This window comes from Paenibacillus sp. B1-35 (assembly GCF_050474385.1).
Taxonomy (GTDB): Bacteria; Bacillota; Bacilli; order Paenibacillales; family Paenibacillaceae; genus Paenibacillus_B; species Paenibacillus_B alvei.
This window is the reverse complement of the sequence record NZ_JBCHVJ010000012.1, coordinates 1-57,671: the sequence shown is the minus strand read 5'-3', so window position 1 is coordinate 57,671 and position 57,671 is coordinate 1. Positions and strand designations below refer to the sequence as shown.

Below are 57,671 nucleotides of genomic sequence, written 5' to 3'. Positions count from 1 at the left end.
TTGTGGCAGAAGGCTGCCCAGTTGTATTGGCTCGTGCTGCTGTCTATCTTGTAAATGGCCTTGAAGCAGGGCGCGAGTTGTGTGGACAGAATTGGTTTGCAGAAGTAAGAAACGTAATGTTACAATTAGGAAAGGAGTGCGAAGCAAGACTGCCTTCCGCACTTCTAACCGCACAGCAGAAGTTGTTTAAGACCGAGCTTGCTGAACATACGGACATGCTGTTCCGTTTGTTCCATCTCTGGTTTCGAGATATGTTGAATTACCAATACAACCGGCAGGAGAGTCTCGTCTTTATCGATCAGCTTGATACAATCAGCAAGCTGGCTTGGACGAAATCAGCTGAAGGATGGATTCGGTGCATGGATGCGGCAACGGAGGCGCAAAAGCGGGTGCGCGCCAATGTCAGCCCGCAGCTTGCTTGCGAGCAGTTTCTGGTTGGAATCCAAGGAGGTACTTGATTGTATAATGTAGTCGGCGTCCGTTTTAAGAGAGCGGGCAAAATATACTATTTCGACCCGGTCGAATGGCCGGTCCAGAGGGACCAGCATGTGATCGTCGAAACGGCGCGCGGCATCGAGTACGGCAAAGTCGTGATTGGTCCGAAGACCGTCGGTGAGAACGATGTGGTGCTTCCCTTAAAGAAAGTCATTCGCATCGCCAATGAAGCAGACGCAACACTGGTAGAAGCGAATCGACAAGCAGCAAAAGATGCGTTCGCAACTTGTATGGACAAAATTAGAGCGCATCAGTTGAAAATGAAGCTTGTAGATGTTGAATATACGTTTGATCGGAACAAAATCATCTTTTACTTTACGGCAGAAGGACGCGTGGACTTCCGCGAGCTGGTCAAGGACTTGGCCAGCGTGTTCCGGACACGGATTGAGCTGCGGCAGATTGGTGTGCGTGACGAGGCTAAGATGCTTGGCGGCATCGGGCCTTGCGGGCGAGTGCTATGCTGCTCCTCCTGGTTAGGTGATTTTGAACCGGTATCCATTAAAATGGCAAAAGACCAGAACTTATCGCTGAATCCTACGAAAATATCCGGTTTGTGCGGTCGCTTGATGTGCTGCCTGAAATACGAGCATGACAATTATGAAAGCGTGAAAGAAGAGCTTCCTACAGTCGGCAAGTGGGTTGTTACTTCGATAGGAGAGGGCAAAGTCGTCGGTATAAATGCCGGAGAACGTAAAGTGCACGTCCAACTGGCTGAAATCGGCAAAGTAAAAGATTTTCCTTTCGACGACGTTGTCGTAAAATAAATAGCGGACATTTTCACGCTCTGGGGTGGGAACTTGGAGAAGAAAGACATTTTTGCGCAGATTCATGAATTGGAAACGCATATGGGAGACCTTCATCAAGAGCTTGGTGCGCTGAAACTCGTCGTCAAAGAGCTGCTGGAAGAGAATCAACGCTTGTGGATGGAGAATCAGCAGCTGCGCAAAGTACTGCACCACGAGCATCACGAGCACTTGGAAGTTGAACCAGAGGTGAAGGGAGACTCTACACCCGCAGTTCATCCTGATCCAAATGGAGATTCCAAAGAGAACGTGGTAGGCGAAGGGTACGATAATCTAGCGCGGCTGTATCATGAAGGGTTTCACATTTGCAACGTGTATTATGGACATTTGCGGACGGAAGGTGACTGTTTGTTCTGTCTGTCCTTCCTCAATAAATAACCGCGGCCGTAGGTCAGTGGAACCGGAAAGAGGGTTCCCGACCTGCGGCTTTTTCATCATAATAAGGATAGTTAGATGCTTCATCAGAAAGTTCTTTCACAAAGATATGGAATATGGCGTAGTTTACTTACACGAATGAATGAAGTAAAGGCAGGAACGATATGGAGAATAGAAATGATGCGATCGAGCTGCATCCGTCTGAGAGGCTCGACGACTTGCTCACTCATCAATTACAGATTATACAGAGCTCGGAGGTATTCAGCTTCTCCATGGATGCGGTTCTGCTTGCTCGATTTGCTTCTGTACCAATGCGTGGGCGCATAATGGATTTATGTACGGGCAATGGGGTGGTTCCTCTGCTCATGTCCACACGGACGAATGCACAGATCGATGGGTTAGAGATACAATCAAGACTCGCGGATATGGCGAGCCGCAGCATCATGCTGAATGGACTGGAAGAACGAATCCGCATTATCGAGGGGGATTTAAAATCATTCGAGCCGAATCCAGAGCGCCCGTTCTACGAAATGGTGACCGTGAACCCACCTTATATGCCATTAACAGCAGGCGACATTAAGGAAAACAAACATTATGCGTTAGCGCGCAGTGAAGTTGCCTGTACGCTTGAGGATGTCATTCGTACGAGTGCGAAGCTACTGCGAACGGGTGGGAAGCTAGCCATGGTTCATCGTCCTAGCCGATTAACAGATATTTTATCGTTGATGAGAGCTTATCGACTAGAGCCTAAGCGAATCCGCTTCGTTCATCCTCGTGAGGAGGATGAGGCCAATATGGTGCTTATTGAGTCTGCGCGTGACGGGAAGCCAGATGTACGGCTATTACCGCCGCTGATCGTATATAATGAAGAGAATGAATATCGTGAGGAATTAATGGATATCTATTATGGGAAAGCCTCGCAGCTGAAGGATGGATAATATGCAATTGACGGAACAATATAGCTACCAGCAACAGGCGGAAAATGCAGGCGCATTATATCTTGTCGGCACACCGATCGGAAATCTGGAGGATATGACATTTCGAGCGGTTCGTATCCTGCGGGAAGCAGATATTATTGCAGCCGAAGATACGCGCGAGACGAGGAAATTGCTGAGTCATTTTGAAATTACGGGGAAGACGCTGTATAGCTATCATGAGCATAATAAGCAAGCAAGCGGACCGGAGCTTGTCCGTATTATGGAAGAGGGGAAACGTATCGCCCTCGTGAGCGACGCTGGGTTGCCCGCTATTTCAGATCCAGGCGCAGATTTGGTGCAGTTGACTGTAGAGGCCGGCATACCGGTTATACCGATACCTGGCCCGAATGCGGCCCTTTCAGCCTTGATTGCTTCAGGACTTCCTACGGATCGCTTCACATTTGTTGGTTTTCTTCCACGTGAGAAGAAACATGCGGATGCTGTGCTTGCTTCGCTACGTGTGGAAGCAGGTACATTGTTATTTTATGAGTCTCCGCACCGTATTGCGAAGACACTTGATCGATTCGTCACGGCATTCGGAGACAGCCGGCGCATTACAATTGCACGCGAACTGACGAAGCGGTACGAACATTTCATACGTGGAACCGTCGGCGAATGTATTGCCTATATAGCGGAGCATCCGCCTCTTGGGGAATGCTGCATCGTGGTCGAGAGCGCTGACGAGAATCAATCGTCTGAAGGAGCGGGACAAGCATGGTGGCATGAACTGACTGAAGAAGAACATGTTGCACATTATGAGCGTGAACAAGGGGTATCCCGTAAAGATGCGATGAAGCTTGCAGCAAAAGATCGCGGTGTATCCAAACGAGACATTTATCAGGCTTTACTATAAGGGACGCTTGGATGCAATGAATCTTATGAAGATAATGGATCTTTAAAGATCTCATTAATAGTAGTGTAATCGGCAAAATCCCTTGCTAGAAAGGCAAAAAAAGACCTCCATGGTTGGGTTCAAAACCATGGAGGCATCAAGGAAGATATAAAAAGGTTAGAATTAACATATGTGATTAGAGCTATTATAACCTATTTTTTTTATTTTGTCACAGGTTGAGGTATTTCTGATATACATTCGTGGCAAACAATTTTTCCTTTAAAGTATGTAACGTTCTCTGCATTGCCGCAGAAGATGCATGCTGGTTCGTATTTCTTAAGCATGATGCGTTCTCCGTCAACGTAAATTTCTAGCGCATCCTTTTCACCGATACCAAGGGTGCGGCGAAGCTCGATCGGAATGACGACACGACCCAGTTCATCTACTTTACGGACGATACCAGTGGACTTCATCATAGTTCAACGCTCTCCTCTTTACTTTAGCATGAAATGTCATAATTCGACAAAATTCTTTATTGGCTGATTCTTATCGTACCAACCATTCCCAAATTAGTCAACCTACAAAATCCATACATAGCGTGCTAATTTATGGATTTTAGGTTTTTTTTAGCGTATATTTAGCTGTTTTTAACGGTGTGGCCTACACTTTTACACTCGTATGGTATTTTTTATGTAAAAATAAACAGAAACAAGAATAAACCAAATCTTTTCGACAAGAAGGCAGACTATGTCGAAAAGGTTCGAATCGAAAGGAGTGATTTTCAATGTTATTAGAGGAAAAAGTGTTCAAGGATCCGGTTCACAATTATGTACATGTCCAAGACCGAACGATATGGGATTTGATTAATACTAAGGAATTCCAGAGGCTTCGCCGCATTCGTCAATTGGGAACTTCCTATTTAACGTTCCATGGAGCAGAGCATAGTCGTTTTTCCCATTCCCTTGGCGTGTATGAAATTACGCGGCGCATCATCTCTCAATTTGAGCGGAATCAGTATGAGGACTGGCCAGAGGAAGAAAGGCTGGTCGCTTTGTGTGCAGCACTGCTTCATGATGTGGGTCATGGGCCATTTTCCCATTCCATAGAAGAGGCCTTTGATATGTTTCATGAGGATTGGACATACCGCATTATAGTAGAAGATACCGATATCCGTCGTGTATTGAAGCAGGTTGATCCGCATTTCCCTGAGAAGGTAGCGTCTGTGATTCGCAAAACGTATGAACGTCCGATCGTTGTTAACTTAGTATCCGGTTCGCTGGATGCGGATCGAATGGACTACTTGCTGCGAGATGCCTACTTTACAGGTGTAAATTATGGAACATTTGATATTGATCGTATTCTAAGAGTGCTACGCCCCCATAAGGATCGCATTGTGGTTAAGGAGAGCGGTATGCACGCAGTGGAGCATTATTTGCTAGCTCGATATGAAATGTACTGGCAGGTTTATTTCCATCCGGTAACACGCAGTTCAGAAATGGTGTTGCGCCATATTTTCAAGCGTGCAAAGGAACTATATTTGAGTGGGTATGAATTTCGATATTTTCTATCTCCGCTTGACTCTTTATTTGAAGGAACGATTACAACTGAGCAGTATGTACAGATGGATGAGGCATTTGTGCAGACCGCATTTATGCAGTGGTCGAGAGAGAAGGATGAACGGCTTGCTGACTTGTGCCAGCGATTTATGGAGCGTAAACTATATAAATATATTGAAGTCGAGCAGATGAATGAGGAATTGCAGGAACGATTGCGGATGGAGTGGTCACAAGTTGGGCTTGATCCCAATTATGATTTGATGTTCGATTCCCCTTTTGATAGACCTTATGATGTATATCGAAAAGGGGATGCACGATCGCAGCAGCATATTATGCTGTGGGGACGGGATCAGCAAATCGTGGAGCTGTCCAAAAAATCAGATATCGTTCGCACCATTAGTGGGATTCGCAACGGGAAGCAATATATTTATTTTCCGATGGACAGGCTATTGACCGTTTCACATCAGCTTACGGCAGACACACGGCGGATGTTCATTCGCCGCAATCACCTGACATAATTGGATGATAGAAAAGGAGCGCTTGGACGTGTTATTTGATACGCATACGCATTTAGACAGCAGCAATTTTGATGAGGATCGCGATCAGGTCATCGCCAGAGCCGTCGAACAAGGGGTAACCCGTATGGTGAACATTGGATTCAATCGGGAAACAATTCCGACGACGATGGCCTTGGCGGAAAAATATGACTTCATTTATGCAGCTGTAGGCTGGCATCCTGTAGATGCAATTACGATGAAACCAGAGGATATGGACTGGATTGCAAAGCTTACCGAACATGAGAAGGTTGTGGCGATTGGCGAAATTGGACTGGACTATCATTGGGATACATCTCCGAAGGATGTTCAGCATCGTGTATTTCGTGAACAAATTGGCTTGGCCCGTGAGTTGAAGATGCCGATCATTATTCATAATCGCGAGGCACATGAAGATGTAATCCGCATTTTGCGCGAAGAGAAGGCACATGAAGTTGGAGGTATTATGCATTCCTTCTCAGGCAGTTGGGAAACAGCGAAGATGTGTCTGGATATGGGCTTCTACATCTCATTTGGAGGACCTGTCACGTTTAAAAATGCGAGACAGCCGAAGGAAGTGCTCGTTCAGGTTCCAAACGACCGATTGCTCGTGGAGACAGACTCCCCTTATTTGACGCCGCATCCGTTCCGAGGCAAGCGCAATGAGTCCGCTTATGTACGTCTTGTGGCAGAAGTCGCAGCCGAGCTGAAAGGAATGGAATTTGAAGAATTTTGCAGAATGACGACCAAAAATGCTATGACATGTTTTGACATCAGGTGAAAACGTGATAAAAACAAGTGAAATAAAGATATCGGCCACAAAATAAGTGGATTTTGTTATGAAAAACGGATTTAGTTACATTTTTTTAACCATTTTTCGCGAAAAACGAAATTGCTACTGTCTTTACAAGAAGATTGCAAACACGATATGATTTCTCACAGATGTTATTACACAATTCAATATTGTTCCAACTAATTCAGTATCGCTTAATCTCCAGGTTGTGGAGAACGGGGGAACCAGAGTGGGATTGACATGAGTACATGTTCAATCACATGGATCAATTCCTTGGGGTGAATTAGGGACAACCGAGCCATGAGCCGGTTGGTTCCGATAGGGCGACTCTCAAGCCCGAACCCGACAGCTAACCTCGTCAGCGTACAGAGAGGGTTCCTCGCGTCCTACACTGTTGACGTTTGGGTTTCTATTATGGAAGCCGCGAAAGAGTCTCCTCTTACGAAGGGCTTCTTTTGTTTTACTCTCAAATATTCTTTTTTTGAATAATGAGAATAAAGACGTCATAGGGTGTAAGAAATAGGAGGTGGGAGCAGCCAATACTGGATCGTTGGCACGGAGAATTCGGAAATGTGGAGAACGAATACACGCTCGTTCCAGACAAAACCAATTCTCTCGTAAACATTCTTGAAATAGTCGCGTCAGATGAAATCATACGCAACACTCGACGGCGGGACTATGTAAGGAGGACCGAGAAATGGGACAGATCGTGAACAACGAAACCCATGAACCCCGATCATCCAGCATGTCACTCGCATTGCGATGGAAGCGTGAAAATGTACGTGTTATCACCGTTATTGCAGCTGTAGCAATCGTGATCACATTAATAGCAGTCTTAACTTGGTATAATGCAACAAAGAAGACAGTGGCTGTGCTCGTTGATGGACAAGAGCGTTCAGTCGAAACTCGCCTTGATACGCTTCGCAATGTTTTGGATGAGCATGCGATAGCACTTGGGGCATACGATGCTGTATCAAAGCCGCTCGATGAAGAGATTGCAGATGGGGATCGAGTTATTATTGAACGCGCTTTGCCTATCCAAATTACTGCGGATGGGAAGAAGGAAACGCAGTATACAACGGAGAAATCAGTGCATAATGCATTAGCTGCGCTGGAAATCCCGCTGAATCCAGATGATAAGGTATTCCCTGCTAAGCGTGCATCGATTGCAAAGGACATGAACATCCGAATTGTTCGGGTCAGCAAAAAGATGGAAGAACGCAAGGTTAAAGTTCCTTATCAAGTTGTGAAGCAGGCTGATGCCACCCTTCTTAAGGGTAAGACTAAAATGGTTCAAGGCGGAAAAGAAGGTTTAGTCGTTCAGAAGGTTCAAAATACCTATGAAGACGGTAAGCTTGTATATTCCCAACTGGTGGATAAATCCGTTCATACGAAACAAGTCAATCAAGTTATTGCCTATGGAACGAAGAAGAAGCCGGAGGTTGCTGTTCTCTCAGTGAACACGGACGATGATTCTGATGACAATGGTTCCAGCGGAGACAAAGATTTTAGATATAAAAAAGTGTTGAAGAATGTTCAACTGACAGCTTACACCGAAGCGGAAGGTTCCTCTGGTGCGAAGACGGCATCAGGTGCGATGGTATCGGAAGGCCGTACGATCGCTGTTGATCCGAAAGTTATACCACTTGGCTGGTGGGTATACATCGAAGGGATTGGATTCCGACGTGCCGAAGATACAGGCGGCGCAGTCAAAGGGAAAATTATCGATGTATACTTCGACAGTAAAAAGACTGTTAGCAAGTTCGGACGCAAGAAGGGGTATACCGTATATGTGGTTGGCCCAGTCAAGCCGGAAGTGAACTAGCACACAGGTATGCAGCCATGTGTAATTAGGATATAGTAATGAATAACGATTTATGTCATGCTAAGAAGAGGGGACACCCTCTTCTTTTGTTGTTTATTTGCGAATCGGGAGCAAGTAAGAAATAGTGGTTGTACGAAGTGGTCTTGTGGTGAGAGGAGTACGAGAATTGATACGTGAAGTGATAGTCGTAGAAGGTAAGGATGATACCGTTGCCATTCAGCGTGCTGTAGAAGCAGACACGATTGAAACAGGTGGATCGGCAATTAACGATACAACTATAAAACGCATCGCATTGGCGCAGGAGCGCCGAGGCGTAATTATTTTTACGGATCCGGATCATGCGGGAGAGAAAATTCGAAAGACGATTGCAGAGCGTGTACCTGGGTGCAAGCACGCTTTCCTTCCTAGACATGAGGCGATAGCCAAGGGGGATTTAGGGGTAGAGAACGCGAAACCAGAGGCGATACGCCGTGCATTGGAGCAGGTCCGTACGGAGATGCCCAGCATGATGTCGGAGTTGACATGGATGGATCTTGTAGTAGCAGGCTTAACAACGCATTCAGGCTCTGCTGAACGAAGACAGCGGCTAGGGGAAATTTTGGGCATTGGATATTGCAATGCAAAGCAGTTGCTCAAGCGCTGTGGTGTATTCCAAATTGGCAGGATTGAGTTTGAGGATGCCTTGCGGCAGCTAAATCAAGAAGAACAGCACCATCGAGTAGAAGGAGAATAGAGGGAATGACGCAATCGAGAGTGGAAATAGCGACACCGAACCGAACGAAGGACATTATACGCAAACATGGATTCTCTTTTAAGAAGAGCTTAGGACAGAATTTTTTAATCGATATGAACATATTGCGGCGTATTGTAGATGCGGCGGAGCTGGACGATATGACAGGCGCTTTGGAAATCGGTCCTGGAATTGGAGCGCTTACTGAACAGTTGGCCAAGCTTGCCCGTCATGTGACAGCTATTGAAATCGATCAGCGCTTGCTTCCGATATTAGGAGAGGTGCTGGAGCCGTATGAGCACGTCCGTATTGTACACGGTGATGTATTAAAAGTCGACTTGCATGAATTGTTCCGTGAGCAGTTTCAGGATGTTGAACGAGTGAGTGTTGTGGCTAACCTTCCGTATTATGTGACGACACCGATTATGATGAAGCTTCTGGAGGAGCGTCTGCCGCTCAAGAACATCGTCGTGATGATCCAGAAGGAAGTAGCGGAACGAATGGCTGCGAAGCCAGGAGGCAAGGATTACGGCAGTCTGAGTGTGGCTGTACAATATTTTGCGGAACCTGAGCTGGTATGTACAGTGCCTCATACGGTATTTATCCCACAGCCTAACGTAGAATCTGCAGTTATCCGTTTGAAGGTTAGAACGACTCCACCTGTACAAGTAAAGGATGAGGCTTTGTTATTCGATGTCGTACAGGCTTCTTTCGCTCAGCGCCGCAAGACGATATGGAATAATCTGAAGGCACGCTACTCCAGCAAATGCGGAGTGGACAAGCTGACAGGAGCGCTTGAAGCAGCCCATATTGAGCCGAACCGCAGAGGTGAGACATTGTCGATTGAGGAGTTCGCTGCTTTATCCGACGCAATCGGGCACGCAATTGCTCAGGCGGAAGAAGAGAATCAAGCGGAATAAGATTAAATTTGTGCACTAGGCATCACCAATCCATGTAATCGCCCATAGGATAGTCGGAGAGGTGATCGATCCTATGAACGAGCCAGTGAAGCAAGGGGATTTGGTCGTACGCAAGTCGTACGGTGGCGATATTACATTTCGTGTAGAACAGGTCTTCCAACAGACAGCGATTATAAAAGGGACAGATTATCGCTTGCTTGCGGACTCCCATGTTCGAGATTTGGTAAGTATTCCGAAGGCAACGATTGCACGACGCTCTGAACAGGCTCACATCAAGATGCTGCAGTCTGTAGAAGTACTGGAGCAGCAGCGCAGAGAGCAGTATGAGCGTAGACAGATGGAGCTTCCTTTTGCTGAGATGCCGAATGGAAGCTCAACATTTGATATGCCGGGAACGGTGCTTCATCTTGATGGGGATCCAGGGTATTTGCAGAAGAGCATGGCGATTTATAATCAGCTCCGTGTGCCAGCGGAAGGACATTATGTGAACGAGAGAAATATGGCGGATACACTGTATCGTCTGTTGCCGCGGGTGAAGCCTAATATTATCGTGATTACAGGGCATGATGGGGTATTGAAGAACGGCAGGCATCGCGACCTGATCAACCTGCAAAATTATAAAAACTCGCAAAACTTTGTGAATGCAGTACAGACCGCTCGGCAGTATGAGCGGCATCTTGACCTAATGACGATTATTGCAGGAGCATGCCAATCTCACTTCGAGGCACTGCTCCAAGCTGGAGCTAATTTTGCGAGCTCACCGGGCCGCATTATGATTCATGCGCTTGACCCAGCCTATGTAGCGGTAAAAGCAGCATATACCTCGATTCGTGATACTGTACAGATTGGGGATATTGCCCCTCATATGGTCAGCGGAATTGACGGGGTAGGCGGGATTGAGACAAAAGGGAGCTATCGATTTGGCATGCCGAAGCTGAAAGATTTATCGACACTGAACGTTACACCTACGGTCATATAAGCGGCCTATGTATAAAATACAGCAAAAAGTAGCAACTTAATAAATTTGGATAAAAAATATATTGACATGAAAACAGTCTTATTGTTATAATTATTTGTTAATTTGACAAAACCTCTTGAATTGGTTATAATGGACAAGGAAAGAGGTGGTAGCTGTAATGGCGAAAAACGCTTTGTTTGAAATTCGTCGTTGTCTTGAAGCACATGTCGGTCAGAAGATTCTGCTCCGCGCCAATGGCGGTCGTCGGAAAACGATTGAGCGTACGGGCGTGTTGGAAGAAACCTACCCTTCTGTATTTATTGTTAAGTTGGACCAGGATCAGAACGCGTTCAAGCGTGTATCCTACAGCTATGCAGATATATTAACAGAGTCGGTCCAAGTGACCGTATGCGCCGATAACGGCGAGATGAAGATTGAATATGTTCGCGGTTAAGCGACATGACGGCAGCCATTTATGGCTGCCTTTTGTTTTGGGTTTTTTCAATCTGTGAAGAACAAACCAGGTATAGCCAGTCCTTCCTACATAGTCATCCCCTCCACAAATCGGAACATGGATCGGCGTATAACCACGGCCGCTTCTACTTACATTAACGGTAAGCCGATGAATGCATCGTGCTTGCTACAACAATTTCTGATCATTATGGTAAGCACGGGAGGTGCAGTGATGAGCCGAAGAAAGCGCAACTTCATGTCTGAGGAACTGAAGGTGGAATTGGCTAAGGATCTTGGCTTTTATGATACGGTATCCAAATACGGATGGGGAGCCATTCGTGCAAAAGATGCCGGCGATATGGTCAAGCGGGCAATTCAACTTGCTGAAGAGGCTGCCTCAAAAAAATAATGAGCCAAAAAACCTCCTGTCCAGCGAGCATCGGATCTGTGTCCGCTCTGTTCGCTTTTTTTATTACGAAATCATTCCAATTGCCTATGTGCGTACACAAATGACTTGCACCATAGAGTCTGTTATAATAACGTAAGCGATCCGTAGGATAAAGAAGGGTGAACGCGAGTGAAAGTGTACGAGAAGGCGCCTGCCAAAATAAATTTGCTGTTGGACGTGCTGCGTAAGCGTGAGGATGGATATCATGACGTGGAAATGGTCATGACGATGGTAGACTTAGCGGACCGTCTCGAGATGGAGGAGCTTCCTCGAGATACGATTATCATCTCCAGCCAAGCAGGTTACATACCGTTAGATGAGAAGAACTTAGCGTTCCAAGCGGCAAAGTTGATTAAAGAACGTTATGAAGTAAAGCAAGGCGTATATATTCATTTAGATAAAAAAATACCGGTTGCTGCTGGACTTGCTGGTGGAAGCAGTGATGCTGCTGCAACTTTGCGTGGTCTGAATCGACTGTGGAAACTGGGTATTTCTGATAAGGAACTGCAGGTTCTCGGTACAGAGCTTGGATCCGATGTCCCTTTCTGTGTTACAGGAGGGACAGCCATCGCCCGTGGGCGTGGGGAGGAACTGGAGATGGTTCATCAGCCGCCTCAATGTTGGGTAGTGCTTGCTAAGCCGCCGATTAATGTATCGACCGCAGATGTGTATGGACGGCTGAAAGCGAATCAAATCGTCAAGCATCCATCATTAAATGATATGATGAGAGCTATTGAAGGTCAAAGCTTCCAAGGGGTATGCGAATCGCTTGGAAATGTACTCGAAGATGTTACACTGCCGCTCTATCCAGAGGTGCAGCAATTGAAGGAATCCATGCTGCGACTTGGAGCTGAGGGAGTACTTATGTCAGGTAGTGGGCCGACTGTGTTCGGCTTGGTGTCCAAGGAGTCTAAAATAGCAAGAATTTATAATGGACTTCGAGGATTTTGTAAGGAAGTGTATGCTGTACGTCTGTTAGGATAACAGGTTCATGATGTTCCCCTTGAATAAGAAGGCGATATGGTTACAATTTGCAGAACCTTTTTCTTGACAAGCGGCCTTTATCTTGCTAACTAGCGTACATTCATGTAATATCTACAATATAATATTCGGTTTTGAGCGAGGAGTTATCATGAAAAAATTGAAGCGAAGCGCCCGTCTGGTCGAGATGACCCAATATCTGATGTCTAAGCCGCATACGCTCATACCGCTCACGACATTTGCAGAACGTTACGGAGCAGCCAAGTCTTCCATCAGTGAGGATTTGGCTATTATTAAAGAGGTGTTCGAGAGCGAAGGAACGGGGGATTTGCTGACACTTGCCGGTGCTGCTGGCGGGGTCAAATTTATCCCAAAATGCGCGCCTACTGTTGCACTTCCTGTAATTGAGTCTTTATGCACATCAATGGAGCATCCGGATCGGGTGCTGCCTGGGGGATATTTCTATATTACTGATATTTTGGGCCAACCAGCCCTTATGAATGACGTAGGGCGAATGTTCGCATCTGCCTTTGCAGATTGTGATATTGACGTCGTAATGACGGTTGAAACAAAAGGTATTCCAATTGCCTATGCCACGGCAGCCCATTTAAACCTGCCTGTAGTGCTTGTACGACGCGATCATGTCGTTACTGAGGGATCAGCCGTCAGCATCAACTATGTATCGGGATCACAGAAGAGCATTCATACAATGACTCTTGCACGGCGTGCTTTGAAGGAGCGTTCGCGTGTATTGATCGTGGATGATTTCATGCGGGCTGGCGGTACGGTGCATGGCATGATGGACTTACTGAAGGAATTCGATGCTACGGTAGCGGGTGTTGGGGTATTGGTAGAATCGGAAGATGTATCAAATGAAGAACGGCTGCTGACAGACTACGTGTCCCTTGTGCGTGTTGGGACTGTAGATGCGCGAACTCGCCAAATTATGGTGAAGCCGGGGAACTACTTCGATAAGGAATAAGCGATAGGGAACAACATTGATTTGGGAGGGTGTTCATATGTCTCATGGATTAGAAGCAATTGCAACGAATCAAGCGCCTGCGGCCATTGGCCCATACTCGCAAGCAATGAAGCTGGGCAATCTCTTGTTCACTTCGGGCCAAATTCCATTAACCGCACAAGGAGTACTTGTAGAGGGTGGAATTGAGGAACAGACCCACCAAGTGTTCTCCAACTTGAAGGCGGTACTTGCTGAAGCGGGTAGTTCTTTGGACAAGGTCATAAAGGCCACTGTGTTTATTAAGGACATGAACCAATTTGCACAAATCAATGCAATCTATGAATCTTACTTCGGAAATCATAAGCCTGCACGATCTTGTGTAGAGGTAGCAAGGCTTCCGAAAGACGTACTTGTCGAAATTGAACTGATCGCAGCGATATAAATCGAAGCTTGTCGAATCAGCTAAAGATGGGAATAATTTTTTAAAAAAAATAATATTCTTGGCAAAATTAAGAAGGATTTTTCATGCGCGTGTGGAATTATACACCAAGTCTCGATGGAAAAAGGTGGTGAACACACGTGCAAATTACTGATGTAAGACTCCGCCGCGTCAACACAGAGGGGAGAATGAAGGCAATCGCGTCGATTACGATCGATAACGAGTTTGTCGTTCATGACATTCGTGTAATCGACGGCAACAATGGCATGTTTGTAGCGATGCCGAGCAAGCGGACTCCAGATGGCGAATTCCGCGACATTGCTCATCCAATTTCTTCGGCGACTCGTGAGAAGATTCAAGCTGCAGTATTGGCTGAATACGAGCGCGCTGCTACGGAAGAGGAAGTTATCGAAGAGGGCGCGTAGTTTTATGATTTTATAATTGGGGTTGCAAAGAAAGGGAGCCAATCATAGGGGCTCTCTTTTCTTTTTCTCCATAATGAGATATATTCTTCTATGGAGTAAAGGTAGAGCAGGAGGTCGGACGCTTTGAAAAGAATGGCCATTGTGCTTGCTGCCGGACAAGGCAAACGCATGAAGTCAAAATTGTACAAGGTGCTTCATCCCGTATGCGGGAAACCAATGGTAGGGCATGTTCTTGACGCAGTCGAAAGTGTAGATTGCGAACGCACTGTCGTTATTGTAGGACACGGAGCAGAAGCCGTACAGAAATTCCTGGGGGAGCGAGCTGAGTATGCCTTACAGGCTGAACAGCTTGGAACAGGACATGCGGTTAAGCAAGCGAAGGCGCTTCTTGATGGTGAGGAAGGAACGACACTTGTCATTTGCGGCGATACACCGCTTGTGACACCAGAAACGTTGGCACAGTTGATGGAACTGCACAACCGCGCTCAGGCGTCAGCGACGATTTTGACGGCTGAACTGAATGATCCAACAGGATATGGTAGAGTCATTCGCGCAGAAGACGGTTCGGTCTTGAAAATTGTCGAACAAAAGGATTGTACGCCCGAGGAACAGCTCGTTAAGGAAATCAATACGGGCACGTATTGCTTCGATAATCGGAAGCTGTTCGCGGCGCTGGAGCAAATCAGAAATGATAATGCCCAGCAGGAGTATTATTTAACTGACGTAATCGGCATCATGAAGACACAAGGGGATATCGTGCAAGCATATTGCACGCCCGATATCAGTGAAGCGATCGGGGTAAATGATCGTATGGTGCTGTCGGAGGCGGAACGCTTCATGCGGGAACGCATCAACAAGCGTCATATGCTGAATGGTGTAACGATTATTGACCCTGCCAATACGTATATTGAATCCGGTGTTATCATCGGTTCAGATACGGTTATTGAACCTGGGACAAGCTTACGTGGGACAACGACAATCGGCAGCGAGTGTGTTATTGGGCCAAACAGCGAGATTGTCGATTCTACAATCGGGAATGGCGTTCATATTAAGCAATCTGTGTTGTCCGAAGCTTTTGTTGGCGATGAGAGCACAGTAGGGCCGTTCGCTTATTTGCGTCCAGGCGCTCGTCTTGGTAAGCAGGTGAAAGTTGGCGACTTTGTTGAAATTAAAAATGCGTCGCTCGATGATCATACAAAGGTTTCGCATCTCAGTTATATTGGCGATGCTGAAGTGGGTAAGAATGTAAATATTGGATGCGGTGCGATTACGGTCAATTATGATGGGTTTAATAAGTCGGTTACCCAGATTGGAGACGATGCGTTCATTGGCAGCAATGTCAACTTGATTGCACCTGTCAAAGTAGGTAATGGCGCTTATGTAGTTGCCGGATCAACCATTACGCATCCTGTGCCAGATAACGACTTGGCTATCGCTCGAGAACGTCAAGTGAACAAGCCGGGGTACGCGGAGAAGATTCGCAACCGCGCAAAAGCAAAAAAAGAACGAGAAAAGTGATCGATAAGGTTGCACTTTTCATTCAATATCGTTTAGCATGGTATTGAGAGCCTTTTTAGTTGAGACCATGTAGGGATAGACTAAGCAGCACCATTAACGGACAGTATAAAACAACGATGAACAAGAACCGGCACGGAGGGTTTTTAATATCATGACGTATTGTGATTCCAAGTTGAAAATTTTCACTTGCAACTCCAATCCTAATTTAGCGAACAAGATTGCAGAATACATCGGGATTCCGATGGGAGATGCAGAAACGAAGAGCTTTAGTGATGGTGAGATTCAAGTTAAATTGTCTGAAAGTGTACGCGGTTGTGACGTTTATGTCGTTCAATCGACGTGTGATCCAGTCAATGACAACTTGATGGAGTTGCTGGTAATGGTGGACGCATTGAAGCGTGCATCGGCAAAGAGCATTAATGTAGTTATTCCTTACTATGGCTACGCTCGTCAAGACCGTAAGGCGCGTTCGCGCGATCCAATTACGGCGAAGCTTGTAGCGAACCTGATCGAAACAGCAGGGGCTCATCGTGTGATTACGATGGACTTGCATGCCACGCAAATTCAAGGCTTCTTTGATATTCCTGTGGATCATATGCTGGGTGTTCCGATTTTGGCTCAATATTTCCGCTCCAAACAGCTCGAAAACGTTGTTGTCGTTTCGCCTGACCACGGCGGTGTAGTTCGTGCACGCAAATTGGCTGACTTCCTGAATGCGCCGCTTGCCATTATCGATAAACGCCGTCCAGAGCCAAACGTTAGTGAAGTTATGAATATTATCGGGGATATTAAAGGCAAGACAGCGATCATCATCGATGACATTATCGATACAGCGGGTACAATCGTGCTTGGTGCGAACGCATTGGTTGAAGCAGGAGTAAAGGAAGTATATGCATGCTGCACGCATCCAGTATTGTCCGGACCTGCGATGGATCGATTGGAGAAATCGCCATTTAAAGAAGTTGTCGTAACGGATACGATTCCGATTACTCACGAAAACCCATCTAGCAAGTTACACGTGCTGTCGGTTGCACCGTTAATGGGTGAGGCGATTATTCGTGTTCACGAAGAATTGTCCATCAGTAAATTGTTTGAGATTGAATAAAGCATTGGTCATATGACCTTAGCTGCACATTACGGAAGGGTTACGTCTTCGGTCTTCGCCGAAGAAGTAACCCTTATCGGCATTTGAAGTGCGACTATTGCACTACATTTAATGTGAGTTCGCGCATCATTTGCAGCTTTGTTCGTCTGGATCAGGATGTAATAGGAAGGATGTATCGCTCTTGAAGTGGATTGTAGGATTAGGTAACCCAGGAACCGAATATGCCGCAACCCGCCACAATATCGGCTTTATGGCAATTGACTCACTTGCGGATCGCTTCGGCATTCAAGTACGTGAGAGCAAATGTAAGGCGTTAATCGGAGAGGGACGCGTTGGAACAGAGAAGATCGTCCTTATCAAGCCCATGACGTATATGAATCTGTCTGGAGAGGCTGTTCGCGCATATATGGATTACTATAAGGCGGATATTGAGGATTTTATCGTTCTATATGATGATATGGATACAGAGCTTGGGAAGATACGCTTGCGCTATCAAGGAAGTGCGGGCGGACACAACGGAATTAAGTCGCTCATTCAGCATCTAGGAACACAATCTTTCAATCGAATTCGGATGGGGATTTCCCGTCCAGAACCTGGTCGTTCTATTGTAGATTACGTGTTGTCCACGTTTCCAAAAGCGGGTGCGGATGACTTGAGGCAGACAATCGAGCGTACTTGCGACGCTGTCGAATTCTCGCTTAAGCATTCGTTCGAACAAACGATGGCGAAATACAACGGATAAAATGATTTGATCGAAAAATATCGGTTTTAAGTACAAGAAGGTTGCGGGAACCCGAAGTACAGCTTTCGTAGCGAGTTTTGCTTTGTAAAACTTGTAAGGAGAAACGGAGTGTAGTTGGGACTACATGAATAGCTGAAATGTTTCTGCAGGGAACATACTGTCGGAAGCATACGCTGTCCGAGGGTGAGTGTAAGATTCGCTGTCGAATTACATTCTGAGAAACTTCGTGATCAAAACCGATATGGGCTAATGTGCCTTTCTTTTGGACATACTGAACGGTATAATCCATTAGTGGGAGGCATATACATGTCTGTGAACTATGTGTGCAAACATTGTCATACGATGATTGGGCGTATCGACGGGAATGGGATAGATGAGGAACGTCTCGGTTTTCACCTACTTACCCCAGACGAGCGCCAACAATATATTGTTGTTCATTCCAATGGAGACGTAACAGTTCGGATGACGTGTGAATATTGCACAGAAGCGATTCAGATGCACCCCGAATTATCTTTGCTTTCCTCACCCTTGCAATGAGGGTAGAAGAGACAATGATAGGTTAGCGTCAGCCTTGGCTTGTCAGCCGAGGCTTATTTTGGATGATTTTAGAGCATATAACCTTACTAGCTATACCATGTAATATTTATTGTGGGTGAGAAAGAGGTGCCTATCTTTTGTTGAATGCACTCATGCAAGCTTTATCAGAAGAGCGTGATATCGAATCGATTGCTGCAGGCGTCCGCGCAGGAATGAAGGAGCAATTAGTATCCGGCTTGTCGGGTTCAGCTCGGCAGGTAATGATGGCCGCGCTTCAGCAGCAGCTGGATCGCCCAGTGCTCGTTGTCACACACAACATGTTCTCTGCACAAAAAGTAGCTGATGACCTGCAAGAATGCTTGTCTCCTGACCAAGTGCTATTATATCCAGCCAATGAGTTGGTTGCTGCAGAGGCAGCGATATCAAGTCCAGAAGTGATAGCACAGCGCATCGAGGTGCTCACCCGGTGCGCACGTGGATTCCGTGGGATCGTTGTAACGCCGTATGCAGGATTACGGCGTTATTTGCCTGCTTGCGAGATGATGGCTGAGGCAGGAATAACCTTATCGTTAGGTGACGAGCTTCCGTTGGATACATTTTTGGCAGAAATGGTTGCGTGTGGCTATGAGCGTACAGAACGAGTAGAAGCCAAGGGCGAGATGAGTGTTCGTGGGGGTATTGTCGATATATATCCGATTACAGCTCCATATCCATATCGAATTGAATGGTTCGATGATGAAATTGACTCGATTCGTTCGTTCGATACGCAGGATCAACGTTCCATTGAAAAGCTGAAGCAACTGACGATATTGCCATGCAAGGATTTAATTGCCGATGAGACACGCTTCGCCGCTGCGGCTGAGGCGACTTTTGCACGCCTAGAGGAGCAACTCGGCAAAATGACCGATCGCCAAGTAAAAGAAAAGCTTGAGCGAGAAATCGGCCATGATATCGAACGAATGAGAGGTTCTGTCTATTTCACGGAGCTCTATAAATATGTGGCGCTACTCTATCCGGAGAAGCATACCTTATATAATTATATGCCAAAGGATACGCTGCTTGTCGTAGATGAGCCTGCTAGAGTAATGGAAACAGCCAAACAGCTTGAACGGGACGAGTTAGAGTGGAGCACACATCTGCTTTCTAATGGTAAAACCCTGCCTTCTCTGCCACTGGGGGTATCTTCTGATGTAGCAATGGGCAAGCGTCCGTTCCAAACGGTTTTCATGGCATTGTTCCTGCGCCAGGTTCCACACACGCAGCCGCAAAACATCGTGAACGTCATGTGCCGCTCGATGCAAAATTTCCATGGGCAAATGAATGTATTGAAGGCAGAAATGGAACGGTGGAAAAAGACTGGTGCCAACGTCATTATGCTGGCTAATGGAGATGAGCGTATTGAACGCATGCGTCGCGTGCTGCAAGATTACGACATTCCAGAGCCTACGATCCTAAAGGGTAACCTGCAGACTGGATTCGAGCTTCCATCGATCCACTTAGTAGTCATTACCGAAGGTGAGATGTTCTCCGGCAAGCAGCGGAAGACGCGCCGTACGGAATTGAGTGCAAAAGTTGACAATGCAGAACGGATTCGCAGCTACACTGAATTGAAGGTGGGCGATTATGTCGTTCATCAGAATCACGGTATCGGCAAATATATTGGCATCGGAACGTTGGAGATTAACGGCATCCATAAGGACTACTTGCATATTTTATATGCAGGCGGGGATAAACTATCTGTTCCGGTTGATCAGTTGCATCTCATTCAGCGTTATGTAAGCTCTGAAGAAAAAGAGCCGAAAATTTATAAGCTCGGTGGAACCGAGTGGACGAAGGTTAAAAATAAAGTTCGTTCATCCGTGAAGGACATTGCGGATGACTTGATTAAGCTGTATGCAGCAAGACAAGCATCTAGCGGTTATGCTTTTGAAAAGGATACGCCAGAGCAGAGAGAGTTTGAAGATATGTTCCCTTATGATGAAACGCGGGATCAACTGCGTGCCATCGAGGAGATTAAGCAGGACATGGAGAAGCCAAGTCCGATGGATCGTCTGTTGTGTGGTGATGTTGGCTACGGCAAAACAGAGGTCGCTGTCCGTGCCGCCTTCAAAGCAGCTATTGAGGGCAAGCAGGTAGCGATACTTGTACCAACGACGATATTGGCGCAGCAGCACTATGAGACATTCCGCGAACGGTTTGCAGATTATCCATTTAATATCCAAGTGCTCAGCCGATTCCGCTCACGCAAAGAGCAGAATGAATCAATGAAGGGGCTGAAATCGGGCGTTGTTGACATCATTATCGGAACTCACCGCCTGCTCTCTCAGGATGTTGTTTTCAAAGATTTAGGCTTGCTGATTGTCGATGAAGAGCAGCGCTTCGGTGTAACGCATAAAGAGAAGCTGAAGAAGCTGAAAATGAATGTTGATGTACTGACGTTAACAGCAACACCTATTCCTCGAACCTTGCATATGTCCATGCTCGGTGTTCGAGATTTGTCGGTAATTGAAACGCCGCCGGAGAATCGCTTCCCAGTGCAGACTTACGTGTTGGAGTACAGTGACAATCTGGTGCGTGAGGCGATAGAGCGAGAACTGGCCAGAGGAGGCCAGGTGTACTTCCTGTTCAACCGTGTACAAGGAATTCATCAGATGGCCGATCATATTAAGATGCTTGTACCTGATGCCCGCGTAACGGTGAGTCATGGGCAAATGTCTGAGACGGAGCTGGAGAAGACGATTCTTGACTTCTTGGATGGGGAATATGATGTCCTTGTAAGCACCAGCATTATTGAGACAGGAGTAGATATACCGAACGTGAACACGCTTATTGTGCATGATGCGGACAAGATGGGTCTGTCACAGTTGTATCAGCTACGTGGGCGAGTTGGTCGTTCGAACCGGATCGCTTATGCTTATTTCACTTATCAGCGCGATAAGGTATTGAATGAAGTGGCTGAGAAGCGTCTTCAGGCGATCAAGGAATTTACCGAGCTTGGTTCCGGCTTCAAAATTGCAATGCGTGATTTATCTATTCGAGGAGCCGGTAATCTGTTGGGTGCAGAGCAGCATGGATTTATTGCGTCAGTTGGATTCGATCTGTATTCGCAGATGCTGGCGGATGAAGTGAACAAACGTAAAGCGGAGATCGATGGAGTTGCCATCGAGGATCAGCAAGAACTGACAACACTTATCGACCTGAACGTGGACGCGTATTTGCCGCCGAATTATATTTATGATAGTATTCAGAAGATTGAGATTTACAAAAAGGTAGCGGGACTTGCTACATTGGATGAAGTCGAAGAATTGCGGGACGAACTCATCGACCGCTTCGGTGAACCACCACTTGCTGTCCTCCAATTGCTTGCCGTCGCTAGGCTGAAGCTTTATGCGAAGCAGTATGGATGGGAATCGATTGTACAGCGTGGAGATATGGTCACGATCAAGGTCCATTCTTCGGCGGAGCCGTGGTTAGACCGCAAGAAGATGGCTGCTGTTGCTTCTAAGCTCGATCGACGCATCAGTGTCGATCAGGAGGCTTCCGGTGCAGTGAAGTTTAATGCACGTGGTGTCGATGCTCTGCAGCTATTAATGATATTGGAACAATTCATGCAGGAAGCTAAAGGTGCCATCAAATCGAAGGGAGAATTGCAGAATGTTGCAAAATAACAAGACGCGTTCCAAGAAGTGGTTGTTACTGGCATTGTCTGCGGTGCTCGCTATATCCGTGTTAGCCGGATGTGGCAACAAAGAGGACAAGTCAGCGGGCAAAGCTACCGACAACAGTAAAGTCGTGGCTACGTATGAGGGAGGACAAATTACGCAGAACGAGTTCGACAAAGAAATCTCGAACATGCTGTTCTTCTACCCGGAATACGAGCAAATTATTAGCATGGATCAATTCCGCGACTACTTCGTAAAACAGCAAATCGCGTATCGCTATTTGGATGGAAAAGCGCCGGAGAAAGCGAAGCAAACCGGTAAAGATAAAGCCAAAGAACAAATTGGCGTCATGAAGAAACAGATTGGGGACAAGCAGTTCAAGGAAATGCTGGACAAGCGTAAGCTGACAGAAGAAGAAATCACCGAGTATATGGCTCGCATCTTGACGGTTGTACAAGATTACAACGGCAAAGTAACCGAGGATCAGCTCAAGGCTGAATTCGAGAAGAACAAGAAGGATATGACAACTGCTTCGGTTCGCCATATTTTGATTGGATTCAAGGATAAAGAAGGCAAAGAGCGCAAAAAAGAAGATGCTTTGAAAAAGGCGAAGGAAATACAAGCCCGTCTGAAGAAGGGTGAAGACTTCGCAAAGCTGGCTGAACAGTTGTCCGAAGATCCGGGCTCGGCGAAAGAAGGCGGTCTGTACAAGGATGCTGCTGTAGGCCAATGGGTTCCAGAATTTAAGGAAGCAGCTCTGACATTGCCGCTTAACCAAGTCAGTGATCCGGTAGAGACAAGCTACGGCTACCACGTTATGCGTGTGGAAAATCGCAAGGAGAAGGAATACAGCAAGTTGACAGAGGAAGAGAAGGAATCCTTGCGCACACGTGCAGCTTCTGAGTTGATGAACAACTTCATGCAGAAGGATCTGGACAAGTTGATCAAGAAAATCGACCTTCCTAAGACGGAAACAAAGCCGGAAGAGAAGAAGGACGAAAAGAAAGATGAGAAAACAGAGACTCCTAAAACAGAAGCACCTAAAACAGAATCCAGCAAGTAATGGCTTGTAACGAGATGATGATTCATCATCTCGTGTGCAGCCCTTTCCCCACAAGGGGAAGGGGCTATTTTTTGCGGCAGGTATGGAAACGGAATGAAATATTCATAAAAATAAAAAAAGTTTTCATTTCCTGTTTCATCCTCAGGTTATACGTTTATTTACAATTTGTCATGGCATGGGTAAGAATTAGACATACTATATTAGTGGCTGTTCAAATTCATTACCGGTTATAATTTGAACGAACGAGCTTGTTGCCTTGTGCACAAAAGCAACAGTTCGAAGCTAAGCCCGCATAGATGTGTTTGAATCAAAAGTCAAATCCAACATTTCGCATCGCTGTCGAAGAAGTTCCCCTCAGTTTCGACAAAATCAGAGGAAAACACTGAAAAATCTCTCCATATTGATGCAAAATGTGAAAATTTTAAGAATTCACAACAAAAAAATGTCGTTTAGTGTCGAAAAATGTGATTTTTTTTGCAACTTGGATGGCATTACCTACGTATGATGTTTATGTATAAGAACTTGGGAGCAGATGAATACTATGGTCAGTATTACAAACCATTCCGCATCTCTCCTAATTAACAATAATACAGTAGATCAAAATACTTACTGAAAGCGGGGCAACTCATAATGAAAGCTACTGGAATTGTTCGTCGTATCGATGACCTCGGTCGTGTTGTAATCCCTAAGGAAATTCGTCGCACATTGCGCATTCGTGAGGGAGATCCTCTTGAAATTTTCGTTGATCGTGATGGAGAAGTGATTTTGAAGAAGTACTCCCCAATCGGCGAATTGGGCGACTTCGCTAAGGAATATGCGGAATCCTTGTATGAAAGCACAGGACATATCACAATTATCTCCGACCGTGACACAGTGATCGCGGTTGCTGGCGGATCGAAAAAAGAATACATGGACAAGCAAATCGGAATGTTGCTTGAGAACTGTATGGAGAACCGCAAGACAATGATCGAAACGAATGCAGGCAATTATGAAATTGTAAAAGACAGCCAAGAAGCTTTCTCTTCTTTCGTTGTTGCACCGATCGTTGCTGGTGGCGATCCAATCGGTACAGTCGTTATGCTTAATAAAGACGACAGCGTGAAAATGAGCCAAATGGAAGTGAAAATGTCGGAAACGGCTGCTGGCTTCCTTGGCAAGCAAATGGAGCAGTAAATCGATATTTGCCAACGAACAGCCCCCTGTCTACGGGATGCGTGCATGCGCAGCCTGAACGATACAGGGGGCTTTTTTGTGCTATGAGTTCTTGCTGCTTTTCCTGCATTCTGATGTCCTGGCAGAATTAGAACAATGAACAGCTATCCGTGTTTTCTTCGCTCAGGCTAGTTGATACGTTATACAGTTAAATGTGCTGCTTTCAGTGCTGATCCGCTGTGCCCGTATGTACGGAGCTAATAGGGGAGGGGGAATTAGCCTGTCCGATTATGCTATAATACGATACGAATGTTAGAGATGGGCGGGATGAAGCTTGAATAAACGACCCCCCCGGGTAGCGGGGCAAGTTATGTCCGGTGCCTTATTGTTAGGCATGGCGACAATAGTGTCGAAGGTGATCGGAACACTGCAAAAAATTCCGCTGCAAAATATCGGGGGAGACGGTGTATTCGGCATATATAATGCGGTGTATCCGTTCTATGTCCTACTTGTTGCTATTGCAAGTGCCGGGATACCGGTCGCGGTGGCACGACTTGTGGCCGAATGCGAGGCAGCAGGAGATGAGATAGGTTCTGAGCAAGTACTGCTGGCGTCAGGACTCCTCATGACTGTAACCGGGGTTGCTGTTTTTTTTGCCATGCTGAATGGTGCCGAACAGATTGCGGCTTGGATTGGCAACCAGCATACAGAAGCGGCGATTCAAAGTTCTGCCTATGCGCTGCTCGTCATGCCGCTTGCTGCAGCCTTGCGCGGCTATGATCAAGGCAGGGGACGGATGACCTCAACGGCTGTATCGCAGGTTGTGGAACAGACGGGACGCGTTGCTGTCATGATAGGGCTCTTGCTGTATTATTCGCGTCTGGGTGCTGCAGACGAGACGATCGCTGCCGGCGCTACCTTCGGTTCGTTCGCAGGCGGCGTATGCGGTTTGTTATCCATGATGCTCTTCCGCAGACGCGAGAAGCGGGTAGGGCGGTATCCGAAACGGAGACAGGTACCATTGGGAGTACGGCAGCAGGCAAGGGCGATATGGGGCTGGATTCGCCGGCTGACCTGGACGGCGCTCCCGATTTGTCTAGGGGCTATTGTGCTGCCTGCCGTAAATGTAGTAGACGTATTCACTGTACCTCGCTTTCTGCTGCATCAGGGATGGAATGAGGCGGAGGCTCTTGCCCAGTTCGGTGTGTACAGCCGGGCGTATCCACTTGTGCAGCTAGTCACAATGGTTGCTAGCTCGCTGGCTGTGGGCGTCGTTCCGACAGTTGCATCAGTCATGCGTAAAGAGGGTACAGTTGGAATAGCACCAATGATCGAGACGGCACTGCGCTGGTCGTGGGTGCTTGGACTGGCAGCCACCATAGGGCTCGTTGCCTTAGCAGAGCCGCTCAATGTGGCTTTGTACACGGACAGCGCGGGAATGCTGACGTTCGTGCTGGTTGCGTCTACGGCAGTCAGCGGCGTATTCCATGCCGTGTCAGCTGCGCTGCTGCAGGGCATGGGTGCGGTGCGTGCCCCGGCCCTGCACCTCGTGTGCGCCGCAATTGCGAAGGCGGCGCTTAATATATGGCTGATCCCGGCCTACGGCATTGCCGGGGCAGCCATCTCTGCTGCGGCCTCACTCGGGCTGGCCGCAGCCTTGAATGCGTATGCGCTCGCTGCTGCCAGCGGCGTGCACTTTGCCGCCTGGGGTGCTCGCAGCGCGCGCCTTACGCTGGCGCTCGGCGGCATGGCTGCAGGCGTGAGCCTAGCCGCAGCCGTTCCGACATGGCTTGGCGCTTCTGGCCGCTTAGCGGCTGTGCTTGCCATAGCCATAGGCGTGCCGCTTGGCGCGGCTATATTCGCCCTACTTGCCATTGTATTGGGCGCTGTCAGGCCGCAGGAGCTGGCTCAGCTGCCGCGCATCGGATCGAAGCTAGCTTCGATCGCAGCGCGATTCTCGCCCCGCACATGATTCTGTGAGCAGAAGTATGGGGAATAATACACAGTAATGCAACAATCGAAGGGAGATTCACTCATGCCTGGAACCATTACTGTCGTCGGGCTCGGATCCGGCGATGAAAGTCAATTGACGCTGGCCGTATGGAACGTATTGCGGGAGGCCAAGTATCTGTACGTGCGCACAGCCGATCATCCGGTAATCGCTTATTTGCAACAGAATGACGTCGCATACCGCTCATTCGATTCCGTATATGAAATGCAAGATGATTTCCCATCGGTGTATGAAGAAATTGTACGCCAGTTGATGGAAACGGCCACAACCAGCCCGCAAGATTCGATTGTATACGCGGTTCCTGGACATCCGATGGTGGCTGAATCTACGGTTCGCTTGCTGCGGGAGCAAAGTGCAGAACAGGGCATCGAGCTGCGCATTATTGGTGGAGAAAGCTTCCTGGATCAAGCGTTCCTCCGCTTCGGCTTTGATCCGATTGAGGGCTTCCAACTGCTTGATGCGGCGGGACTGCAGGCAGATGGCTTGAATCCAAGGTTGCACACCGTGATCGGGCAAGTGTATGATACGTTTACAGCATCTGATGTGAAGCTGGGCCTGATGGAAGTATATCCTGAGGATTACGAGGTTGTTGTGGGCCATGCGCTCGGTATAGAAGGCATGGAGCGCATACAGCGCGTTCCGCTTTATGAGTTGGATCGCTTAGAGGGCTACGGGAATCTGTCGTTAATTTGGGTTCCACGCTCCGACAGCGACGAGGTGCGCAAGCGCACATTCGGTCGCCTGCATGAAATTGTGTCGATCCTGCGAAGCCCGGGAGGATGTCCCTGGGATCAAGAGCAGACGCATGAATCGATACGCAAAAATCTAATCGAGGAAACCTATGAGGTGCTCGAAACGATCGATGACGATGATCCGACAGCGATGCAGGAGGAGCTTGGTGATCTGCTGCTGCAAATTATGCTTCATTCTCAAATGGAGGAAGAAGTCGGAACATTCACCGTGTATGATGTGATCCAGTCGTTGAATGAAAAATTGATATTCCGCCACCCGCATGTATTTGGAAATCAGCATGCGGAGGATGCTGAATCCGCACTTGGCACGTGGGAGCAAATGAAGGCCGAAGAACAGCAGAAAAAGGGAATTGCTGACGCAAGACCTTCTGTGCTGGACGGTGTCCCGCGTGATTTGCCGGCATTGATGAAGGCCTATAAGCTGCAAAAAAAGGCGGCTAAAGTCGGATTTGACTGGGATAATGCCAACGATGTACTTGACAAAGTGGCTGAAGAATTGCAAGAATTGCGAGAGGCGATACGAGATGCGGGATCGAATCAAGATGATGCAGAGAAAATGGAACAGCTGGATCATGCGCGCGAGGAGCTCGGCGATCTATTATTCGCAGTTGTGAATGTATCTCGGTTCATTGCGGCCGATCCGGAGGAGTCGTTGACTCACACGAACCGTAAATTTGTACGCCGATTTCAATACATCGAAGAACAACTTCGTATAAAGGGTAAATCTTTTGACCAAACTGATTTACTAGAAATGGAGCAATGGTGGCAGGAAGCGAAGCGCTTAGAGCCGTAAAGCTCCGGGTGATGGCGGACTACTGCTCTCTATTTTTCGTCAAAATATGAAAAAATGCCGCACCCGAGAAGGAATTTTGTGATGGAGCAAGAATACATACAAGCATCAACATTCCAAGGCTCGGGCAAGCGCCTGTAGACCATTATTCATTTCAACTATGAAAAAGAGGACTGGGAGGACAATACACATGAACAAAACAGATTTGATCAACAACATTTCCACAAAAAGCGGTTTGACTAAGAAGGACGTTGAATCCGTATTGAACGGCTTCTTCGGTGAAGTAACAGACGCATTGTCTAAAGGCGACAAAGTTCAATTGATCGGCTTCGGTACATTCGAAACACGCAAACGCGCTGGCCGCACAGGTCGCAACCCACAAACAGGAAACACAATCGAGATTCCTGAATCTACAGTTCCTGCATTCAAAGCGGGCAACAAGCTTAAAGAAGCTGTAAAATAATGCGTTTAGACAAGTTCCTGAAGGTATCGCGGCTCATCAAGCGACGTACTGTCGCGAAGGATGTGTCCGAGCAGGGGCGTGTTGAACTGAATGGCCGTGAAGCGAAGCCGAGCACGACAGTGAAGGTCGGCGACGAGATTACGGTTCAATTCGGACAGAAACTCGTCACCGTCCGCGTAGAGCGTCTCCAAGAGACGACGAAGAAGGAAGAGGCGGCGGGTATGTATACGCTGCTGAAGGAAGAAGCAATTCCGAGAGACAACGGATTGAACTGGTAACAGCCAGTCCATTGCGATAGAAATGCGCATTCCAATTAGCAAGGAAGCGGTAATCCGTCTATAAGGACGGAGCCGCTTCTTTTTATTTTCACGGGGCATTCGACAGATCTGCACGATGATATCGACTCAAATCGTTCTATCCATTCATGGAGCATTATGGGTAATCTTGTGTAAAGCTGTCATGGTGGAGAGATAAGCGCTATAATGGGATAAGCAATCCCGTCCCAACGGGATTCAACATCATAACATTCCGTGCCTAGACGGTACGGGAGAGGTTCGCAATCTCCCTCTATAAAAAACTAAGGCTGACAGCATTCTACAGGGCTATCTTTCCTTAGTGCTGTCTTTTTTTGTACTTACAGAAGCCGTGGATTGGCAGTCGCTGATTTTACGTGAAACTGAGGAGTACAGGCCTTCTGTCTTAGGAGAACCATTCACTGGTTGTGAGGGGACAGGAAAGGATGAAAATCATGAAGAAAGATCAGGAACAGATGAACAACAACCAAGCAGCATCAGCTGACGGGCGTCATTGGGATGCTTCTAATCGCAGACATGCCCAATCAGAACGAAAGCAAGGCAAGGCAGTCGTTGTTTTTAGCGGCGGTCAGGACAGTACGACCTGTTTATTTTGGGCGCTGCAGCGATTTGAGGAAGTGGAAACGATCACCTTTGACTATGGTCAGCGTCATAAGTCGGAGTTGGAGCATGCGAAGGCTATTGCCGGCAAGCTGGGAGTGCCGCACCGCATTCTTGATATGTCCTTACTCAATCAGTTGGCTCCAAATGCTTTGACGCGAGATGACATCGCGATTGAACAGGAAGAGGGCGAACTTCCGAGCACCTTTGTTGAAGGCCGCAACCTATTGTTCTTTTCCTTCGCTGCTGTCTATGCGAAGCAGATTGGCGCGCGCCACATTGTTACAGGGGTTTGCGAAACGGACTTCAGCGGTTATCCGGACTGCCGCGACGTATTCGTCAAATCACTCAATGTAACTCTTAATCTGGCGATGGACTATGGATTTGTGCTGCATACCCCGCTTATGTGGCTGGACAAGGCAGATACATGGCGGCTTGCTGACCAGCTCGGAGCCTTCGACTTCGTTCGCACAGAGACGGTAACCTGCTACAATGGGCTTCCGGGAGATGGCTGCGGAGAGTGTCCGTCTTGTAAGCTGCGTCAGGCTGGATTGGAACGCTACTTGGCTGATCGCGAGCAAGAAGGAGGAATAAGCTGATGAGTACCCCAGGGCCCTTTCATATTGTCGATAGGCTGCAAGTACTGGGAGCCGACATTTCACAGGAGTCGCTGCGGTATCACCGTCACCGGGTACTTGTAAGCAAAGAATTTACCTTCGATGCTGCTCATCATTTGCATGCTTACGAGGGCAAATGTAAAAACCTCCACGGCCACACGTACAAAGTTGTTTTTGGAGTAAGCGGATTTGTAAATGAGATCGGGCTGGCGCTCGACTTTGGAGATATAAAAGAAATTTGGAAGGATAGAATCGAGCCTTTTCTCGATCACCGGTACTTGAATGAAACACTTCCAACGATGAATACAACGGCAGAGAATATGGTTGTGTGGCTCTATGAGCAAATGAAAGCTGCATTACAAGCTGAGCCTTACGCAGAATGCTGCGAAGGGGGAAGAGTAGAATTTGTGAGGCTTTACGAGACGCCAACCAGTTATGCGGAAGCAAGACGGGAGTGGATAGAGCAATGACGATACCCGTCCTTGAAATATTTGGCCCTACCGTGCAGGGAGAGGGCCTCCTCGTCGGGCAGAAGACCATGTTCGTCCGTACAGCAGGCTGCGATTACCGCTGCTCCTGGTGCGACTCCGCCTTCACCTGGGATGGTTCTGCCAAGGATGACATCCAACAGATGGCGGCTGACGAAGTAATCGCCGAACTGGATCGACTGGCTGAAGGCCGGTATGCCCATGTAACGATATCTGGCGGCAACCCAGCTCTGCTGGGAGGCATAGGCGAGCTGGTTGAGCGACTGAGTAAGCGCGGAGTCCGCACGGCTGTGGAGACGCAAGGCTCGCGCTGGCAAAACTGGCTCTTGGATATCGACGATGTTACATTGTCGCCGAAGCCGCCAAGCTCAGGAATGGATACAGATTTTGTGCGCTTGGACGAAATTGCTGAGAAGCTGTGGAACCGTTCTGTGCGTAAGGGCTTATGCTTGAAAGTCGTTGTGTTCAATGAAGAGGACATGCGATATGCGATTGCCGTCCATGAACGTTACCCCGAGATTCCTTTTGTCATGCAGACTGGGAATGAAGATGTTCACAATAATGATGATCAGGAGCTTATACAGAAGCTGCTTCGCCGATATGAATGGCTGATCGATCAAGTGGCATTGGAACCGCGTCTAAATCGAACACGGGTGCTGCCTCAACTGCACACCTTAGTATGGGGCAACAAGCGCGGCGTATAGCAACGGCACATATCTGCACAGGACAAACTAGCGGCTTAGAAATACGGTAGAGCCCTTCATAAGGATCATGATAGAGAAGGAGAGCTGATAACGATGGCAGGAAGAAACGAAGCAGAATTGAACTTAACCCAGCTTGGAGTAAAAACGGAGTATCCGTCAGATTACGCTCCAGATATTTTGGAATCATTCGACAATAAGCACCCGAACCGGGATTATTTCGTCAAATTCAATTGCCCGGAATTTACGAGTCTTTGTCCGATAACCGGACAACCGGACTTTGCGACTATCTACATCAGCTATATTCCAGGTGTAAAATGTGTAGAGAGCAAATCACTCAAGCTCTACCTGTTTAGCTTCCGCAACCATGGCGATTTCCATGAAGATTGTGTAAATATCATTATGAACGACCTAATCAAGCTGCTTGATCCAAGATACATTGAGGTATGGGGTAAGTTTACGCCGCGCGGTGGCATTTCAATCGACCCGTATTGCAATTACGGTCAGCCAGGCACGAAATATGTGGAGATGGCCGCTCATCGCTTGATGAATCATGATATGTATCCAGAGAAAGTCGATAATCGCTAGGCAATAGGCATTTGTTCATAGCCTGGAAAGATCACGGCATGCAGGCAATGGAAGAGAGAGTAATCGTTCTATCGTATGATTCAATGATTCTCTCTCTTTGCTATTTTTGCAGTTCTAATCTGCAATCCCCTTCATATGCTAGTGTTGAGAAGGAGGGGTACATGCTATGGTTGATTTCAATAAGCAAGCGGCCAAGCGTCAAGAAGTGAAAATGATGAACCGCAAGCTCCTCGAAATTAGCGGAGTGAGCAAGGTAGAGAGCTTCGATAGTGAGGAGTTCCTGCTTGATACGGAATGCGGCTTCTTGACAATTCGCGGCCACAATTTGCATATTAAAAATTTGAGCCTTGAACAAGGCTTGGTTGCCATTGAAGGTATGGTCAACTCCCTGACCTATTTGGATGCGAATGCACAGGACAAGTCAAAAGGCTTTTTTGGTAAGCTGTTCAAGTGAACCTGCATACCCAATGGATGACCGTAATGCTCATGCTGATGAGCGGACTTGCGCTTGGTCTGGTGTTCGACAGCTATCGCGTCGTCGCAGGCCAATTCAAGTTTCCACGGTGGACGCTGCCGGTATTTGACCTGCTGTATTGGTTAGCTGCGACTGTATTCGTGTTCCAAATGCTCGTTAAGGGCAATCAGGGAGAATTAAGGTTTTATGTAGTGCTTGGCTTAGCTGCAGGAGCATGGCTGTATGCCGTCTTTCTTAGTCGCATCACTGTAGCTATTGTGAAATGGCTGGTTACGGCGCTAAAGGCAGTGTGGCGTTTTGCCATGCGATGTGTGCATGTGCTTGTTGTCCTGCCGCTGAAGGCGATTTTGACAGGGGGAAAAGCACTTACATTTTTTTTCATATCGTCTGCTATGTTCCTTCTCAAAATTGTGCTACAATGTTTACGACCGCTCTGGATGCTCATCGCATGGTTATTCAAGCCGCTTGTCATGCCGCTATGGAACCGATTCGGAATGACGGAACGGTGCAAGAGCACTTGGCGTGGGATGATATCAGCCGGCAAGCGCATTTCCGCGTGGCCCATTGGCGTATGTCGCCAGATGAGGCGGTTCCTTGACCTGTTTAGACGTAAGCGCTAACGGGTAAGGTGTATCGTGATCTACTGATACAAGGGGGTGCACGTATGTCGGTGTCTAAATCCCGAAGACATACTCCAATCCGCAATCAAGATAACAAAATAGCGGGAGCCAAGCGCAGATTGCGCTTATGGCTGATCTTCATGGCGTTGTTTATAGGGTGGGGCACATATACGTACTTCAGTCAATTGAACACGATGGAGGAACTTCGCTCGGATTTGGTGGCACGTGAGAAGGAGAAGAGCGAGGTTGAACAGGTTCGCAATGAGCTCCGCCAAGAAGTGGATAGGCTCAATACAACGGAATACATACTGCAATTGGCGCGAAGCCGAGGTATGGTGCTTCCGGACGAACTCCTCATCCGCAAACACGATGAATAGAGCGTAAAATCAGGACAACCGTCGGTTGACCAATGTTGCGCCATTACAGTATAATCACGACATAAGCATTGCTTTTTTGCTTTTTGAGCAATGTTCCGTTTAACATTTTAAGGGAGGAACATTTTATTCTATGACAATTGAAGTGGGCACCAAGTTAGAAGGCAAGGTGACAGGGATTACGCATTTTGGAGCGTTCGTTGATCTGTCGGGAGGTGTCACGGGACTGGTTCACATCTCTGAAATTGCCGATAACTATGTCAAGGACGTGAATGACCATTTGAAGATTGACGATGTCGTCACGGTCAAAGTTATTAACGTCGACAAGGACGGCAAGATCGGCTTGTCTATTAAGCAAGCAGTCGATAAACCTGCATCGGAGCAGAGACCTCCAAGAGGACCTCGTCCGGACCGTCCTCCAGGAAGAGACGGGGGCAATAGCAGGTATGGACACGGGAACCGGGATCGAGGGGGACGCAAGTCGCCTAGTTTCGCTTCTTTTGAGGATAAGATGTCGCGCTTCCTTAAGGATAGTGAAGAACGCATTTCTTCTTTGAAGAAGAATACGGAATCTAAGCGCGGAGGCCGTGGAGCACGCCGCATGTAATCGTCCAAGATGACAACGAAAATAAAGCCGCAAGCCGGGCAACCGGTTTTGCGGTTTTTTTGCGTTGTTCGGGAAAATGAAGACGCCACAATATGACGGGATCACCGTTTCCTTGCCACGCAAGCGCCAGCAAAACTTTTTTTGTCGTGCCGCACTGCCTGTACGACAGGTTCTTACGCCTTTCCGTATGCTTTATTGTCAAATGGAGGTCGACCCTTGCGGGTAAGCGGCAAAAATATGACATCTCCACTTGGAAGCCGCCGAAGTAAAAATCGCCAAAACCCTTGTTGCGCCGTATATATCCTGCATTGGTTACACTTGCGACGGTTGTCGGAAAGTTTTTTTGGCACATTTCCTTTTTATGACAAACTATTTCTGAGACCTTTTCTATAATGGGAGGCACACAATTCATAGAATAGGTGGTGCCAAATGATGAGTAAGACGAAGATCATTCCATTTCCCAAGAGAGGCTGGCAGGAAATCAAGGATGAGGGTGCAGGCTGGATGGATACTCCGAGCAAGTGGCGGCTTGATCGATTCCACCGCATGTTGGGCACGCGCAAATGGACAATTATGTTCGTCCTGATCGGATTCTTGCTAGGACGGGCCATGATTTTGAATGAATTATTTCCGTTTGCGGCTGCCTTTTTCGCTGTTGTCTATTTTTCGCGCCGAGAGCTGGCTACATGGGTAGGAACTGCCCTGCTCGCGGGGAGCCTGTTCGCTCCCGCTCAGATCACGCTGATGATGGGAATGCAACTGCTGCTCATTGTGCTCATGTATCGCGGATGGAAGGCTTATGATAAGCGTTCGGATATGAATGTGGCTCCATTGATGGTATTTTCGGCAAGCCTGATTGTGAAGCTGTTTGTTACCTTTATGTCCAATTCCCTTACCTGGTATGCCCTAGCGATGGATGTTACAGATGCAACACTTGGCCTCGTCTTAACGCTCGTATTTGTACAAGCCCTACCTGTACTGACGATGAGCAAGCGCAATTATACGCTCCGAGTTGATGAAATGATATGTTTGATGATTTTACTTGCATCTATGATGACAGGTGCTGTCGGCTGGACTGTACAAGGGATGCAGCTTGACCATATCCTATCACGCTATTTTGTGCTCTTATTCGCCCTTGTTGGAGGGGCGCCGCTTGGAGCTTCAGTAGGCGTTGTGCTAGGCCTTATACTTGGTCTCGCAGAGCCGAGCTCCTTATCGCAGATGAGCGTATTGGCCTTCTCTGGTCTATTGGCAGGACTGCTTCGAGAAGGCAAGCGATGGGCGGTGGCCTTCGGCATGCTGCTGGGAACTGCCATATTGTCCGTCTATATTGGCCCGCCTGAGCAGGTAATGGTGTCGACATGGGAAACGATAGCAGCAGCAGCACTATTTCTCCTTACTCCAAAATCAATATGCCGCACATTGGCAAAGTATGTCCCAGGAACGACAGAGCATACGAATTCGCAGCATGAGTATGCGAAGAGAATGCGTGACATGACAGCAGAACGAGTACAGCAGTTCTCGAAGGTATTCGATCAGCTTTCACACAGCTTTAAGCAGGCAGCACCTACTGCTGCCAGTGATATGCCGCCAAGTGAAGAAGAGGTATCGAAAGGGGTCATTGAGGCTGCAACCGTTGTAACCTGTGGGGCATGTCCGCGAAGGCAAGCATGCTGGGGACGAAAATCTGTGCAGACAATGACTATGATGAAGCAAATGCTCGTAAAGGTAGGGGAGAATCCGGAGTTCGCCTGGAAGGATAAGCAGCTTCCCCATTCCTGGAAGAATCATTGCCTAAGGGCGCATCAAATGCTGACGGTGTTGCGCGATCAGCATATCCGGCATATTCATGAGGAGCATCTGCACAAGCAGTTGCAGGACAGCCGACATTTTGTAGCGGAACAGCTATTAGGAGTATCGCAAGTTATGGAGGACTTGGCAAAGGAGATCCAACGCGAAAGCCGAGAGTTATTCATGCAGGAGGAGCAAATCAGGCAGGCCGTTGAGGATCTCGGACTATCGGTACATCGTGTCGATATCATTTCATTGGATCCTGGACGCGTAGAGATAGAGATGGTGCATTCTTTTACAGAAGGATATGATGAGTGCAGGAAGCTGATCGCACCGCTGCTGTCTGATATATTAGGCGAGCACATAGCGGTACGTGACGAAGCTATAACCGGTGCGGAAGGTCAAGGCACGGTCACCTTCGTCACGGCCAAAGCCTTCGAGGTGGATACAGGTATGGCGGGCACCGCTAAAGGAGGGGGAATGCTGTCAGGGGATAGCTTCAGTGCGCTTGAGCTTGGAAGCGGCAAATTCGCGGTTGCCTTAAGTGATGGCATGGGAAATGGAGAGCGGGCTCGCTTAGAAAGCAGCACGGCGCTTCATCTGCTCGCACAGCTTCTGCAGGCAGGAATTGACGAGCAGTTGGCCATCAAGTCTGTCAACTCAGTGCTGGCTCTGCGATCACCGGATGAAGTATATGCCACTCTTGATTTAGCCATTATTGATCTTTTCTCGGCAAAGACGATGCTCATAAAGAGTGGCTCGACACCAAGCTTCATTAAGAGAGGGGATGAGGTTCACTTAGTTTCATCGAATAATTTGCCGATAGGTATATTACAGGATATTGATATCGAACTGGTTGACACCTCTCTATCGCCTGGAGATATTGTGGTGATGATGACTGACGGGGTGTTCGATGCATCCGGGCCTGCTGTAAATAAGGAATTGTGGATGAAGCGGCTTATACAGGAATTGGAGACGGACGATCCACAGGAAGTTGCTGATCTTCTGCTTGAGACGGTGATCCGGCACTCGGGCGGACGAATTGATGATGATATGACCGTTGTTGTCACGCGTGTAACGAGACATCAACCGCAATGGGCTACTTTGCATTGGAGCGGGAGTGATCAGGTCGAACGGCCGATGCCGGTGAGTTGATGCGTGGACTGCGGACAACAGGACTGCTTAAATTTACACATACAGGTTGAAGGGTCGGAAGAAAGAAACTGAAATAGAAGGAGGTTGCTGATTTTGTAATTTTCTTCTATGATTTTTATGGATGAAGCAATTACATCATACTATGGTTAAACTCTCCTATCATGGGGAACACTAGAACTAGATTCATAGTGACCATAGGGGGATGAAAGAAGTATGATGAAGCAAATTCTTCTCATTACGGACGGATGCTCCAATGTAGGGATTCAGCCCGCCATTGCCGCCGCGGAGGCAAGGGACAACGGGATAACGGTTAATGTAGTAGGCATTATAGATTATGGTACGATTGGACAATTGGGGGCTTGCGAGATTGAGGAGATTGCTAGTGCAGGCGGCGGGGTTAGCCGCATTGTGCAATCGCATGAGCTGTCTCAGACGATTCAGATGATGACGCGCAAGACCGTTGTACAGACGATCCAGCAAGCTGTGAACAAGGAATTGAAGCTTATATTGGGTGATACTGCGGAGGAAGGCGTACAGGCTCTCCCTCTAGAAAAGCGCTCTGAAGTTGTTCGTGTCATGGACGAGATGACGGAACAGACGCCACTTAAGGTTGCACTGCTTATTGATGCTAGTGCAAGCATGAAGCCGAAACTAGTCGCAGTGGAGGAGGCGATACGGGATTTAATGCTCAGCCTGCAAGCAAGAAGCGGCAAGAGCGAGCTATCCGTTTTTCATTTTCCGGGCCCATATGGGGGAAAGGAAGCTGTTCAGGATTTGGAGTGGACTGATGAGATTTCTCGTGCGAAAAAGTTGTTCCAGCGGCTGAATATGCGTGGGACGACGCCAACAGGTCCTGCTTTGCTACAAGTCGTGGATTATTACCGAACGGTACCTCGCTCTGCAGCTCAGAAAGCGGAAACAGTGACTGTGGATCATCATGAACGAATGGAAATGGACGGGATATGGAGTGACTACATCGTTTAAAGTAAGGCGACAACTCAATACAGCATCCCATAAGAGGGAGCTTCGCCATCAGCTGCGAGCAGGCATGATGATGCAAGGTGTATGGAATCATCGTGTCTATCGTATTGAACGTCTGCTTGGACGCGGTGCCAATGGAGTTGTCTATCTAGTGACGATGTTGTCGGCTTCTGACGACAGACATGGGGGGGCGGTTGGAACCTTTGCGTTAAAAATTAGCGCCAATGCCGTTGACCTTCAATCGGAGGTAAATGCGCTTGGCAGCCTCGAAAAGCAGCGTAAAACGCTCTCCCGAATGTCAGATCGACAAGACAATCGACCCTTCCTGGTCGATGTAGATGATGCAGATGTGAATGGGGAACGTATTTCCTTTTATGTGATGCGCTATGTTCCCGGTGAGAGCATTACCGCTTATATTCGAAAGAAGGGGCCTAAGTGGTATGGTATTGTGGGAGGAAAGCTTCTGGCGAAGCTGCATAATGTACATCGTCATGGATGGGTATTCGGCGATCTGAAGGCTGAGAATGTGATCGTTGGAAACGGTGGTGAAGTAGAGCTTGTTGACTATGGGGGGCTGACTGGCAAGGGGAAGAGTGTAAAACAATTTACGGAGATGTACGATCGTGGGTATTGGCATGCAGGCTCGCGGACGGCTGATGACGGCTATGATCTGTTTTCTTTTGCGATACTGACGATTCATGTGCTCGGAGGCAAGGGGCTTCGTGAACGCATGAAGAAAGCGCTGCCGCAAATGCGGGAAGCAAAGGAGTTATTGGATATAATACACGCCCATCCTGTTTTGCGGCTATATGAGCCATGGCTCATTCATGCAATTAAGGGGACATTTGCAAGCTCAGAAGAAGCATGCCGAATGTGGAATGATATAAGTCGCCGCTTGCATCGATCGGGGATGAGGCCACACCGGCCTACGCCACTATGGATGAAGTGGTTTTTTGCCGTATCCGTTATTTTGTTTACGATTAGTATCGTTTGGTGGACGAGCAGCTTCGAATAATGGAATTTCTAAATTGTGGTCCCATGGTAACAATCATATGCATCTTATCCGTCGACACAACGTAGTTATACTTACATACTTACTTATTAAGAAGTGTTCAAAAGGACAGCAGATAGTTCCAATCGTCTTAGTAGAGAATGCAAAATAACAAACTCACTAGAGCATGGTGGGATAGAAATAGTGTCTTTTTGCCAGACTTCAAACATTTGGTATCATCATACATAATGAATTAAGAAGGAAACGATACTGCTTTCACTCGGAAATAGGTCAGAGTGATGCAGGCAGGAAGGCTATGACGGGAGTCGGGGATGAATGATGACAGCAGGACAATCAACAGGTGGTGGACCATTTGATGCTTGGCACAAATGGATCGCACAGCGGGAAATTGAGTGGTGCAGGAAAAAGTTGTGGAGCCAAGGTGCTGTAATTGTAGTAGCTGTATCCGGTGGGCCGGATTCGATGCTGCTTCTTCATGCATTGACTGCACTGGATGAACGCAGCGACTGCAAACCAGGCAAGCTTATTGTTGCCCACGTGCATCACGGCTTTCGCGGTCAGGAATCGGACGAAGAGGCCGAGTTCGTGGAGCAGGAAACCGTAAAACTGGGCTTACCATTTGAGATGATTCGTGTTGATGCGCCTGGTCTATCGAAACGGGAAGGGCTCAATCCACAAGCGGCAGCGCGACAGCTGCGATACGAGTTTCTTATCCAGATTGCACATCGCTATGCGGCCACCCATATAGCTCTTGCTCACCATGCGGATGATCAAGCCGAAACAGTGCTCATGCGTATGATCCGAGGAACGGGCATCACAGGATTGGCGGGAATGGCATGGAGCCGCGAGGAGGATGGACTGCATTATATTCGGCCATTACTCGATCTGCGCAAAGCGGAAGTGCTGCAACGGTGTGACGAGCGGGGAATACCTTACGTGACAGATAGCAGTAATGCCAAACGTAGTTATTTTCGCAATCGGATGAGGCTAGATATTATCCCTCAGCTAGAGGAGGAGAACCCTAAACTTGTTGAGGCCATGTGCAGAATGGCAGACGCGCTACGTGATGAGGACGATTATATGGAATACGAGACACGAAAGCTGTTTCAACGCCACGTAAAGGCGGTAAACGGTGATAAATCCGTTGATAGCAATTCAGCTCCTTTTATCCCGCATGTGCAGACAGGATATATTCTTGATCGGAACACCTTTCTTGGACTACATGTAGCTTTACAACGCAGGTTGATTAAACTAATATTAAATTATCTTACACGAGGTTCGGATCAGATTGATTTTGAAGCCGTTGACTCAGCAAGAGTGAGAGCAGCAGGCGAGTGTTCGACTACGTGGAGGGTGGATGTTGCTCAGGACATTGTATTTGCGCGTGAATATGGGCGTTTGCTATGGCTTCGGATACACCATGAACATAAAGAAGGTGCAGACTGTAAGGCTAGCTTTACGATACATAGAACCGATGCAATGGGGCAATTGTTCTTACCGGACAACAACAGCACGTTACGATGGCTGACTTCAGAAGAACTGAAGGGCTGCGGCAATTCCGGATCCATGGAAGAAATTTCTGTGGGCCAACATCATCACGGACAGGCTTGGGAAGCTTCTTTTGATGCGGATGGGCTGTGCTGGCCGCTTGTTGTTCGTACTCGGCAGCCGGGAGATCGGATGCGGATACAAGGACTAAATGGCAGCAAAAAGGTGCAAGATATGTTCGTTGACTTGAAAATCGCGCCGTCATTGCGCGACACGATTCCTCTTGTTGCGGACGCGAACGGACACGTTGTGTGGATACCTGGGGTACGGCGTTCTAATGCGGCATACGTGCAGTCTTCGACACAGGCGGTCATTCATTTTGCACTGGAGGGCGGAGCCCATGAGCGATCTGTCCATCCATGAGGTAACGAAGACATTGCCGGTCATTGGCATGCCGCATGGAACGAATAACGTTCACATAAGATTGAGTATTCACAATAGGAGGGCCCATCATTGCAGAACGACATTGAGAAGGTAGTATTTAGTGAGGAGCAGCTTCAAGCAAGAGTAAAGGAACTGGGCGAACAGATTAGCCGCGATTATGCGGGTAAATGTCCGCTCGTTATTTGCGTGCTCAAAGGTGCGTTCATCTTTATGGCCGATTTGGTCAAAAATGTTACAGTACCATTGGAATTGGATTTCATGGCTGTATCCAGTTATGGGGCATCGACGAAGTCGTCGGGTGTGGTACGTATTTTGAAAGACTTGGATGTATCGGTTGAAGGGCGCGATGTCCTCATTGTAGAGGATATTATTGATACAGGGCTGACACTTAGTTACCTCATTGAGGTACTTCAGGGTCGTAAGGCGAACTCGATCCGTGTAGTTACTCTGTTCGATAAGCCTGCACGACGCACCACTAATATGGAAGCAGACTACAAAGGATTCGTCCTGCCGGATGAGTTTATCGTTGGGTACGGACTTGATTTTGCCGAGAAGTACCGCAACCTACCATACATTGGCGTATTGAAGCGTGAGATTTATTCCGACGAGGTGTAAAATCATTCACTCTCATCGCTTGGATGGTCAAGTTGTGATGGCAATACGTGCTATGATACAATAACTTCGTGTCTTTGAGAGGAGGTTGGGGATGAATCGCTTTTTTAAGAACTCTGGTTTTTATCTGATTCTTTTTCTAGTCGTGGTCGGCATTGTCCAATTTATTGGTAACGGCGGAGAAACCACGGAAACCCCGAGATATGACCAGTTTCGCAAAGAGCTAGCGGCCAACAATATAGACGAAATGACGATTCAATATGAAGGTCGAGCATATTTGGTCATCGGTAAATATAAGAAAATTCCAGATGGACAGAAATCTCAGCAGTTTGTAACTTATATTCCAGATAGTTCACCAGCTATTGAGGAGATTATGAAGGCCGATACGGCTCAAGATTCCTTAAAGCTGACTTGGAAGAAGATGGAGGAGCAAAGTCTCTGGCTAACTGTTCTTACTTCCTTCATTCCTTTTGTCATTATGTTCATCCTGTTCTTCTTCTTCTTTAATCAGGCTCAAGGTGGCGGCGGCAAGGTTATGAATTTCGGCAAAAGCCGCGCTCGCTTGTATAACGAAGAGAAGAAGCGTGTTACCTTCGAAGATGTAGCAGGGGCGGATGAAGAGAAGCAGGAATTGGTCGAGGTTGTCGAATTCCTTAAGGATCCGCGCAAATTTGCTGCTCTTGGCGCACGTATTCCGAAGGGTGTTCTGTTGAATGGCCCTCCGGGTACAGGTAAAACATTGCTTGCTCGCGCAGTAGCAGGTGAGGCAGGAGTTCCATTCTTTAGCATTTCAGGTTCCGACTTCGTTGAAATGTTTGTCGGTGTCGGCGCATCCCGTGTGCGTGACCTGTTCGAAAATGCGAAGAAAAATGCTCCTTGTATTATCTTTATTGATGAAATTGATGCTGTCGGTCGTCAACGCGGCGCCGGTCTTGGCGGTGGCCATGATGAGCGGGAACAGACTCTTAACCAATTGCTCGTTGAGATGGACGGTTTCGGTGCCAATGAAGGAATTATCATTGTAGCTGCAACGAACCGACCAGATATTCTTGATCCAGCATTGCTCCGTCCAGGTCGTTTCGACCGTCAAATTACAGTAGATCGCCCTGACTTGAAGGGACGGGAAGCTGTGTTGAAGGTTCATGCGCGCAACAAGCCGCTGAACAAGGACGTGAAGTTGAATACAATTGCTAAGCGGACAACAGGCTTTACGGGTGCCGACTTGGAGAATTTGCTGAATGAAGCGGCATTGCTTGCAGCTCGCAAGAACCATAAAGACATTACGATGACAGATGTGGACGAAGCGATCGACCGTGTTATCGTAGGTACAGAGAAGCGCAGCCGCATGATCAGCGAACGTGAAAAACGAATTGTCGCGTTCCACGAAGCCGGTCATACCATTATCGGATACTTCTTGGAACATGCAGATATGGTGCATAAGGTTACAATTATTCCTCGTGGACGCGCAGGCGGATACGTCATTATGCTTCCGAAGGAAGATCGCATGCTTACAACGAAGCAAGAGCTTCTTGACAGAATTACCGGCTTGTTAGGCGGCCGTGTAGCTGAGGAATTGTTCATCGGCGAAATCGGTACAGGCGCATATAGCGACTTCCAGCAAGCAACTCGCATTGTACGCAGTATGATTATGGAATACGGCATGAGCGACAAGCTTGGCCCAATGCAGTTCGGTAATCGCCAAGGCGAAGTGTTCCTCGGTCGTGATCTTGGACACGAACAGAACTACTCTGATGCGATTGCTTATGAGATTGATCAAGAAATGCAGCGGATCATCAATGAGTGCTACGAGCGTGCAAAAACATTGCTCACGAAGCATACTCGTGAAGTGAACCTTATTGCGAATACGTTGCTGGAATTGGAAACACTTGAGCTTGATCAAATCAAGCAATTGATTGAAAATGGCCATATTACGGGAGCGAAATCGGATAGCGACGACTCTGGCAACACAACGGGATCAGCTGAAACTTCTTTCACAACGCCGATCATCGAAACGACTGGTGATGTGAAGGTGAACCTCGTTGGCAAGCCGGAGAAGCTTGGCCCTTCGCAATGGGACTCCACAGCTGGAGCTAAGCCGGAAGGCGATATCCCGAACGGAGCTTCGCCAGAGGATTTCCGCAGCAATGAGACGTCAAGCGTTGAACGTCCAGATGCTCCTTCCGAGCAGTCAGATGCGAACACAGAAACGAAAGACAGCACAGATGATAACAAGAACAATAACCAATAGTTTAGCCCTCATTCGCCGATTCGGCGATTGTGAAGAGTGCACCTTAGCGTGCACTCTTTTTTTATGATCGTGGAAATATAGGGGGCCGTCCCGATTGTGAATTGACACAGCCATAGGCGTTGTGTAAATTAAGTGTTAATGACTACACTAAGAGGGAACTCATGCATACAGTTGACAAAGGCGTGCCGCGTCGCATGGCATGATAGAATTTTCACTTGAGTGTGGGAGCTTGTACCTGATGGAAATTATGATGTTTCTATAGGTCGTGCGATTATAACCTGTCATCGTACAACGTTGTCACCGTTGATGATGCGTCATGCAGGGATCCATATTCCTGCTAGTTGCGTATTAGGAAGACATCAAGATTGAAGCAGCGGGCGAGTTCGCGCTCTACCGTTCGCGGCAAAGCGTTGATCGATGTCGATGTCATTTCCGTTACAAGCGTTTCCATATTTATAACGGTCGACATCAATCTTGACTTGAATGCGAAGAAAGAGGGATAGAACTGTGATTCTCGTTATCGATGTAGGAAATACAAATATTGTTCTAGGTGTATATCAACAGGAGACGCTGCAGCATTTTTGGAGGCTGTCAACGAATCGCCAAGCCACGGCTGATGAATATGGCGTCATGATCCATAACTTATTTTCACTTGCAGGACTTTCTGTTAAGGATATCGACGGGGTTATTATATCGTCTGTCGTTCCACCAATTATGTCTACGATGGAATTATTGTGTGAAACATACTTATACAAGACACCGCTTATCGTTGGTCCGGGTGTGAAAACTGGTTTGAACATTCGTTATGAGAATCCGCGTGAGGTAGGGGCCGATCGCATCGTGAATGCGGTAGCAGCCATTGAGCAGTATGGCGGCGAGATGCCGCTTGTTGTTGTGGATTTCGGGACGGCAACGACATTTGATGTCATTGATGTGCAAGGCAATTATTTGGGCGGTGCTATTGTGCCGGGGATTGGTATCTCGACGGAAGCGCTCTACCAACGTGCGGCGAAGCTGCCCCGCATTGAGCTGACGAAGCCGAAGTCTGTTATCGGCCGCAATACAGTTCATTCCATGCAAGCAGGCATTATCTTTGGTTATGCTGGTCAGGTTGATGGAATCGTCGATCGCATAAGTCAGGAATTAGGGGCACAACCTAAGGTGGTAGCTACGGGCGGTCTGGCAGATCTGATTGCAAGTGAATCACGCACAATCGACACTACGAATCCGCTGCTTACGCTTGAAGGGCTGCGTCTCATTTACAATCGCAATCAATAATATAGAGAATCGTTGTAAACTGTCATTCGTTTAAAAATATGCAAGGCAACAGGAGGCACTCATGGAAGAGAGTAAGGAACAACAGAACGTCACACAAGGTGCAGCTCAAGATATGCTTATCCGTGGAACTGGACTGGGTGGGAAGGTTCGTATTTTTGCGGCGCGCACGACAGGATTGGTCAATGAGCTGCAACGTCGTCATGGTACATACCCAACGGCAACAGCAGCATTGGGACGTACGGTAACTGCTGCAGCAATGATGGGTGCTATGCTGAAGGGTGAGGAGAAGCTCACGGTTCAGGTAAAGGGAGACGGTCCTATCGGACAAGTCGTTGCAGATGCCAATGCACGTGGAGAGGTTCGGGGCTACGTTACGCATCCCCAAGTTCATTTGGCAAGCAACGCTGAAGGCAAGCTGGATGTTGCGGGAGCAGTAGGCCGCAGCGGTTTCATTCATATTACGAAGGATTTAGGATTGAAGGAGCCTTACCGTGGAAGCTCCCCGATTATTTCGGGAGAACTGGGAGAAGATTTTACGTATTACTTCGCAACATCAGAGCAGACACCATCCGCAGTTGGACTTGGTGTGCTTGTCGATACGGACAGCTCGGTACTTCATGCAGGTGGCTTTATTATCCAGTTGCTTCCAGGTTTGTCTGATGGAGAGATTACCGAAATTGAGCGATCATTAAGCATGCTGCCGCCGGTAACAGCTTTGCTTGATCAAGGTATGGAGCTTGATGAGCTCGTAACATGGATCGTGAAGGAAGTAAACATTATGGATCGGATGCCGATTGTATTCCAATGCCAGTGCTCAAGAGAACGCGTGGAGAGTACGCTTATCAGCTTGGGACAGGAAGAACTGCAGACGATTATCGATGAAGATCACAAGGCAGAAGTTGTATGTCATTTCTGCAATGAGTCATACAAATTCAATCGTGATGATTTAGAGAAACTGGTTGCGGCAGCGACAAAGAAAAAGCAGTCATAAGGGAAGTGTAAGCGCAGGCGCGTTAAAGGAAATACGAGGTAAGGGAAGCAAGCGATATGACGAGAGAAGTCAAGAGCTTATGGGGCTGCATTATTGTACTGTTTGCCTGTGTAATTGTGCTTGCAGGCATTCTGATTTTACGGCTTGACGTCCCGGTCAAGTCACCCGAGGCTGCTTCCTCCGATTCCTCATCCGTCGTTGCGTCAGTAGGAACGCATAAGATTACGCGTGCACAATGGAATAGAGAATTGGAGCAGCAGTACGGTGGGTTAGTGCTGGAGCAGATGCTGACGAACCGAGCGGCAGACCAAGAGGCGAAGTCGTTAGGTATTGAGGTGACTTCCGAAGAAGTTACCCGAGAGATTAAGCGTCAAATGAAGGGTTATGAGAGTGAGGAAGCTTACTTTCAAGCCATGAAAGAACAACTGGGAATGAGCCCAGAGCAATTGAGTCAAGACATGCGCAATCAACTCCTATTGGAAAAAATCGCAACGTACGGCATTGATATTGGTGATGCTGATATCGACGAGTATATGCGTGAACATAAGGGCGAGTATGAACCTGTAAACTCCTATCAAGTAGCACATATTACGGTATCAAACAAAACCGATGCTGAAGCGATTCTTGATCGTATTAAGCAAGGCGAAGATTTCCCTTCACTCGCGGGAGAACTCTCGCTTGACTCCTTCTCATCACAGCAAGGTGGACGAATGGGCTGGATCGATGAGGATGATCCATTCTTGGATCATGCGGAGCTGAATCAAGTGTCTCAGATGGATGTCGGCGACATTTCTCCGCCAGTTAAGATTAAGGATGGCTATGCCATTATTAATTTGGTTGGCAAGAGGGAAGTTAGGCCTGAACAGCATGACGAAATGCGAGAGCGTGTTCGTAAAGAAATCGCGTTAGAGAAAACTCCACCATTGGTGCAGTGGCGAAAAGCATTACGTGAGAAGTATGGCGCAGCCATTGCAGACACAGCATTTACAACTGAGTGAGATGGCATGAATGGCGGTCCGCCAGAATAAGATGACTTATTCTGGCGGGCTGCTTTTTTTCTGCCTCTTATCGAGAGAATAGCGAATAATTTTGGGAGGTCTATTGACATTCGACAAATGGCTTGCTAATATTGATTAAAACCTAGTGAATTAGTCGGAAATATAAATTTAATTCCTATTAACCTATGGGAGGGCTCTCTATGCCAAGAATCGTCAATAGCGTAACCGAACTAATCGGGGATACTCCACTTGTACGTCTGAATCGAATTGTACCGGAAGATAGCGCGGAAATCTATGTAAAGCTGGAATATCAGAATCCGGGCTCTAGTGTTAAAGACCGGATAGCAATAAGTATGATTGAGGTTGCCGAGCAAGAAGGCATTTTGAAGCCTGGGGATACAATTGTAGAGCCAACAAGCGGCAATACAGGCATTGGTCTTGCAATGGTGGCTGCTGCGAAAGGATATAAGGCCATTCTGGTTATGCCTGAGACGATGAGCATCGAGCGCCGCAATCTCCTGCGAGCTTATGGAGCTGAGCTTGTTTTGACTCCGGGAGCAGAAGGGATGAACGGTGCGGTTCGCAAGGCGGAAGAGCTAGCACAAGAGAACCCTACTTATTTCATTCCTCAACAATTTAAAAACCAAGCGAACGTGAAGATTCACCGAGAAACGACAGGTCCGGAAATTGTCGAAGCTATTCAATCGTTGGATGGCAAGCTGGATGCGTTTATCGCAGGAATTGGCACCGGAGGAACGATTTCGGGAGCAGGTGAAGTGCTGAAGGAGAACTTCCCTGGAATCCGAATTGCGGCCGTCGAACCAGCGGCATCTCCATTATTGTCTGGAGGCAAGCCGGGGCCGCACAAAATCCAAGGAATTGGAGCTAACTTCATACCAGATATTTTAAACCGCGATATCTACGATCAGATTATTACGGTTGAAAACGAAGATGCATTTGAAACAGCGCGTCGCGTTGCGAAGGAGGAAGGCATCTTAGTCGGCATTTCCTCTGGTGCAGCGATCTATGCTGCCCTGCAGATTGCAAAGGAGTTGGGAACCGGCAAGCGCATTGTCGCTGTCGTTCCAAGCAACGGAGAGCGTTACTTGAGCACACCGTTATTTAATTTCGAAGATTAACGCATGTATCCCCTTATCCGGTAACGTGTACGGTAGCGAAGGCTGCTGAGCGCAGGACTGTGATGAGGGGATTTTTATATCCGGTAAAATGCAAAAAATGTAAGACGGTCGTCTTTTCATCCGAAGCCCCATTGTTTATACTAATCAGTAATCTGATGACGTTTATCATCCAGGAGGAATTGGGATCGATAAACAGGGATGATGGATTAGGATAAAGAGGTGGAAATGTGATTGAATCAGCAGTGGTAAATGGACAGGCGCTTATTGCACGGGAGCAATGGCACCGTTTTATCGATAATCAATATACGATACTTCCTTATGTGACCAAATATGATCTGGAGCCAGGAAGCACGCATATCTCTTCCTGGGAGTCTGCATGGGCGGGAGCTGGATCGTACACTTTTGTACTTGAGAGTGGTAAGGGTGGACGCTACACAATTGTAGGGATAAATCCTGCATCTATGATAAGGGGGAAGGGACGTACGGCTCAGGTTATAATGTCAGACGGAACTGAGCTGACGCATGAGGGGACCCCGTTAGAAATGTTGAAGGAATGGATGTCTCCTTATCGAGCGCCTCGAATCACAGGACTGCCCGATTTCACTGGCGGATGTGTTGGTTATATAAGCTATGATATTGCCAGATCGATCGAACGGCTTCCCGAGCTAGCAGAGGATGACCTGAATTTGCCGGACTTTGTATTTATGCAAATGAATGATCTCTGGATCATTGATCATAAGGAACAGGCAATGTATTGTGCAGTCATGACAGAATGCGACTCGTCTTCTATATCGATGTCCAAGCGCCAAGCAGCGGATGGCTCGACCGCATGTGGATCTCTTGATGAAAATGTTGAGTGGGCTTCAGTACACTATGCGCTTGCTGAACAGCGTGCGTACAAGATGAAGGAGCAGTGGGACACATGGTGGGAAGCTGGTAATACGGAGAAGACGAAGGAGGCTGTGCAGCGTCGCCAACGATGGTTGAAAGAAGACCATAATCTTGAAATGGATGCACTGCAAGGTGTACAGACCGCATTCCCTAAGGAGAATTTCGAGAAGGCTGTAAGGCAGATCCAACAGTATATTTGTCAGGGCGATGTATTTCAGGTAAACCTCTCCATGAGACAGACGCGAACCCTGCGCGAAACCCCGGAACGGCTCTATGAATGGCTGAGGGTGCTAAACCCATCTCCCTACATGGGCTTGCTCCGTTTCCCAGACTTCCAACTCGTATCCTGTTCTCCAGAGCTGCTGGTTAGCATGAAGCAAGGTGAGATCAGCACTCGTCCAATCGCAGGTACGAGACGCAGAGGGCATAATCTAGAAGAGGATGCGCGTATGGCGGAGGAGCTGCGTACGAACGAGAAGGAACGGGCGGAGCACATTATGCTCGTTGATTTGGAGCGCAACGATGTTGGCCGTATTTCAGAGTATGGATCTGTACGGGTTGAAGAGCTGATGGCGATCGAGTATTATTCGCATGTGATGCATTTGGTATCTGAAGTGAAGGGAAAGTTGGCGGCGGGCAAGGATGCCTTTGATGTGCTTCGTGCGACATTTCCAGGGGGGACGATTACAGGAGCACCCAAGGTACGCACGATGGAAATCATTGAGGAACTGGAGCCTGTTCGCAGAGGTCCGTATACAGGGTCATTCGGTTGGATTGACTATAATGGCGACATGGAATTTAATATAATTATCCGTACCATGACAGTGAAGGATGGTGTCGGACATATTCAAGCGGGAGCGGGTATCGTTATCGATTCCAATCCAGAGCGCGAGTATAAGGAGAGCTGGAACAAGGCAAAGGCCTTGTGGAAAGCTGTGCAGCTGAGCGAACGCGACATGATGGAGCGGGGAGACTAGATTAGTGAAGGCGTGCTGATTGGCACGACTGAGAGAGGATGAGCATAGCATGATACTTGTTATCGATAATTATGATTCTTTTACGTATAACCTGGTACAGTATTTAGGAGAGCTTGGAGAAGAGATACAAGTATATCGCAATGACGAGATCGACATTCAAGGTATCGAGAAGCTTCAGCCCGATCATTTGCTGCTGTCGCCTGGGCCATGCACACCAAATGAAGCGGGGATCACATTGGACGTAATCGCGCATTTTAAAGGCAAGATTCCTATCTTTGGCGTATGCTTAGGTCATCAGGCCATCGGACAGGCTTTTGGCGGCAAGGTTGTACGGGCACAACGATTGATGCACGGAAAGACATCCCCTATTTATCATGAGCAGCAGTCTGTTTTTGAAGGGCTTCCTAGTCCATTTACAGCAACACGATATCATTCACTGCTGGTGGAACGGGGGTCGCTGCCCGATTGCCTTGAGATTACAGCTACTACGGAAGAAGGGGAAATTATGGGTCTTCGACACAAGGAATATCCGATTGAGGGAGTTCAATTCCATCCGGAGTCCATAATTACAGATCATGGACATCAGATGCTGCGCAACTTCTTGAAGAAGAGGGTAGGCAGCTAAATGGATATTATCGGGTGGAATGGGAAGGTAGTACCAGTTGATCAAGCCGCGGTTTCGGTAATGGACCACGGCTTTTTATACGGAATGACTTTGTTTGAAACGATGCGAACATATGGAGGAAGGCCATTTTTGCTGGAACGGCATATGGAACGGCTGACATCGGCTTGCAATATACTTGGCATTGATTATAGGATGGATACCATACAGATAGAGCAGGTAGAGCGCCACATACGAGAGGTCATGGATGCGAATGGCTTGAAAGAAGCGTACGTTCGTTATACCGTGAGTGCAGGCGAGAATGGGTTTGGGCTGCCGATCGGAGAGTATGTACGCCCAAATGTGCTCGTGCTAGTGAAGCCGTTGCCTGCATTCCTTGATGAACTGTATGAACAGGGAAAGCCGCTGCAGTTGCTTCATACAAGACGAAACGGGCCAGAAGCAGATGTTCGCTTTAAGTCGGGCCAATACATGAATAATATCGTTGCTAAGCGCGAACTGGTGCGATTGAATAGCTCTGCGCAAGGAGCGGAAGGTCTTATGTTGGATCAGAACGGTCATATATCGGAAGGCATTGTGAGCAATGTGTTCTTTGTACAGGATGGACGTCTATATACACCGGATTTATCGACTGGCATACTGCCGGGCATTACAAGACAGTGGGTTATTGAGCTTGCTGGACAAGCGAATATCGATGTAGAGGAAGGGAAGTATGAATGGAAGCGGCTCTGGCATGCAGATGAGGTGTTCTTAACAACCTCGGTGCAAGAGCTGGTGCCGGTTACTTCCCTCATTGATACGGAAGGTCAGGCGAAGCAATTGGGCGGCGGGCAAGCGGGCGATTGCACGCGTATGCTGTTGAGCTTGTATCGCGCCACCACTGTACGCATCATATAGACCGGAGTAGGAATTACACGAGCCCTTAGGGGATTTAATATGCCGTGTCTAGGCAGTTGGATTGCATGTACCAATCCGACCATCCAGGACGGTAGAGAGGGGATGCAAGTATGTTGCAACCGACGTTTTGGAAGCACACGTATATATGGGATCAGGCTAAATTGACTTTAGGTAAGCGAACCTTGGTGCAAGGTATATTAAATGTAACGCCAGATTCCTTTTCCGACGGAGGCTGTTATGATCGAATAGATCGTGCGTTGGCACACGCAAAGGAAATGGTTGCGCAGGGAGCGGACATTATCGATATTGGCGGAGAGTCCACGCGACCCGGCCATGAACCAGTTGGGCAGGAAGAGGAGCTACGGCGGGTAATTCCCGTGATTGAGGCGCTTCAAGAAGCAATGCCCCATATTCCATTGTCTATTGACACGTATAAGGCGGAAGTCGGTAGACGGGCTTTAGAAGCGGGAGCGCATATTCTAAATGATATTTGGGGCTGCAAGCGCGAGCCGGAAATGGCCCGTGTAGCTGCTAACTATGGTTGCCCTATCATTTTGATGCACAACCGCCCGGAGCAGAAATACGAACGTTATGTAGATGATGTAAAGAGGGATCTGCTGGAGAGTGTGGCAATTGCGAAGACGGCTGGTGTTGAAGATCAGAATATATGGCTGGATCCGGGAATCGGATTTGCGAAAGATTACGAGGACAATTTGATGCTCATGCACCATTTGGATGAGCTTGTTGAACTCGGATACCCCGTATTGCTGGGGACATCACGCAAGCGGTTCATTCGCGAGACGCTTCAGCTTCCAGTGGATGCTTTGATTCACGGGACGGCAGCTACCGTATCAATTGGCGTGGCACAGGGCTGCCAGATTGTGCGCGTGCATGATGTAGGGGAAATCGTGCAGACCGTTCGTATGTGTGATGCTATGTTATACCCGAGAGAACGGATGGAGGCTTCGGAGCAATAATGATATAACATAACCCTAAATTGGTGTAGAAGGGGAGAATAGTGATGGTAAGTACAAAAGTATCGCGGCCTGACCGTATGCAGTTGCACGGAATGGAGCTGTTCGGGCGCCATGGTGTATTTGAAGAGGAACGGAAATTGGGACAACGCTGGATTGTCGATCTAGATTTGCAGGTAGATTTGCGCGAAGCTGGTAGATCTGATCAGTTGGAGTATTCGATTAACTATGCTGAAATATACAATACGGTTAAGCACATTGTCGAAGAGGAATCCTACCAGCTTGTCGAAGCGATTACAGAACGTATTGCAGCTGTTCTCCTAGAGACGTATTCGCTAATCAGAGAAGCAACCGTTCGCGTGACAAAGCCTCACCCACCGTTCGACATTCATTTCCGAGGCGTAACGATTGAAATGACGAGAGTTCGGGCGGAAGCGAACCCAACCGGGAGCGAGGCATAACAGATGAATGAAGTAAAGAAGAAGCATCGCGAAATAAAGCTGGACTTCGCAGGAATGGATAGCGAGACGGTAACACATACTGGAGAGCAGACTGCTTATATTGCGCTCGGTTCCAATATTGGCGTACGGGAGCGGGCTTTGTATGATGCATTGTCGTTTCTGCATGGACATGGACAAATACATGTTGCAAGCTGCTCTGCAATATATGAGACCGATCCGGTTGGATATGAGGATCAGCCTGCCTTTCTAAACATGACGGCTTGTGTTCGGACAACATTGCAGCCTGATGAGCTGCTGAAGGCGATGCTTGCGATTGAGAAGCAAATGGGGCGCGTGCGGGATGTTCGCTGGGGCCCGCGTATCATTGATTTGGATTTGCTGTGGATGGGCGAGACTTCGTGGAATACAGACCTGCTTACATTGCCGCATCCTCGTATGGGAGAGCGGCTGTTCGTACTCGTGCCGCTTGCTGATATTGTTCCTGAGTCGGCTGTCGAATTGCACGCATTCGTTCATCATGCCTTGGGAACACTGGATGGGAAGGAAGGTATTCGGAAGTGGAGTCCTTGCAAGTGGCCAAGCGAATCCGGGCTTTCCGCAAGCTTAGGGGATTAACACAGCAGCAATTGTCTGATCGCGTGCGTATCTCTGTATCTGTGCTCGGTGAAATCGAGCGGGGACATCGAAAAATCGATGAACAGATGATGAATGAAATTTGCAAGCAATTAAATATTTCACATGATGAACTGGCATCACCGGGTTCCTTTCGGTAAAATGGAACATTGGTAATCCTGTTTTATATATAACTGTGAGGCTTATGGGGTCTCATGGATAAGGATAGAGTTGAAAGGAGTGCGAGCTATGCTGAAAATTGCAAATATCGAAATGAAAAACCAAGTTGTGCTTGCGCCCATGGCTGGGGTGTGCAACCCTGCCTTCCGTCTCATTGCGAAGGAATTCGGCTGCGGACTCGTATGCGCAGAAATGGTTAGTGACAAGGCTCTTGTACATGGCAATGAGCGTACCCGCGAGATGCTGTATGTAGATGATCGGGAGAAGCCGCTTAGTCTGCAGATTTTTGGCGGGGATCGCAAATCGCTCGTCGAAGCTGCCAAAATTGTCGATAAAGATTCAAATGCCGATATTATTGATATCAACATGGGATGCCCTGTACCGAAGGTCACGAAGTGCGATGCAGGTGCCCGTTGGCTTCTTAACCCAGAGAAAATATACGAGATGGTGTCGGCCGTTGTTGATGCTGTCGATAAACCAGTTACGGTTAAGATGAGAATCGGCTGGGATCACGATCATATTTATGTCGTGGAAAATGCTAAGGCAGTTGAGCGAGCTGGCGGTCAAGCGGTTAGCGTGCATGGACGTACGCGCGAGCAGCTGTATACCGGTCAAGCGGACTGGAGCTATATCCGCCAAGTTAAGGAAAATGTCTCAATTCCGGTTATCGGCAACGGGGATGTGTTCTCTCCGGAAGACGCGAAGCGTATGCTGGAAGAAACAGGATGCGACGGCGTCATGATCGGACGCGGTGCACTGGGCAATCCGTGGATGCTGTACCGCACGATTGAGTATTTGACGACTGGCGAGCTGCTCCCAGATCCATCTGCAGAAGAGAAGGTTCGTATTGCGCTTGTTCATATGGATCGCCTCATTGCGCTTAAAGGCGAGCAGGTTGCGGTGAAGGAGATGCGCAAGCATCTGGCATGGTACTTGAAGGGATTGCCTTCTGCCGCGCGTGTGAAAGATGCCATCATGGAAGAGACACGCCGCGACGAAGTTGCCCGCATGCTGGAGGAGTATGTACGTCAAGTGAATGAGAAGCAAGAGGCTGAATCTACGGTACAGTAAATGGCACAATAGAAGCTGTTGCGGGCGCACGCTCAGGGTATCGAAGCGTTTTCAAGGGCATGTGCTGTCTCATTGACTTTTGCAAATCCATCCCATATAATTCAACAATAGAAAATTGGCCTCGGGCTTGGTGTATATTACACGGCTATGTATGACAAAGAACGACCAAGTTGTGGAGTCATGATGTGGCAATCAAGCCATATGATGAACTATAGCATTCGCATCGGCTGCATTCGCATCGATCGTTGTTGGCGGCCCTGAGGCTGGATGCGAAATATATCATGACAGGAGAATCGGTAAGATGAGCGATAAAGAAGTCATTCTGACCCAGGACGGTCTGAAGAAGCTGGAGGATGAGCTTGAAAACCTCAAATCCGTTAAACGTCGTGAAGTGGCAGAGCGGATTAAAGTAGCGATCGGCTACGGCGACATCAGCGAGAACTCCGAATATGAAGATGCGAAGAATGAACAGGCATTCATTGAAGGTCGTATCATTACATTGGAAAAAATGCTTCGCAACGCGCGCATTATTAACAACGATGAAATTGATACAGATATCGTAAGCATCGGATCTACTGTTATCGTAGAAGACTTGGAATTCGGCGACAAGATGGAATATACAATTGTCGGTACTGCTGAATCCGATCCATTGAAGAACCGGATTTCGAATGAAAGCCCGGTAGGTAAAGCAATTTTGGGTAAGCAAAAGGGCACAACTGTGGATGTGAACGTTCCAGCAGGTGTGATTCAATACAAAATTCTCGAGATTAAGCGCTAATCATCTGCGGTATCGCAGCATGCAGCGCCAAGCATGAGAAGTTGGGATGAAAGCTTCCATACATGGAAGCTTTTTTCACCAAATGAGCGGTATGATGAAGTGTGGGCAATGTTCCCTCTTTTTCATGAAAAGAAATGAAAGAACATGAAAGCTAAGTTCAGTTCAAGCATTTATCATATATCATGGAATATTGCGATTTAATGTATACAAGGAGTGGAGTGAAATGACGGACGTCGTCAATCAAGAAACGGAATTAAGTGAATTGCTGCAAATTCGCCGCAACAAATTGGACGAGCTTCGGAAGCTGGGCGTAGATCCGTTCGGTACAAAATACGAGCGTACAACAACTGCCAAAGAAGTGTTGGATAAGTATGACGGGATGGAGAAGGAAGAGCTTCAGGAATCCGGCATTGAGGTCAGCCTGGCAGGGCGCATCATGGCAAAGCGCGGTATGGGCAAAGCTAGCTTTGCGCACATTCAGGACTTGTCCGGCCGTATTCAAATTTATGTTCGTCAAGATACAATCGATGAGAAGAAATTTGAAGCTTACAGCCTGCTTGACCTAGGAGACATCATTGGTGTTCGTGGTACGGTATTCAAAACGAAGACAGGTGAATTGTCCATTAAAGTGCTGGAGCTTGAGATTTTGTCGAAGTCGCTCTTGCCGCTTCCAGAAAAATATCATGGCCTGAAGGACGTGGAAATGCGTTACCGTCAGCGCTATGTTGACTTGATTATGAACCCGGATGTTCAGCAGACGTTCGTCACTCGCTCGCGCATTATTCAATCGATGCGTCGCTATTTGGATTCCCATGGCTACTTGGAAGTGGAAACACCGACACTCCATGCAATTGCTGGTGGTGCGGCGGCGCGTCCGTTCATCACGCATCATAATGCTCTCGACATGACACTCTACATGCGTATTGCGATTGAGCTCCACTTGAAGCGTTTGATCGTAGGCGGATTGGAGAAAGTGTATGAAATCGGACGCGTATATCGCAACGAAGGGATTTCAACACGCCACAATCCAGAATTCACGATGATTGAATTATATGAGGCATACGCAGATTACAACGATATCATGAACCTGACGGAAAATCTGGTTGCGCATATTGCACAAGAAGTGTTGGGTACAACGAAGATCCAGTATCAGAACCACGAAGTTGATCTGACGCCGCAATGGCGCCGTGTATCGATGGTGGATGCAGTTAAAGAAGTAAAAGGCGTTGATTTCTCTGCGCAGATGACTGATGAAGAAGCGCATCGCATAGCGAAGGAACACAATGTGAAGGTAGAGCCGCACTACACATTCGGTCATATTCTGAATGCATTCTTCGAAGAGTTCGTAGAAGAAACATTGATTCAGCCTACATTCGTAACGGGTCATCCGGTTGAAATTTCTCCGCTTGCGAAGAAGAATGACAAGGATCCACGCTTCACAGATCGCTTCGAGCTGTTCATCGTTGCGCGTGAGCATGCGAATGCATTCTCCGAGCTTAATGATCCAATTGATCAGCGTCAACGCTTTGAGGCGCAATTGGAAGAGCGTGAGCACGGTAATGATGAAGCACATGAAATGGACGATGACTTCATTCGTGCATTGGAATACGGCATGCCGCCAACAGGTGGACTTGGTATCGGTGTCGATCGACTCGTTATGCTGTTGACGAATGCACCGTCTATCCGTGATGTGCTATTGTTCCCTCATATGCGTGAGCGCAGCAACTAAACTAACGTGTTCTATAAGAAGGATCGAATCCTAGACGGCAAGTCTGGACTCGATCCTCTTTTGTTGTTTGGATAAGCAGATGGCCTGATGAGGCCGATGTACTATTGATACATTGACAACGTCTATTAAATAATAACGATCGGGTAGGTTGTTTGAATTAAATCAAATAACATGAGGTTTTGTTGGCCGAAAAGCTTATGCTAAAAGGGTTTCCTACATGTAGAGAGAAGAAAAAAGAATAAAATTCAAAAAGTAATTTTTTACCTGTTGCATACTGTTGGTGGTCGTGATATATTATATGAGTCGCCGCTGAGAGACGCGGTGAACGAAAGCGAAAGAGGCGATAAGCCGAAGCGCTGGAATGAAGATTGTTCTTTGAAAACTGAACAACGAGCAACGTTTGTGAATGAGGTAGCAATACCTCGTCAAAAGATATGAGCAGTTCAAACTTAACTTTAACGGAGAGTTTGATCCTGGCTCAGGACGAACGCTGGCGGCGTGCCTAATACATGCAAGTCGAGCGGACTTGATGGAGTGCTTGCACTCCTGATGGTTAGCGGCGGACGGGTGAGTAACACGTAGGTAACCTGCCCATAAGACTGGGATAACCCACGGAAACGTGAGCTAATACCAGATAGGCATTTTCCTCGCATGAGGGA

General features: G+C 47.7%; 58 protein-coding genes, 1 rRNA gene and 2 riboswitches (1 of these 61 running past the window's edge). Of the genes, 58 read left to right on the top strand and 1 reads right to left on the bottom strand.

Annotated features, from left to right (window positions below; translation table 11 throughout):
* The 5 genes from holB to rsmI all read left to right on the top strand — a co-directional run.
* Positions 1-458, top strand: the 3' end of a protein-coding gene (holB, locus tag ACQ5BJ_RS25815; RefSeq protein WP_262866517.1) for a DNA polymerase III subunit delta'. Its footprint begins 523 nt before the window's first position; 458 of the gene's 981 nt are visible here — the last part of the coding sequence; its start codon lies off the left edge, out of view; it ends in the stop codon at positions 456-458.
* On the top strand, positions 459-1,259 hold the full coding sequence (locus ACQ5BJ_RS25810) for a PSP1 domain-containing protein (RefSeq protein WP_163979523.1): 801 nt from the start codon (positions 459-461) through the stop codon (positions 1,257-1,259).
* A gap of 33 nt (positions 1,260-1,292) precedes the next feature.
* Positions 1,293-1,676: a DNA replication initiation control protein YabA gene (gene yabA / locus ACQ5BJ_RS25805; protein WP_005545507.1), complete on the top strand. Its 384-nt coding sequence runs from the start codon at positions 1,293-1,295 to the stop codon at positions 1,674-1,676.
* A gap of 161 nt (positions 1,677-1,837) precedes the next feature.
* Positions 1,838-2,611 carry a tRNA1(Val) (adenine(37)-N6)-methyltransferase gene (locus tag ACQ5BJ_RS25800; protein ID WP_430112942.1) on the top strand — a complete coding sequence of 258 codons (774 nt, stop codon included), beginning with the start codon at positions 1,838-1,840 and terminating at the stop codon, positions 2,609-2,611.
* 1 nt (position 2,612) lies between these two features.
* Positions 2,613-3,503 carry a 16S rRNA (cytidine(1402)-2'-O)-methyltransferase gene (gene rsmI, locus ACQ5BJ_RS25795; protein WP_005545511.1) on the top strand — a complete coding sequence of 297 codons (891 nt, stop codon included), beginning with the start codon at positions 2,613-2,615 and terminating at the stop codon, positions 3,501-3,503.
* 200 nt (positions 3,504-3,703) lie between these two features.
* Here rsmI and ACQ5BJ_RS25790 read toward each other — a convergent pair whose 3' ends face one another.
* Entirely contained in the window at positions 3,704-3,958 is a 255-nt protein-coding gene (locus ACQ5BJ_RS25790) for an AbrB/MazE/SpoVT family DNA-binding domain-containing protein (protein WP_005545514.1), read from the bottom strand.
* A gap of 308 nt (positions 3,959-4,266) precedes the next feature.
* Between ACQ5BJ_RS25790 and ACQ5BJ_RS25785 the strand changes: the two genes are divergently transcribed.
* The 53 genes from ACQ5BJ_RS25785 to ACQ5BJ_RS25525 all read left to right on the top strand — a co-directional run.
* Positions 4,267-5,556, top strand: coding sequence for an HD domain-containing protein (locus tag ACQ5BJ_RS25785; RefSeq protein WP_005545515.1), 1,290 nt, complete (start codon positions 4,267-4,269; stop codon positions 5,554-5,556).
* 28 nt (positions 5,557-5,584) lie between these two features.
* Complete coding sequence (locus ACQ5BJ_RS25780; protein WP_005545516.1) at positions 5,585-6,352, top strand: TatD family hydrolase; 768 nt, start codon at positions 5,585-5,587, stop codon at positions 6,350-6,352.
* 193 nt (positions 6,353-6,545) lie between these two features.
* Positions 6,546-6,742: riboswitch (cyclic di-AMP (ydaO/yuaA leader) on the top strand.
* A gap of 319 nt (positions 6,743-7,061) precedes the next feature.
* Positions 7,062-8,189: a 3D domain-containing protein gene (locus ACQ5BJ_RS25775; protein ID WP_005545517.1), complete on the top strand. Its 1,128-nt coding sequence runs from the start codon at positions 7,062-7,064 to the stop codon at positions 8,187-8,189.
* A 166-nt stretch (positions 8,190-8,355) separates the two neighbouring features.
* Positions 8,356-8,922: a ribonuclease M5 gene (gene rnmV, locus ACQ5BJ_RS25770; RefSeq protein ID WP_005545518.1), complete on the top strand. Its 567-nt coding sequence runs from the start codon at positions 8,356-8,358 to the stop codon at positions 8,920-8,922.
* Positions 8,923-8,927: 5 nt separating this feature from the next.
* The gene (rsmA, locus tag ACQ5BJ_RS25765; RefSeq protein WP_005545519.1) at positions 8,928-9,839 is read left to right on the top strand and encodes a 16S rRNA (adenine(1518)-N(6)/adenine(1519)-N(6))-dimethyltransferase RsmA; all 912 of its coding nucleotides are present in this window, start codon (positions 8,928-8,930) and stop codon (positions 9,837-9,839) included.
* Positions 9,840-9,912: 73 nt separating this feature from the next.
* Positions 9,913-10,818, top strand: a complete 906-nt coding sequence (yabG, locus tag ACQ5BJ_RS25760; RefSeq protein WP_005545520.1) for a sporulation peptidase YabG — start codon at positions 9,913-9,915, stop codon at positions 10,816-10,818.
* A 157-nt stretch (positions 10,819-10,975) separates the two neighbouring features.
* A complete protein-coding gene (gene veg, locus ACQ5BJ_RS25755) occupies positions 10,976-11,251 on the top strand; it encodes a biofilm formation stimulator Veg (RefSeq protein WP_005545521.1) in 276 nt (91 codons plus the stop codon).
* A 231-nt stretch (positions 11,252-11,482) separates the two neighbouring features.
* Positions 11,483-11,659, top strand: coding sequence for a hypothetical protein (locus ACQ5BJ_RS25750; RefSeq protein ID WP_005545522.1), 177 nt, complete (start codon positions 11,483-11,485; stop codon positions 11,657-11,659).
* A 168-nt stretch (positions 11,660-11,827) separates the two neighbouring features.
* The gene (gene ispE / locus ACQ5BJ_RS25745; RefSeq protein ID WP_430112949.1) at positions 11,828-12,682 is read left to right on the top strand and encodes a 4-(cytidine 5'-diphospho)-2-C-methyl-D-erythritol kinase; all 855 of its coding nucleotides are present in this window, start codon (positions 11,828-11,830) and stop codon (positions 12,680-12,682) included.
* 148 nt (positions 12,683-12,830) lie between these two features.
* Positions 12,831-13,661, top strand: coding sequence for a pur operon repressor (gene purR / locus ACQ5BJ_RS25740; protein ID WP_005545524.1), 831 nt, complete (start codon positions 12,831-12,833; stop codon positions 13,659-13,661).
* A 37-nt stretch (positions 13,662-13,698) separates the two neighbouring features.
* Entirely contained in the window at positions 13,699-14,082 is a 384-nt protein-coding gene (locus tag ACQ5BJ_RS25735) for a RidA family protein (RefSeq protein WP_005545526.1), read from the top strand.
* Positions 14,083-14,219: 137 nt separating this feature from the next.
* Positions 14,220-14,504: a septation regulator SpoVG gene (gene spoVG, locus ACQ5BJ_RS25730; protein WP_005545528.1), complete on the top strand. Its 285-nt coding sequence runs from the start codon at positions 14,220-14,222 to the stop codon at positions 14,502-14,504.
* Between the two features lie 123 nt (positions 14,505-14,627).
* Positions 14,628-16,022: a bifunctional UDP-N-acetylglucosamine diphosphorylase/glucosamine-1-phosphate N-acetyltransferase GlmU gene (gene glmU / locus ACQ5BJ_RS25725; protein ID WP_005545530.1), complete on the top strand. Its 1,395-nt coding sequence runs from the start codon at positions 14,628-14,630 to the stop codon at positions 16,020-16,022.
* Between the two features lie 151 nt (positions 16,023-16,173).
* Positions 16,174-17,127: a ribose-phosphate diphosphokinase gene (locus tag ACQ5BJ_RS25720; RefSeq protein WP_005545532.1), complete on the top strand. Its 954-nt coding sequence runs from the start codon at positions 16,174-16,176 to the stop codon at positions 17,125-17,127.
* 181 nt (positions 17,128-17,308) lie between these two features.
* Complete coding sequence (gene pth, locus ACQ5BJ_RS25715) at positions 17,309-17,869, top strand: aminoacyl-tRNA hydrolase (protein ID WP_005545533.1); 561 nt, start codon at positions 17,309-17,311, stop codon at positions 17,867-17,869.
* A 306-nt stretch (positions 17,870-18,175) separates the two neighbouring features.
* On the top strand, positions 18,176-18,406 hold the full coding sequence (locus ACQ5BJ_RS25710; RefSeq protein ID WP_005545535.1) for an anti-sigma-F factor Fin: 231 nt from the start codon (positions 18,176-18,178) through the stop codon (positions 18,404-18,406).
* Positions 18,407-18,543: 137 nt separating this feature from the next.
* On the top strand, positions 18,544-22,074 hold the full coding sequence (gene mfd, locus ACQ5BJ_RS25705; RefSeq protein ID WP_289356774.1) for a transcription-repair coupling factor: 3,531 nt from the start codon (positions 18,544-18,546) through the stop codon (positions 22,072-22,074).
* Positions 22,061-23,131 carry a peptidylprolyl isomerase gene (locus ACQ5BJ_RS25700; RefSeq protein ID WP_289356775.1) on the top strand — a complete coding sequence of 357 codons (1,071 nt, stop codon included), beginning with the start codon at positions 22,061-22,063 and terminating at the stop codon, positions 23,129-23,131. Before mfd ends, ACQ5BJ_RS25700 begins: the two co-directional genes overlap by 14 nt.
* Before the next feature lie 630 nt (positions 23,132-23,761).
* On the top strand, positions 23,762-24,304 hold the full coding sequence (spoVT, locus tag ACQ5BJ_RS25695) for a stage V sporulation protein T (protein ID WP_005545540.1): 543 nt from the start codon (positions 23,762-23,764) through the stop codon (positions 24,302-24,304).
* Between the two features lie 313 nt (positions 24,305-24,617).
* Positions 24,618-26,255, top strand: coding sequence for a putative polysaccharide biosynthesis protein (locus tag ACQ5BJ_RS25690; RefSeq protein ID WP_430112954.1), 1,638 nt, complete (start codon positions 24,618-24,620; stop codon positions 26,253-26,255).
* 63 nt (positions 26,256-26,318) lie between these two features.
* Entirely contained in the window at positions 26,319-27,839 is a 1,521-nt protein-coding gene (mazG, locus tag ACQ5BJ_RS25685; protein ID WP_268621201.1) for a nucleoside triphosphate pyrophosphohydrolase, read from the top strand.
* Between the two features lie 187 nt (positions 27,840-28,026).
* Entirely contained in the window at positions 28,027-28,299 is a 273-nt protein-coding gene (locus ACQ5BJ_RS25680; protein ID WP_005545547.1) for an HU family DNA-binding protein, read from the top strand.
* Positions 28,299-28,577, top strand: a complete 279-nt coding sequence (locus ACQ5BJ_RS25675; protein ID WP_005545548.1) for an RNA-binding S4 domain-containing protein — start codon at positions 28,299-28,301, stop codon at positions 28,575-28,577. Before ACQ5BJ_RS25680 ends, ACQ5BJ_RS25675 begins: the two co-directional genes overlap by 1 nt.
* Positions 28,578-28,842: 265 nt before the next feature.
* A riboswitch (PreQ1 riboswitch) is annotated at positions 28,843-28,886 on the top strand.
* A gap of 161 nt (positions 28,887-29,047) precedes the next feature.
* Positions 29,048-29,812 carry a 7-cyano-7-deazaguanine synthase QueC gene (gene queC, locus ACQ5BJ_RS25670; protein ID WP_005545549.1) on the top strand — a complete coding sequence of 255 codons (765 nt, stop codon included), beginning with the start codon at positions 29,048-29,050 and terminating at the stop codon, positions 29,810-29,812.
* Positions 29,812-30,300: a 6-carboxytetrahydropterin synthase QueD gene (queD, locus tag ACQ5BJ_RS25665; RefSeq protein ID WP_005545550.1), complete on the top strand. Its 489-nt coding sequence runs from the start codon at positions 29,812-29,814 to the stop codon at positions 30,298-30,300. Before queC ends, queD begins: the two co-directional genes overlap by 1 nt.
* Positions 30,297-31,022 (top strand): 7-carboxy-7-deazaguanine synthase QueE, encoded by a 726-nt coding sequence (gene queE, locus ACQ5BJ_RS25660; protein WP_005545551.1) that lies wholly within the window; start codon positions 30,297-30,299, stop codon positions 31,020-31,022. The genes queD and queE overlap by 4 nt, the downstream gene beginning before the upstream one ends.
* Positions 31,023-31,115: 93 nt before the next feature.
* Positions 31,116-31,607 carry a preQ(1) synthase gene (gene queF, locus ACQ5BJ_RS25655; protein ID WP_005545552.1) on the top strand — a complete coding sequence of 164 codons (492 nt, stop codon included), beginning with the start codon at positions 31,116-31,118 and terminating at the stop codon, positions 31,605-31,607.
* A 166-nt stretch (positions 31,608-31,773) separates the two neighbouring features.
* Complete coding sequence (gene yabP / locus ACQ5BJ_RS25650; RefSeq protein WP_005545555.1) at positions 31,774-32,061, top strand: sporulation protein YabP; 288 nt, start codon at positions 31,774-31,776, stop codon at positions 32,059-32,061.
* A complete protein-coding gene (gene yabQ, locus ACQ5BJ_RS25645) occupies positions 32,058-32,702 on the top strand; it encodes a spore cortex biosynthesis protein YabQ (RefSeq protein ID WP_262866520.1) in 645 nt (214 codons plus the stop codon). The genes yabP and yabQ overlap by 4 nt, the downstream gene beginning before the upstream one ends.
* Before the next feature lie 44 nt (positions 32,703-32,746).
* The gene (locus ACQ5BJ_RS25640; RefSeq protein WP_005545559.1) at positions 32,747-33,079 is read left to right on the top strand and encodes an FtsB family cell division protein; all 333 of its coding nucleotides are present in this window, start codon (positions 32,747-32,749) and stop codon (positions 33,077-33,079) included.
* A gap of 130 nt (positions 33,080-33,209) precedes the next feature.
* Entirely contained in the window at positions 33,210-33,683 is a 474-nt protein-coding gene (locus ACQ5BJ_RS25635; RefSeq protein ID WP_005545561.1) for a S1 domain-containing RNA-binding protein, read from the top strand.
* Positions 33,684-34,115: 432 nt separating this feature from the next.
* A complete protein-coding gene (gene spoIIE / locus ACQ5BJ_RS25630) occupies positions 34,116-36,629 on the top strand; it encodes a stage II sporulation protein E (RefSeq protein ID WP_040735646.1) in 2,514 nt (837 codons plus the stop codon).
* A gap of 216 nt (positions 36,630-36,845) precedes the next feature.
* Complete coding sequence (locus ACQ5BJ_RS25625; protein ID WP_289356786.1) at positions 36,846-37,613, top strand: vWA domain-containing protein; 768 nt, start codon at positions 36,846-36,848, stop codon at positions 37,611-37,613.
* The gene (locus ACQ5BJ_RS25620; protein ID WP_262866521.1) at positions 37,567-38,625 is read left to right on the top strand and encodes a protein kinase domain-containing protein; all 1,059 of its coding nucleotides are present in this window, start codon (positions 37,567-37,569) and stop codon (positions 38,623-38,625) included. Before ACQ5BJ_RS25625 ends, ACQ5BJ_RS25620 begins: the two co-directional genes overlap by 47 nt.
* Before the next feature lie 312 nt (positions 38,626-38,937).
* A complete protein-coding gene (gene tilS / locus ACQ5BJ_RS25615; RefSeq protein ID WP_430112960.1) occupies positions 38,938-40,533 on the top strand; it encodes a tRNA lysidine(34) synthetase TilS in 1,596 nt (531 codons plus the stop codon).
* 90 nt (positions 40,534-40,623) lie between these two features.
* Positions 40,624-41,169 (top strand): hypoxanthine phosphoribosyltransferase, encoded by a 546-nt coding sequence (gene hpt / locus ACQ5BJ_RS25610; RefSeq protein WP_005545570.1) that lies wholly within the window; start codon positions 40,624-40,626, stop codon positions 41,167-41,169.
* Positions 41,170-41,260: 91 nt separating this feature from the next.
* A complete protein-coding gene (ftsH, locus tag ACQ5BJ_RS25605) occupies positions 41,261-43,414 on the top strand; it encodes an ATP-dependent zinc metalloprotease FtsH (RefSeq protein ID WP_005545572.1) in 2,154 nt (717 codons plus the stop codon).
* 365 nt (positions 43,415-43,779) lie between these two features.
* Positions 43,780-43,917, top strand: coding sequence for a hypothetical protein (locus ACQ5BJ_RS25600; RefSeq protein WP_157266715.1), 138 nt, complete (start codon positions 43,780-43,782; stop codon positions 43,915-43,917).
* Positions 43,918-43,921: 4 nt separating this feature from the next.
* On the top strand, positions 43,922-44,692 hold the full coding sequence (locus ACQ5BJ_RS25595; RefSeq protein ID WP_005545574.1) for a type III pantothenate kinase: 771 nt from the start codon (positions 43,922-43,924) through the stop codon (positions 44,690-44,692).
* Between the two features lie 61 nt (positions 44,693-44,753).
* Complete coding sequence (gene hslO / locus ACQ5BJ_RS25590; protein WP_430112963.1) at positions 44,754-45,683, top strand: Hsp33 family molecular chaperone HslO; 930 nt, start codon at positions 44,754-44,756, stop codon at positions 45,681-45,683.
* Between the two features lie 56 nt (positions 45,684-45,739).
* Positions 45,740-46,681 carry a SurA N-terminal domain-containing protein gene (locus ACQ5BJ_RS25585; protein ID WP_005545578.1) on the top strand — a complete coding sequence of 314 codons (942 nt, stop codon included), beginning with the start codon at positions 45,740-45,742 and terminating at the stop codon, positions 46,679-46,681.
* Between the two features lie 200 nt (positions 46,682-46,881).
* Complete coding sequence (gene cysK / locus ACQ5BJ_RS25580; RefSeq protein WP_163979498.1) at positions 46,882-47,820, top strand: cysteine synthase A; 939 nt, start codon at positions 46,882-46,884, stop codon at positions 47,818-47,820.
* A 227-nt stretch (positions 47,821-48,047) separates the two neighbouring features.
* The gene (locus tag ACQ5BJ_RS25575; protein ID WP_430112966.1) at positions 48,048-49,688 is read left to right on the top strand and encodes an anthranilate synthase component I family protein; all 1,641 of its coding nucleotides are present in this window, start codon (positions 48,048-48,050) and stop codon (positions 49,686-49,688) included.
* A gap of 49 nt (positions 49,689-49,737) precedes the next feature.
* Complete coding sequence (gene pabA, locus ACQ5BJ_RS25570) at positions 49,738-50,313, top strand: aminodeoxychorismate/anthranilate synthase component II (protein ID WP_268621190.1); 576 nt, start codon at positions 49,738-49,740, stop codon at positions 50,311-50,313.
* Positions 50,314-51,207, top strand: a complete 894-nt coding sequence (locus ACQ5BJ_RS25565; protein ID WP_005545589.1) for an aminotransferase class IV — start codon at positions 50,314-50,316, stop codon at positions 51,205-51,207.
* 110 nt (positions 51,208-51,317) lie between these two features.
* A complete protein-coding gene (gene folP / locus ACQ5BJ_RS25560) occupies positions 51,318-52,184 on the top strand; it encodes a dihydropteroate synthase (RefSeq protein WP_430112967.1) in 867 nt (288 codons plus the stop codon).
* Between the two features lie 44 nt (positions 52,185-52,228).
* Complete coding sequence (folB, locus tag ACQ5BJ_RS25555; RefSeq protein ID WP_005545594.1) at positions 52,229-52,642, top strand: dihydroneopterin aldolase; 414 nt, start codon at positions 52,229-52,231, stop codon at positions 52,640-52,642.
* A gap of 54 nt (positions 52,643-52,696) precedes the next feature.
* The gene (folK, locus tag ACQ5BJ_RS25550; RefSeq protein WP_051135103.1) at positions 52,697-53,257 is read left to right on the top strand and encodes a 2-amino-4-hydroxy-6-hydroxymethyldihydropteridine diphosphokinase; all 561 of its coding nucleotides are present in this window, start codon (positions 52,697-52,699) and stop codon (positions 53,255-53,257) included.
* A complete protein-coding gene (locus ACQ5BJ_RS25545) occupies positions 53,215-53,415 on the top strand; it encodes a helix-turn-helix domain-containing protein (protein ID WP_268621183.1) in 201 nt (66 codons plus the stop codon). The genes folK and ACQ5BJ_RS25545 overlap by 43 nt, the downstream gene beginning before the upstream one ends.
* An 88-nt stretch (positions 53,416-53,503) precedes the next feature.
* Entirely contained in the window at positions 53,504-54,505 is a 1,002-nt protein-coding gene (gene dusB / locus ACQ5BJ_RS25540; protein WP_005545599.1) for a tRNA dihydrouridine synthase DusB, read from the top strand.
* Positions 54,506-54,806: 301 nt separating this feature from the next.
* Positions 54,807-55,283 carry a transcription elongation factor GreA gene (gene greA / locus ACQ5BJ_RS25535; protein ID WP_005545600.1) on the top strand — a complete coding sequence of 159 codons (477 nt, stop codon included), beginning with the start codon at positions 54,807-54,809 and terminating at the stop codon, positions 55,281-55,283.
* A gap of 223 nt (positions 55,284-55,506) precedes the next feature.
* Positions 55,507-57,012, top strand: coding sequence for a lysine--tRNA ligase (lysS, locus tag ACQ5BJ_RS25530; protein WP_005545602.1), 1,506 nt, complete (start codon positions 55,507-55,509; stop codon positions 57,010-57,012).
* Positions 57,013-57,467: 455 nt separating this feature from the next.
* Positions 57,468-57,671, top strand: a 16S ribosomal RNA gene (locus tag ACQ5BJ_RS25525); the annotation flags it as partial.

Excerpts from the sequence above, each read along its gene's own strand:
- queC (WP_005545549.1), top strand. The coding sequence starts at position 29,048 with ATGAAGAAAGATCAGGAACAGATGAACAACAACCAAGCAGCATCAGCT.
- pabA (WP_268621190.1), top strand. The coding sequence starts at position 49,738 with ATGATACTTGTTATCGATAATTATGATTCTTTTACGTATAACCTGGTA.
- purR (WP_005545524.1), top strand. The coding sequence starts at position 12,831 with ATGAAAAAATTGAAGCGAAGCGCCCGTCTGGTCGAGATGACCCAATAT.
- folK (WP_051135103.1), top strand. The coding sequence starts at position 52,697 with ATGGATAGCGAGACGGTAACACATACTGGAGAGCAGACTGCTTATATT.
- lysS (WP_005545602.1), top strand. The coding sequence starts at position 55,507 with ATGACGGACGTCGTCAATCAAGAAACGGAATTAAGTGAATTGCTGCAA.
- yabG (WP_005545520.1), top strand. The coding sequence starts at position 9,913 with ATGAACGAGCCAGTGAAGCAAGGGGATTTGGTCGTACGCAAGTCGTAC.
- queD (WP_005545550.1), top strand. The coding sequence starts at position 29,812 with ATGAGTACCCCAGGGCCCTTTCATATTGTCGATAGGCTGCAAGTACTG.
- folB (WP_005545594.1), top strand. The coding sequence starts at position 52,229 with ATGGTAAGTACAAAAGTATCGCGGCCTGACCGTATGCAGTTGCACGGA.
- spoVT (WP_005545540.1), top strand. The coding sequence starts at position 23,762 with ATGAAAGCTACTGGAATTGTTCGTCGTATCGATGACCTCGGTCGTGTT.
- ACQ5BJ_RS25635 (WP_005545561.1), top strand. The coding sequence starts at position 33,210 with ATGACAATTGAAGTGGGCACCAAGTTAGAAGGCAAGGTGACAGGGATT.
- rsmA (WP_005545519.1), top strand. The coding sequence starts at position 8,928 with ATGACGCAATCGAGAGTGGAAATAGCGACACCGAACCGAACGAAGGAC.
- ACQ5BJ_RS25800 (WP_430112942.1), top strand. The coding sequence starts at position 1,838 with ATGGAGAATAGAAATGATGCGATCGAGCTGCATCCGTCTGAGAGGCTC.
- yabP (WP_005545555.1), top strand. The coding sequence starts at position 31,774 with ATGGTTGATTTCAATAAGCAAGCGGCCAAGCGTCAAGAAGTGAAAATG.
- rsmI (WP_005545511.1), top strand. The coding sequence starts at position 2,613 with ATGCAATTGACGGAACAATATAGCTACCAGCAACAGGCGGAAAATGCA.
- greA (WP_005545600.1), top strand. The coding sequence starts at position 54,807 with ATGAGCGATAAAGAAGTCATTCTGACCCAGGACGGTCTGAAGAAGCTG.
- ftsH (WP_005545572.1), top strand. The coding sequence starts at position 41,261 with ATGAATCGCTTTTTTAAGAACTCTGGTTTTTATCTGATTCTTTTTCTA.
- ACQ5BJ_RS25675 (WP_005545548.1), top strand. The coding sequence starts at position 28,299 with ATGCGTTTAGACAAGTTCCTGAAGGTATCGCGGCTCATCAAGCGACGT.
- ACQ5BJ_RS25790 (WP_005545514.1), bottom strand. The coding sequence starts at position 3,958 with ATGATGAAGTCCACTGGTATCGTCCGTAAAGTAGATGAACTGGGTCGT.
- spoIIE (WP_040735646.1), top strand. The coding sequence starts at position 34,116 with ATGAGTAAGACGAAGATCATTCCATTTCCCAAGAGAGGCTGGCAGGAA.
- cysK (WP_163979498.1), top strand. The coding sequence starts at position 46,882 with ATGCCAAGAATCGTCAATAGCGTAACCGAACTAATCGGGGATACTCCA.
- ACQ5BJ_RS25750 (WP_005545522.1), top strand. The coding sequence starts at position 11,483 with ATGAGCCGAAGAAAGCGCAACTTCATGTCTGAGGAACTGAAGGTGGAA.
- ACQ5BJ_RS25785 (WP_005545515.1), top strand. The coding sequence starts at position 4,267 with ATGTTATTAGAGGAAAAAGTGTTCAAGGATCCGGTTCACAATTATGTA.
- mazG (WP_268621201.1), top strand. The coding sequence starts at position 26,319 with ATGCCTGGAACCATTACTGTCGTCGGGCTCGGATCCGGCGATGAAAGT.
- ACQ5BJ_RS25700 (WP_289356775.1), top strand. The coding sequence starts at position 22,061 with ATGTTGCAAAATAACAAGACGCGTTCCAAGAAGTGGTTGTTACTGGCA.
- ACQ5BJ_RS25620 (WP_262866521.1), top strand. The coding sequence starts at position 37,567 with ATGAACGAATGGAAATGGACGGGATATGGAGTGACTACATCGTTTAAA.
- ACQ5BJ_RS25710 (WP_005545535.1), top strand. The coding sequence starts at position 18,176 with ATGTCTGTGAACTATGTGTGCAAACATTGTCATACGATGATTGGGCGT.
- ACQ5BJ_RS25735 (WP_005545526.1), top strand. The coding sequence starts at position 13,699 with ATGTCTCATGGATTAGAAGCAATTGCAACGAATCAAGCGCCTGCGGCC.
- queF (WP_005545552.1), top strand. The coding sequence starts at position 31,116 with ATGGCAGGAAGAAACGAAGCAGAATTGAACTTAACCCAGCTTGGAGTA.
- ACQ5BJ_RS25775 (WP_005545517.1), top strand. The coding sequence starts at position 7,062 with ATGGGACAGATCGTGAACAACGAAACCCATGAACCCCGATCATCCAGC.
- ACQ5BJ_RS25680 (WP_005545547.1), top strand. The coding sequence starts at position 28,027 with ATGAACAAAACAGATTTGATCAACAACATTTCCACAAAAAGCGGTTTG.
- folP (WP_430112967.1), top strand. The coding sequence starts at position 51,318 with ATGTTGCAACCGACGTTTTGGAAGCACACGTATATATGGGATCAGGCT.
- ACQ5BJ_RS25625 (WP_289356786.1), top strand. The coding sequence starts at position 36,846 with ATGAAGCAAATTCTTCTCATTACGGACGGATGCTCCAATGTAGGGATT.
- tilS (WP_430112960.1), top strand. The coding sequence starts at position 38,938 with ATGATGACAGCAGGACAATCAACAGGTGGTGGACCATTTGATGCTTGG.
- ACQ5BJ_RS25565 (WP_005545589.1), top strand. The coding sequence starts at position 50,314 with ATGGATATTATCGGGTGGAATGGGAAGGTAGTACCAGTTGATCAAGCC.
- dusB (WP_005545599.1), top strand. The coding sequence starts at position 53,504 with ATGCTGAAAATTGCAAATATCGAAATGAAAAACCAAGTTGTGCTTGCG.
- queE (WP_005545551.1), top strand. The coding sequence starts at position 30,297 with ATGACGATACCCGTCCTTGAAATATTTGGCCCTACCGTGCAGGGAGAG.
- hslO (WP_430112963.1), top strand. The coding sequence starts at position 44,754 with ATGGAAGAGAGTAAGGAACAACAGAACGTCACACAAGGTGCAGCTCAA.
- veg (WP_005545521.1), top strand. The coding sequence starts at position 10,976 with ATGGCGAAAAACGCTTTGTTTGAAATTCGTCGTTGTCTTGAAGCACAT.
- ACQ5BJ_RS25720 (WP_005545532.1), top strand. The coding sequence starts at position 16,174 with ATGACGTATTGTGATTCCAAGTTGAAAATTTTCACTTGCAACTCCAAT.
- ACQ5BJ_RS25585 (WP_005545578.1), top strand. The coding sequence starts at position 45,740 with ATGACGAGAGAAGTCAAGAGCTTATGGGGCTGCATTATTGTACTGTTT.
- ACQ5BJ_RS25640 (WP_005545559.1), top strand. The coding sequence starts at position 32,747 with ATGTCGGTGTCTAAATCCCGAAGACATACTCCAATCCGCAATCAAGAT.